This window comes from Streptomyces sp. NPDC006544 (assembly GCF_040611715.1).
Taxonomy (GTDB): Bacteria; Actinomycetota; Actinomycetes; order Streptomycetales; family Streptomycetaceae; genus Streptomyces.
The window spans coordinates 1-52979 of record NZ_JBEXOV010000047.1 but is presented as its reverse complement, the minus strand read 5'-3'; the positions used below and the strand labels follow the sequence as shown (position 1 = coordinate 52979).

Annotated in this window: 55 protein-coding genes and 3 pseudogenes (1 of these 58 running past the window's edge); 23 read left to right on the top strand and 35 right to left on the bottom strand. The window is 72.8% G+C overall.

The genetic code is table 11. The features are described from left to right. From ABZY44_RS21870 to ABZY44_RS21785, 18 genes are all read right to left on the bottom strand, one after another. A protein-coding gene (locus tag ABZY44_RS21870; protein ID WP_356656271.1) for a DnaA/Hda family protein crosses the window boundary here: on the bottom strand, window positions 1-328 show its 5' portion. It extends 296 nt beyond the left edge of the window; 328 of the gene's 624 nt are visible here — the first part of the coding sequence; the start codon lies at window positions 326-328; its stop codon lies beyond the left edge, outside the window. Then, a complete protein-coding gene (locus ABZY44_RS21865; protein WP_356656269.1) occupies window positions 309-1412 on the bottom strand; it encodes a hypothetical protein in 1104 nt (367 codons plus the stop codon). Before ABZY44_RS21865 ends, ABZY44_RS21870 begins: the two co-directional genes overlap by 20 nt. Window positions 1413-1451: 39 nt before the next feature. After that, a complete protein-coding gene (locus ABZY44_RS21860; protein WP_356656267.1) occupies window positions 1452-1709 on the bottom strand; it encodes a WhiB family transcriptional regulator in 258 nt (85 codons plus the stop codon). Further along, window positions 1706-2101 carry a WhiB family transcriptional regulator gene (locus ABZY44_RS21855; RefSeq protein ID WP_356656265.1) on the bottom strand — a complete coding sequence of 132 codons (396 nt, stop codon included), beginning with the start codon at window positions 2099-2101 and terminating at the stop codon, window positions 1706-1708. The genes ABZY44_RS21860 and ABZY44_RS21855 overlap by 4 nt, the downstream gene beginning before the upstream one ends. Beyond that, the gene (locus ABZY44_RS21850) at window positions 2098-2379 is read right to left on the bottom strand and encodes a hypothetical protein (RefSeq protein WP_356656263.1); all 282 of its coding nucleotides are present in this window, start codon (window positions 2377-2379) and stop codon (window positions 2098-2100) included. Before ABZY44_RS21850 ends, ABZY44_RS21855 begins: the two co-directional genes overlap by 4 nt. Then, window positions 2376-2720, bottom strand: a complete 345-nt coding sequence (locus ABZY44_RS21845; protein ID WP_356656261.1) for a hypothetical protein — start codon at window positions 2718-2720, stop codon at window positions 2376-2378. The genes ABZY44_RS21850 and ABZY44_RS21845 overlap by 4 nt, the downstream gene beginning before the upstream one ends. Before the next feature lie 70 nt (window positions 2721-2790). After that, window positions 2791-3420 (bottom strand): hypothetical protein, encoded by a 630-nt coding sequence (locus ABZY44_RS21840; protein WP_356656259.1) that lies wholly within the window; start codon window positions 3418-3420, stop codon window positions 2791-2793. After that, window positions 3417-4475 (bottom strand): recombinase RecT, encoded by a 1059-nt coding sequence (locus ABZY44_RS21835; protein ID WP_356656257.1) that lies wholly within the window; start codon window positions 4473-4475, stop codon window positions 3417-3419. Before ABZY44_RS21835 ends, ABZY44_RS21840 begins: the two co-directional genes overlap by 4 nt. 115 nt (window positions 4476-4590) lie before the next feature. Further along, window positions 4591-4959, bottom strand: coding sequence for a hypothetical protein (locus ABZY44_RS21830; protein WP_356656255.1), 369 nt, complete (start codon window positions 4957-4959; stop codon window positions 4591-4593). After that, a complete protein-coding gene (locus ABZY44_RS21825; protein ID WP_356656253.1) occupies window positions 4959-5237 on the bottom strand; it encodes a hypothetical protein in 279 nt (92 codons plus the stop codon). Before ABZY44_RS21825 ends, ABZY44_RS21830 begins: the two co-directional genes overlap by 1 nt. Then, complete coding sequence (locus tag ABZY44_RS21820) at window positions 5234-5656, bottom strand: hypothetical protein (protein WP_356656251.1); 423 nt, start codon at window positions 5654-5656, stop codon at window positions 5234-5236. Before ABZY44_RS21820 ends, ABZY44_RS21825 begins: the two co-directional genes overlap by 4 nt. Continuing rightward, window positions 5646-5828, bottom strand: coding sequence for a hypothetical protein (locus tag ABZY44_RS21815; protein WP_356656249.1), 183 nt, complete (start codon window positions 5826-5828; stop codon window positions 5646-5648). Before ABZY44_RS21815 ends, ABZY44_RS21820 begins: the two co-directional genes overlap by 11 nt. 97 nt (window positions 5829-5925) lie before the next feature. Next, window positions 5926-6111: a hypothetical protein gene (locus ABZY44_RS21810; protein WP_356656247.1), complete on the bottom strand. Its 186-nt coding sequence runs from the start codon at window positions 6109-6111 to the stop codon at window positions 5926-5928. Further along, a complete protein-coding gene (locus ABZY44_RS21805; RefSeq protein ID WP_356656245.1) occupies window positions 6108-6461 on the bottom strand; it encodes a hypothetical protein in 354 nt (117 codons plus the stop codon). The genes ABZY44_RS21810 and ABZY44_RS21805 overlap by 4 nt, the downstream gene beginning before the upstream one ends. Then, entirely contained in the window at window positions 6458-6718 is a 261-nt protein-coding gene (locus tag ABZY44_RS21800; protein ID WP_356656243.1) for a hypothetical protein, read from the bottom strand. Before ABZY44_RS21800 ends, ABZY44_RS21805 begins: the two co-directional genes overlap by 4 nt. Then, a complete protein-coding gene (locus ABZY44_RS21795; RefSeq protein WP_356656241.1) occupies window positions 6711-7001 on the bottom strand; it encodes a hypothetical protein in 291 nt (96 codons plus the stop codon). The genes ABZY44_RS21800 and ABZY44_RS21795 overlap by 8 nt, the downstream gene beginning before the upstream one ends. A gap of 102 nt (window positions 7002-7103) precedes the next feature. After that, window positions 7104-7364 carry a DNA-binding protein gene (locus ABZY44_RS21790; RefSeq protein ID WP_356656239.1) on the bottom strand — a complete coding sequence of 87 codons (261 nt, stop codon included), beginning with the start codon at window positions 7362-7364 and terminating at the stop codon, window positions 7104-7106. A 1-nt stretch (window position 7365) separates the two neighbouring features. After that, entirely contained in the window at window positions 7366-7608 is a 243-nt protein-coding gene (locus tag ABZY44_RS21785) for a helix-turn-helix transcriptional regulator (RefSeq protein ID WP_356656237.1), read from the bottom strand. A gap of 175 nt (window positions 7609-7783) precedes the next feature. On the opposite strand from ABZY44_RS21785, the gene ABZY44_RS21780 reads away from it, so the two are divergent. From ABZY44_RS21780 to ABZY44_RS21770, 3 genes are all read left to right on the top strand, one after another. Continuing rightward, window positions 7784-8209 carry a hypothetical protein gene (locus ABZY44_RS21780; protein WP_356656235.1) on the top strand — a complete coding sequence of 142 codons (426 nt, stop codon included), beginning with the start codon at window positions 7784-7786 and terminating at the stop codon, window positions 8207-8209. 142 nt (window positions 8210-8351) lie between these two features. After that, a complete protein-coding gene (locus tag ABZY44_RS21775; protein ID WP_356656233.1) occupies window positions 8352-8561 on the top strand; it encodes a hypothetical protein in 210 nt (69 codons plus the stop codon). A 57-nt stretch (window positions 8562-8618) separates the two neighbouring features. Further along, window positions 8619-9911: an integrase gene (locus tag ABZY44_RS21770; RefSeq protein ID WP_356656231.1), complete on the top strand. Its 1293-nt coding sequence runs from the start codon at window positions 8619-8621 to the stop codon at window positions 9909-9911. A gap of 50 nt (window positions 9912-9961) precedes the next feature. Here the strand turns inward: ABZY44_RS21770 and ABZY44_RS21765 are convergent. Beyond that, window positions 9962-10126, bottom strand: a pseudogene (locus ABZY44_RS21765) (LLM class flavin-dependent oxidoreductase); the annotation flags it as partial. Between the two features lie 49 nt (window positions 10127-10175). Between ABZY44_RS21765 and ABZY44_RS21760 the strand changes: the two are divergent. Together ABZY44_RS21760 and ABZY44_RS21755 are read left to right on the top strand one after the other, a co-directional pair. Beyond that, entirely contained in the window at window positions 10176-10814 is a 639-nt protein-coding gene (locus ABZY44_RS21760) for a PadR family transcriptional regulator (RefSeq protein ID WP_356656229.1), read from the top strand. Between the two features lie 189 nt (window positions 10815-11003). Then, entirely contained in the window at window positions 11004-11696 is a 693-nt protein-coding gene (locus ABZY44_RS21755; RefSeq protein WP_356656227.1) for a glycerophosphodiester phosphodiesterase family protein, read from the top strand. Between the two features lie 26 nt (window positions 11697-11722). Here ABZY44_RS21755 and ABZY44_RS21750 read toward each other — a convergent pair whose 3' ends face one another. Next, on the bottom strand, window positions 11723-12262 hold the full coding sequence (locus ABZY44_RS21750) for a GNAT family N-acetyltransferase (protein WP_356656309.1): 540 nt from the start codon (window positions 12260-12262) through the stop codon (window positions 11723-11725). 194 nt (window positions 12263-12456) lie between these two features. Here ABZY44_RS21750 and ABZY44_RS21745 point away from each other — a divergent pair, with 194 nt between their 5' ends. From ABZY44_RS21745 to ABZY44_RS21725, 5 genes are all read left to right on the top strand, one after another. Then, window positions 12457-13011, top strand: a complete 555-nt coding sequence (locus tag ABZY44_RS21745) for a DUF5134 domain-containing protein (protein ID WP_356656225.1) — start codon at window positions 12457-12459, stop codon at window positions 13009-13011. A gap of 87 nt (window positions 13012-13098) precedes the next feature. Then, window positions 13099-14037, top strand: coding sequence for a M56 family metallopeptidase (locus ABZY44_RS21740; protein WP_356656223.1), 939 nt, complete (start codon window positions 13099-13101; stop codon window positions 14035-14037). Window positions 14038-14229: 192 nt separating this feature from the next. After that, on the top strand, window positions 14230-14952 hold the full coding sequence (locus ABZY44_RS21735) for a phosphatase PAP2 family protein (RefSeq protein ID WP_356656221.1): 723 nt from the start codon (window positions 14230-14232) through the stop codon (window positions 14950-14952). A gap of 37 nt (window positions 14953-14989) precedes the next feature. Further along, window positions 14990-15682, top strand: coding sequence for a helix-turn-helix domain-containing protein (locus tag ABZY44_RS21730; RefSeq protein WP_356656219.1), 693 nt, complete (start codon window positions 14990-14992; stop codon window positions 15680-15682). Between the two features lie 170 nt (window positions 15683-15852). Next, on the top strand, window positions 15853-17205 hold the full coding sequence (locus ABZY44_RS21725) for an FAD-dependent oxidoreductase (RefSeq protein ID WP_356656217.1): 1353 nt from the start codon (window positions 15853-15855) through the stop codon (window positions 17203-17205). Between the two features lie 106 nt (window positions 17206-17311). Here the strand turns inward: ABZY44_RS21725 and ABZY44_RS21720 are convergent, their stop codons facing one another. Beyond that, a complete protein-coding gene (locus ABZY44_RS21720; protein ID WP_356656215.1) occupies window positions 17312-17665 on the bottom strand; it encodes a transcriptional regulator in 354 nt (117 codons plus the stop codon). A gap of 104 nt (window positions 17666-17769) precedes the next feature. After that, window positions 17770-18885: an NADH:flavin oxidoreductase/NADH oxidase gene (locus tag ABZY44_RS21715; RefSeq protein ID WP_356656213.1), complete on the bottom strand. Its 1116-nt coding sequence runs from the start codon at window positions 18883-18885 to the stop codon at window positions 17770-17772. Between the two features lie 211 nt (window positions 18886-19096). Between ABZY44_RS21715 and ABZY44_RS21710 the strand changes: the two genes are divergently transcribed. Then, window positions 19097-20188 (top strand): exo-alpha-sialidase, encoded by a 1092-nt coding sequence (locus ABZY44_RS21710; protein ID WP_356656211.1) that lies wholly within the window; start codon window positions 19097-19099, stop codon window positions 20186-20188. Window positions 20189-20271: 83 nt separating this feature from the next. On the opposite strand, the gene ABZY44_RS21705 is transcribed toward ABZY44_RS21710, so the two are convergent. Next, window positions 20272-21915, bottom strand: a complete 1644-nt coding sequence (locus ABZY44_RS21705) for a von Willebrand factor type A domain-containing protein (protein WP_356656209.1) — start codon at window positions 21913-21915, stop codon at window positions 20272-20274. A gap of 189 nt (window positions 21916-22104) precedes the next feature. Between ABZY44_RS21705 and ABZY44_RS21700 the strand changes: the two genes are divergently transcribed. Next, a complete protein-coding gene (locus ABZY44_RS21700) occupies window positions 22105-22800 on the top strand; it encodes a uracil-DNA glycosylase (RefSeq protein WP_356656207.1) in 696 nt (231 codons plus the stop codon). Here the strand turns inward: ABZY44_RS21700 and ABZY44_RS21695 are convergent. Then, window positions 22782-23603, bottom strand: a complete 822-nt coding sequence (locus tag ABZY44_RS21695) for a helix-turn-helix transcriptional regulator (protein ID WP_356656307.1) — start codon at window positions 23601-23603, stop codon at window positions 22782-22784. The two genes, ABZY44_RS21700 and ABZY44_RS21695, sit on opposite strands and share 19 nt — an antisense overlap. A 140-nt stretch (window positions 23604-23743) precedes the next feature. On the opposite strand from ABZY44_RS21695, the gene ABZY44_RS21690 reads away from it, so the two are divergent. Both ABZY44_RS21690 and ABZY44_RS21685 read left to right on the top strand, forming a co-directional pair. After that, complete coding sequence (locus ABZY44_RS21690; RefSeq protein ID WP_356656205.1) at window positions 23744-25159, top strand: MFS transporter; 1416 nt, start codon at window positions 23744-23746, stop codon at window positions 25157-25159. Window positions 25160-25323: 164 nt separating this feature from the next. Then, window positions 25324-26238, top strand: a complete 915-nt coding sequence (locus ABZY44_RS21685; protein ID WP_356656203.1) for a hypothetical protein — start codon at window positions 25324-25326, stop codon at window positions 26236-26238. Window positions 26239-26355: 117 nt separating this feature from the next. Here the strand turns inward: ABZY44_RS21685 and ABZY44_RS21680 are convergent, their stop codons facing one another. The 6 genes from ABZY44_RS21680 to ABZY44_RS21655 all read right to left on the bottom strand — a co-directional run bounded on the left by ABZY44_RS21680 (window position 26356) and on the right by ABZY44_RS21655 (window position 33527). Continuing rightward, window positions 26356-27444: a lactonase family protein gene (locus ABZY44_RS21680; protein ID WP_356656201.1), complete on the bottom strand. Its 1089-nt coding sequence runs from the start codon at window positions 27442-27444 to the stop codon at window positions 26356-26358. Between the two features lie 53 nt (window positions 27445-27497). Further along, entirely contained in the window at window positions 27498-28646 is a 1149-nt protein-coding gene (locus ABZY44_RS21675) for a nitric oxide synthase oxygenase (RefSeq protein ID WP_356656199.1), read from the bottom strand. 228 nt (window positions 28647-28874) lie between these two features. Beyond that, on the bottom strand, window positions 28875-30368 hold the full coding sequence (locus ABZY44_RS21670; protein WP_356656305.1) for an FUSC family protein: 1494 nt from the start codon (window positions 30366-30368) through the stop codon (window positions 28875-28877). Between the two features lie 299 nt (window positions 30369-30667). After that, window positions 30668-31096: a universal stress protein gene (locus tag ABZY44_RS21665; RefSeq protein ID WP_356656197.1), complete on the bottom strand. Its 429-nt coding sequence runs from the start codon at window positions 31094-31096 to the stop codon at window positions 30668-30670. 140 nt (window positions 31097-31236) lie between these two features. Next, window positions 31237-32736 (bottom strand): APC family permease, encoded by a 1500-nt coding sequence (locus tag ABZY44_RS21660; RefSeq protein ID WP_356656195.1) that lies wholly within the window; start codon window positions 32734-32736, stop codon window positions 31237-31239. Between the two features lie 197 nt (window positions 32737-32933). After that, window positions 32934-33527: a histidine phosphatase family protein gene (locus ABZY44_RS21655; RefSeq protein WP_356656193.1), complete on the bottom strand. Its 594-nt coding sequence runs from the start codon at window positions 33525-33527 to the stop codon at window positions 32934-32936. A gap of 218 nt (window positions 33528-33745) precedes the next feature. Here ABZY44_RS21655 and ABZY44_RS21650 point away from each other — a divergent pair, with 218 nt between their 5' ends. Next, on the top strand, window positions 33746-34333 hold the full coding sequence (locus ABZY44_RS21650; RefSeq protein WP_356656191.1) for a sigma-70 family RNA polymerase sigma factor: 588 nt from the start codon (window positions 33746-33748) through the stop codon (window positions 34331-34333). Here ABZY44_RS21650 and ABZY44_RS21645 read toward each other — a convergent pair. The 3 genes from ABZY44_RS21645 to ABZY44_RS21635 form a co-directional block, all read right to left on the bottom strand. Beyond that, entirely contained in the window at window positions 34233-35273 is a 1041-nt protein-coding gene (locus ABZY44_RS21645; protein WP_356656189.1) for a MerR family transcriptional regulator, read from the bottom strand. The two genes, ABZY44_RS21650 and ABZY44_RS21645, sit on opposite strands and share 101 nt — an antisense overlap. Before the next feature lie 35 nt (window positions 35274-35308). Further along, a complete protein-coding gene (locus ABZY44_RS21640; protein ID WP_356656187.1) occupies window positions 35309-36685 on the bottom strand; it encodes a deoxyribodipyrimidine photo-lyase in 1377 nt (458 codons plus the stop codon). Between the two features lie 287 nt (window positions 36686-36972). Beyond that, a complete protein-coding gene (locus ABZY44_RS21635) occupies window positions 36973-38478 on the bottom strand; it encodes an SDR family oxidoreductase (protein WP_356656185.1) in 1506 nt (501 codons plus the stop codon). 322 nt (window positions 38479-38800) lie between these two features. Here ABZY44_RS21635 and ABZY44_RS21630 point away from each other — a divergent pair, with 322 nt between their 5' ends. From ABZY44_RS21630 to ABZY44_RS21615, 4 genes are read left to right on the top strand one after another with little or no spacing between them, the layout of a single operon-like run. Continuing rightward, a complete protein-coding gene (locus tag ABZY44_RS21630) occupies window positions 38801-39280 on the top strand; it encodes an Lrp/AsnC family transcriptional regulator (protein ID WP_356656183.1) in 480 nt (159 codons plus the stop codon). 52 nt (window positions 39281-39332) lie between these two features. Then, window positions 39333-40010, top strand: coding sequence for an HAD family phosphatase (locus tag ABZY44_RS21625; RefSeq protein ID WP_356656181.1), 678 nt, complete (start codon window positions 39333-39335; stop codon window positions 40008-40010). A 39-nt stretch (window positions 40011-40049) separates the two neighbouring features. Next, the gene (locus ABZY44_RS21620) at window positions 40050-41411 is read left to right on the top strand and encodes a cytochrome P450 (protein ID WP_356656179.1); all 1362 of its coding nucleotides are present in this window, start codon (window positions 40050-40052) and stop codon (window positions 41409-41411) included. A gap of 44 nt (window positions 41412-41455) precedes the next feature. Beyond that, entirely contained in the window at window positions 41456-42556 is a 1101-nt protein-coding gene (locus ABZY44_RS21615; protein WP_356656177.1) for an FAD-dependent oxidoreductase, read from the top strand. Between the two features lie 66 nt (window positions 42557-42622). Here ABZY44_RS21615 and mltG read toward each other — a convergent pair whose 3' ends face one another. Both mltG and ABZY44_RS21605 read right to left on the bottom strand, forming a co-directional pair. Beyond that, window positions 42623-43462 (bottom strand): endolytic transglycosylase MltG, encoded by an 840-nt coding sequence (mltG, locus tag ABZY44_RS21610; protein WP_356656175.1) that lies wholly within the window; start codon window positions 43460-43462, stop codon window positions 42623-42625. A gap of 261 nt (window positions 43463-43723) precedes the next feature. Then, window positions 43724-45523: pseudogene (locus tag ABZY44_RS21605) on the bottom strand (ABC transporter ATP-binding protein); the annotation flags it as partial. A gap of 107 nt (window positions 45524-45630) precedes the next feature. On the opposite strand from ABZY44_RS21605, the gene ABZY44_RS21600 reads away from it, so the two are divergent. The 4 genes and pseudogenes from ABZY44_RS21600 (at window position 45631) to ABZY44_RS21585 (ending at window position 52895) form a co-directional block, all read left to right on the top strand. Continuing rightward, window positions 45631-46101: a MarR family transcriptional regulator gene (locus tag ABZY44_RS21600; RefSeq protein WP_356656173.1), complete on the top strand. Its 471-nt coding sequence runs from the start codon at window positions 45631-45633 to the stop codon at window positions 46099-46101. 96 nt (window positions 46102-46197) lie between these two features. After that, window positions 46198-49133, top strand: a pseudogene (locus tag ABZY44_RS21595) (FAD-binding and (Fe-S)-binding domain-containing protein). Between the two features lie 112 nt (window positions 49134-49245). Beyond that, a complete protein-coding gene (locus ABZY44_RS21590; RefSeq protein WP_356656171.1) occupies window positions 49246-51117 on the top strand; it encodes an ABC transporter ATP-binding protein in 1872 nt (623 codons plus the stop codon). Then, window positions 51114-52895, top strand: a complete 1782-nt coding sequence (locus ABZY44_RS21585) for an ABC transporter ATP-binding protein (RefSeq protein ID WP_356656169.1) — start codon at window positions 51114-51116, stop codon at window positions 52893-52895. Before ABZY44_RS21590 ends, ABZY44_RS21585 begins: the two co-directional genes overlap by 4 nt. Window positions 52896-52979: the final 84 nt, after the last annotated feature.

Sequence of the window (52979 nt, the reverse complement as noted above, 5' to 3'; positions counted from 1 at the left end):
TGTCGGGGCGGAGCGCGTCGAAGAGCGCGGTCGAGCGCCAGGTCTGCACGACCGGTGTCCCGCGATAGTCGCCGGCGAACTGCGCAGCAACCCAACGACGGGCGGCCCGCCATGCCGTGTGCGTCTTGCCCACCCCGAGCGGACCCCAGACGAAGAGGCTTGTCGGCGCCTCCGGCTCGCAGTCGGCCCACGCCTCGACGTCGGCGTACAGGTCGATCTCGGTGGCGTACAGGGCGGGGATGCGGTCCTGGAAGGCGGCGACGGCTTGGTCTCGGCGCTCGTTGCGCCAGGAGTCCATCGGGCTGTCGTCAGGCGAAGTGGGATGCATCTTCGATCTCCTCGTTGGTCATGTGGCGGGGGGTGGTGGCCGGGCCGGCTTGGACGCGGCCTCGCTTCGCCTGGAGGCGCAAGGTGTCGTACTGCTTGCGGAGCTTCGGCATCGAGAGGACGTTCGCTCGCCAGAAGTCATTGGCCTGAGACCAGCGGATGGCCCCCAGGACGTCTTCGAACGGAACGGCGTCCTTGTCGATCAGAAGGCGGGCCGCGTCTCGCCACTCCCTCGTGACGGCTGGACGACGGGAGCCGTTTTCTTCGATCAGATCGGCGAGCAGCGAGCAGGCCTGCTCGACGTCGGTCCGGAGTTCAGTGATCGTCGCGCCGAGCGGCTCTGCCGCCTCGGAGAGTCCATCCCCGTCGGACGGCAAGAGGTCCGGCTCCTCAGCCCCCCACATGTCTTCTAGGGGGCTGGGGTTAGGGGCAGGGGTAGGGGCAGGGGCAGGGGAATGCGCGGGTGATGCGGGCGCGCGCCCGCGCGTAGAGGCTCTCGGACCCCCTTCGGTAGGGGTATCGGAGGGGGTTCCCGAGGGGGGTGCAGAGGGGGTTCCCGATCCCCCTTCCGAGGGGGATGCGGGAGGCCCGGCGAAGGCATTGCGAAGGGTCTGGATGTGATCGCGTACCTGCTGTCGGTTGGAGGGCCCGGGACCGGTGCGGGTCTTGGTCGGCTCGTCGCTCAGCTCGTCGAGCGGGATGCGGTCCATCTCGGCGAGCACCGCCTGCTGCAGCCGCTTCGAGGAGATCTCGAGGGCGCCAGATACTGCGGCGCCCATCACCTTCGGCATCCGCCAGACGCCGTCGTTGCGGATGAACGAGCGGATCAGGAGCTCCTCGGTGTCCTCGTCCATGACGATGAACCGGCGAAAGTCCAGTGTCTGGAGGAGCTTTTCGAGGTCGGCCGAGGTAAGGCCTCGCGCCTTGCGTGCCCAGCGGCGCAGAGTGAGGTCCAGCAGCCCGGCGTGGTTCAGGTTCGGCTGAGAGATCAGGAACAGATACAGCCGCTGTTCGACCGGTTCGAGGTCGAGGAAATCACCGTCCTCCCAGATGCTGGTGAGGATTCGGCCGTGGCCACGTGCCATGGTGTGGTCTTCTCTCTGGCTGGTGCGGGTGGTGGTCGGCTAGGCCGCGGTGCGAAGTGCCGCGCGTTCCTGGGGTGTGAGTCCGCCCCAGATCCCGCCGCGGTTGTACCGATCGGCGTGACCTTCGCGTTCGAGGGCCAGGCGCAGGCATTCCTCGCGGACCGGGCACAGGCGGATGCAAATGCCCTTGGCGGCTTCTTCGGCCGCGGCGAGTTCGGCGCCGCGGCCCTGCGGGTGGAAGATCTCGATGCCGACGTTTCGGCAGACGGCCAGGTCTTCCCACGGCTGCGTGGTCATGCCGCCACCCCCATGTCCCGCTGCTGGGCGGCGATGCGGCGGACACGCCAGACGTGGTCTTTGGTGCAGTGGAACCGTTCGGCGATGACGTGCGCCTCGAGGTCGGGGAGCGCGAGGATCTGATCGCGGAGTGCTGCCGCCCTTCGAGTGCGTTCGGGGGTCCGGTCGGCGTCGTGCGCTTCCCGTTCCGAGGTGCCCTGACCGGCCCATACGCCGTGGCGGTACTTGCGGCTGACGGTTCCTTCGTGGGTGTCGGCGAACTCTTTGCAGAGGTCGCGGACGGGGCACCAGCCGCATGCGATTTTGGCTTCGGCGGCGTCGTCTTCGTTGAACCACGCGTCGGGGTCCATTCGCGCGCAGAGCGCTTTGCTCATCCAGTCAAAGCGGATCACTGGTCTTCCTCCGTCCGGCGGGTCTGGGTGGGGATGGTGTTGCGGGGGTGGCACGGGGTTCGGAGCCAGGCTTCGAGGAGGGCGACTTCGCGCTGCTTGCGGCGGCCGGCTGCGTCTTCGGCGACGTCGGCTTCGGTGTGGCGGACGGCGGCTCGGGCGCTGGCCTGGAAGCGGCGGGTGGTGCGGGGCTTGTGCCAGGCGTCCCAGCCGTAGGTGGCGGCGAGGAGGAGGCTCACGGCGCCGGCGAGGCAGCTGCCGACGGTCGCCCAGGCGCTCATGCCGCTTGCTCCCGCCGTGCGGCTGCGGTACCTCGCCACGTCCTCACCCCTGAGTGGTGGACCGACGGCCGCGGGGAGGTCGTCCATCCGGCGGTCCGCGTGTAGCCGTCCTCCTTCAGCCGTGTCGCCAGACGCCCCCACATGTGACTGTCGGGTGGTTCGGGAAGGCGGTGCTCGTCGGCTATCTCAGCGAACGTCCAGGTGCGGTCCGTGGCTGCGATGGCGGCGTAGACGGGCCAGACTTCGGCGAGCCAGGTGTCGTAGTCCTCAGCTCGGCGGGCCGCGGCGGTGGTCTTGGGGGTGGGGATGGTGCCGTCGAGGGCGGGCTGGATGGGAGTCATGACTGCTCCTCGCTGTGGGACTCTGGGGGTGGGGCCGCTGCCGATTTCGGCGGCAGCGGCCCCGTTGCCGCTACGGAACGGGCCGGGCGCAGGCGTCGCAGAGGGCGTCGGGACCGGTGCCGGTGAACGGGCCGTCCTCGCCCTGGCAGCGGGAGCAGCGGATCGGCTCGGACTCTTCGGGCAGTTCCGGCAACACGACCGCGGTCAGATGCCCGGCCTGCCAGGCCGCGGTGATCGCTTCTTTGCCGGCCTTGGCGAACCGCACGGAGTGGCCGCGGGCTCGGGTCGCCTTGACCTCGACTCCGGGGACTGCGTCGATGACGCCGGTCTCCTTGTCGCAGATCTCCGGCCGGCCGACCGCCGTCATCTGCGCCAGCACAGCCGCTCGGTACGCGGGGCGGACCTCGGTGATGACCTCGACGCGACGAACGACTTCGCTGGGCGCTGCCTCCCGAACCCAGGCGAGGAATGCGTCCGAATCGGTGACGACGGCTTCGGGCTTGGGGTCCGTAAGGCAGATCTTCGCTACCTCGGTGCCGTCGGGAAGGGTGGCGGCGACCTGCTTGATGCTGGGCGACGCGTCCAGCGCCACCTGCATGTCGGCCCGGACCCCCTTCAGGCGATCGCTGACGGTGTCGAGGAGGGCCTTGAGGTAGGACTCCTCGGATGCGAGCTGGGCGAGTTCGGCGAGGTCGCTCATGCGGCTGCACCGCCGAGGAGCTGCGTCATCTCGGTGAGCTGCTGTACGCCGGCCTGGGCGATGGGGAGGCCGTAGGACTGCTCGAAGTCGGCGTCGAGGGTGTCGAGTCCGACCTTGGAGGCGGTGGCCCGAAGCTGCTGCTCGGCCGCACTGACGGGGTCGTCCACGATCTCGGCTTCGATGACGGCGTCCGTGCTGGTCTCCTGGGCCGGAGCGGCAAGCTCCTTGCCGCGGGCGATCAGGTAGGCGCCGAGCTCCAGCAGTTCGCGGTCGACGGTCTTAACCGTCTCTCCGAGAAGTCCGGCGGCAGCCGCCTCTCGGTAGATCTCCTGTACAGCGGCTCGGTCGGTGGCCGCGGCAGCGGTGTCGGTGAAGTCCTGCGCAGGCTGTGATCGCCCGTGGACTGCCACGTTGCCCTGAGGCGTCGGGGTCGCCCACGGATCGGCCTCGCCCGGCTGGACGGTCCGCAGGTGACGTTCCGGCGTCGGGTTGTCGGCCTGTGCCATCTCCTCAGCCGTGTACACGCCGGCCAGGTCGTGAGGGAACGCCTTCCGCAAGGCCAACGCCTCACCGCACTTGGCGATCTGTCCGGCGGGCATCTTCGCCTGCACGTACTCGGAGAACCGGGCTACGGCGGAGAACCTGGCTCCGTTGCGGATCACGGTCACCTTCACGGCTGCCGGAGGCGCGTCGTCGAGCCAGACGTCCCGCCAGTTGCCGGACTTGTCGCACCACAGGGTGTCCTCGTAGCCGTAGCTGCCGCCCATCTGTGCGGTCACCCGCTGAGCGATGACGCGGTAGCCGTCGATGCCGGTCTGAGGGGTGAAGACGGTGCGGCCGGCGCGCCGGTCCTTGCGGCCGATCAGGTAGATCTGGCGGGAGAACGGGTCGAGGCCTGTGCGCTGGCAGAGGTGGAGGAAGCCGGCGAGTTCAGCGTTGGTGGCCTCTTCGCTGATGCCGGACTGCCGCAGGACGGCCGCCTGTTCGGCGGTCCAGACGGTCTGTTCGGGGCGGATGGCGAGGCTGCCGCCTGCCGTGGTGAGTTCGGTGCTCATGGCACTCGCTTTCGAATTCAGGGTGTCGTCGGCCGCGGGCGGGCGTTGGTCGCCCGTCCGGGGCTGTGGTTGGGTCGTCCGCCGTCGGCCGTTGGTCATCCGGCGGCGGACGGGATCAGAGGCTCGGGCTGGCGAGCGGCGAGAGGTGCAGCGGCAGGACGACGACCGGGAGGGGCTGCGTTTCCGTGACCGCCGGGTGCTGACTGAGGTCGGAGACGGATAGGGCGTTGGCAAGCGCGGACGTCAGTGCGGTCACTTCGGCTTCCAGCTCCTTGACCCGCCGCGTGGCCTCGACCGCCTGCTCCTCAGCTACATAGCAGCGGCTGGCCTTCACGGCAGCCTGGGCAAGCTGGACGAGCAGCCAGTAGATGAGGAGCAGCAGCACGTCCTTCTGGGCACGCAACCGCAAGACCTCGTCGGCGGCACGGTGCCGGCCGTTGCCGCGAGTGCGCTGGCGGACCCGGTCTATGACGGGGTGGCTCATCAGGCTGCCGCCTTCCGGTGCACGCACTGGCCGAGGAAGCAGGGCTGCGCTTGCTGCCGCCACTGCTCGCGGGTGAGGAGCCGGATCGTGTAGCCCTGGCGGACATCGCGATCGCGGTCCCGGGCTCGGGGAGCGAACTCTCGGTGGGCCTGCTCCGGGGTGGCTGCCGCGTGGCCGACCATCGAGCCGTAAGCGCAGCCGCTCTTGTCGACGCGGACCCAGAAGCAGTCGGTGAGCGGCACGGTCTGGCCGTCGATTTCGACGAGGAGGCGACTCATGCGGGGACTCCCGCCTGGTCGTCACTGAGGTCGACCTCGTCGGCGAGGAGTCCGGCGATCTGCTCGTCCCGCTCGGCGAGCAGCGACTGGAGGCGGACCACCTCCGCCTCGGCTGTCCTCGTCCAGCCCTGCCACAGCTCGCGGTCCGCGACCACGCGGAGGATGCCCTCGCCGTAGGCGGCGGCCCTCTCGCGGGCGGACGTCCAGGCCAGGCCCATCCGGGTCAGCTGCTCGCGGAGGGCGATGACCTCGTTGTGGTCGGCGACGATGCGGGCGGCGACCTCGGGGATCGCGGTGTCGGCCACGTACTGAATGTCGTCGCCCATGCCGGTCACGATCATGCAGGGGCAGTTTTCGCGGAACCCGTCGTTGCACTCCACGACGCGCCACGTAGCGGTCAGGCGGGGGTCAGCGTCCATCGGAGATACCTGCCTTGATGACACGCAGGGCCTCGATGAACTCCTCCAGACGGTTGAGCGGAATGTGTCCGTCGGCTTGGAGCCAGATCACGGGGCCGTCGTAGGCGTCAGTCAGGGCGTCGCCTGTGATGACCGAACCGTTGGGGCAGGTGTACTTGAAGCTGCGGCTCATCGGGTCTCCCAAGTCTGGATGTGGCGCCCGAGGGCGAGGAGCAGGAGCGAGGCGGCGGCGGCGAGGCCGGTCAGCCAACGGGCACGGCGGAGGGTCATCACGCCACCGCCTTCTGCTGGAAGTGACGGAGCCGGTTGAAGCGGATGTGCACGGCCTCGATCGCGTCCAGGTACTCGGCGATCGTCCACGGCTTGAAGCCGGCAGCCCTGCGGGCGAACTCGTCCTCGACGGTGATCAGCGCGACCGTCTCCTGATCCGCGAGCTGCGGCATCGGGGCGGTCATGCCGCCCACTCCTCAGCCGCGCGGGCCATGGCCTGCATGACCTCGCCGGGGGTCCGGTCCGCGTTGTCGTTCCAGTCCGCGATCCGCTCGATCGGGTCGTCGTCGACCACGCTGGAGGTGATTGCCCGGGCGAGGGTCTTCGCTGCCTCATACGCGTCGACACCGAATACGCCAGGCATTTCGGGGATGGGCTCACCCTCGGCAGCGATCAGGATCGCGCCCAGGGCGCAGACGGGACGCTCGTTCTCGGGAGTGTGACCCTCGGGAGAGTGATAGCCGCCCTTGAAGTGGCCGTTGCGGCGCAGGATCTCCACCGCGTCGGCGAGGATCACAGCCGGGGACTTGTTCACGACTGGCCTCCGACGGTGAGGTACGGGCTGTACGGGACGGCCGGGTCGTCGAGCTGGTGGTGCCACTCGAGGTCGAGGCCGTGTGCCACGTAGTCACCGGGAGCCTTCTTGGCCTTGGCGGCGACCTCAGCCAAGTGCTGGGCGGCGGCAGCCTGGCGGACCAGCTCCTCCACGGACGGCGTGTACCGGCCGTCCGACGGGCGGGGCATTTCGGCGACGGCCGGGGACGACGTGTCGAGCGGGAGGAGGTCAGCCACGGGACTCACCGCCGCCGATGAGGCGGTACAGGGCCGACACGGCGTCGGACACGCCCTCGTTGTAGGGGCTGCGCTCCGCAATCGCGTCCTGCTCTTCGTACTCGGCGTTGGCAGCCTTGACGGCCTCGGCCAGCACCTCGACGCGGTGGCGGGACAGGAAGCCTCGGGCGACGACGTGCGCCGCGTTCGGCGAGAGACCGGCAACTTCGAAGACAGCCAGCAGGTCGTCCAGCGAGCTCGCGGGGTTGGTGGGGGCCGGATCACCGGCGATGATGTCAGACACGGGTCCTCTTCTCCTTGCATGTAGGTGCAGGTGAGGGGCGGATCGATAGGCCCTGGCCGGCCGGGGACCGGGAAGAAACCGGCGGTCGGGGCCGCATAGCCGCTAAGCGGCAGAGGCGAGCGGCTTACGGCGAGTCGTCTTGCGGCCCGCGTGGCGCGCCCGGTGCAGCGCCTGCCGGTCGGCCTTGTCGGTGATGATGCGGCGGCCCGGCCGACTGTGCAGTCCCAGTTCCTTGAGCAGGCGACGGATGGTGTCGACGCTGCACTTGAGGGTGTACGCGGTCTCCTGGACCGTCATGTACTCCTGGTTGGGGTCATCGGGCGGTACCGCCAGGCCGTACCGGAGGTACTTGTCGCTCGGCATGTCACTCCTCAGGTGTTGTGGTCCTCGGTGCCGCAAGGAGCCGGTCGTCGGTCGAGTTCAAGGCCGCGCGGAGTGCGGCGTACCTGCTCGGCCTCATGCGTCTGCGGGTTCCGTTCTCCAGGTGGCAGAGGTAGCGGCGGCTTATCCCCGCCGCCTTCGCCAGCTCGGAAATCTCGTGTCCGCCACGCATGCGGGCCTTGCGGATTGCCGTCCCGTCAACCTCGAAGGTTGGGGGTTGGTGCATGCCTCAAAGCTAGACCTAGCTAGCCTTGCTGTCTAGCTCTAGTTAGGCGTGAGTTAGGGCTAGATAGGCCGTGAGCAAGCTCGAGGTAGCCTGACCTGGGCTTTTCGCGTTAACATTTCGGCCGTTCTAGCCGGTGGACCTAGCTGGCCCTAGCCGGTCCTGCGAAGATGGCCCCATGACGCGTGATCTGGACCGCCTGGCGAAAGCCGTCAAGGCCCGCCGACTCGAGCTGTACCCCTCGCGGCTGGCCGCCGCGGCTGCCGCCGGCATCTCCAAAGACACGTGGCAGCGCGTGGAGGACGGCAAACCCGTCCGCGACGGCACCTACGCGAAGATGGAGTCCATCCTGCGCTGGGCGGCCGGCAGCTCTGAGAGCATCACTGCGGGCGAAAGCCCAGTCGAGGTGCTGTCCGGGCCGGCCGCCGACGACACTTCGATCTCGAGAGTCCCGACGGAGTGGCTCGAGGGCGAGTTCCGCGAAGCCGTGCAGAGCGCCGCCATCGCAACCACGTCCAACCTGACGGTGCGCGAGATTCGCGAGCTGAACGAAGAGGTCATGAACGAACTGCGCAGGCGGGGCATCCTGCCGAAAGCTTCATAATTGGCCGTGCGTCACGTACAACCCTTTGGGCGTGACCAGTTCGTAACCTGTGAATCTTTAACTACCCTCTGACATCACAGCGTTCACTGTGGAAGGCTTACGCGAAAGCCCGGGGAGGTTCTCCAAAGCACGGGGAGGACCTATGAGCAAGGTCATCACTCTCGACCTCGGCCCGTCATTTGACGGGCAGGCGATAGAGGTCGCTGGAGAGCTGGTGTGCGTACTGCCGCCCACCTCCCTCGAAGATCCGGCTAAGCGCCGTCGGATCCTCGAGATGATGGGTACACAGGGAACGGACTGCACTGAGTGCCGCGGCTGTCAGGTCGGCTCGGCACACAATCTGACGTCCTGACGGGATGCCGGCGGCCCAGGGTCGCCGGCCCCCGAACCCTGAGAGAGTTGGTGAGCCATGGCCAACACCCCCCATGTCTACGTCGAGTGGCGCGGCGGAACATGCCGTGTGAAGTGGTGGACAGGCGAGTACCACGAGAACGGGCGCAAGCGCTACGAGTCCAAAGGCGGATTCACCGACGAGGACACGGCGCTTCAGCATGGCCAGGACAAGCTCTACGAGATCCGCCACGGCATCAATGTCACGAATCGCGACGGCTCAACGCCGATGACTCAGTGGCTGGACACCTGGATCGACTCCATCTCGGTAGACCACCTGACTCTCGTCTCATACAAGTCGCTGATCGAGAACCACATTCGCCCGTTCTTCAAAAGGAAATCCGTCGCGGAAATCGACGTGATGATGTTCCGCGCCTTCAGCAAAAAGGTCCGTTCAGTCCTGAAGGAACGGAGCGCGGACAATGTGATCATGGTTTTCAGCATGGTCATGGACGACGCAGTCAAGGCTGAACTCAGGAAGGCCTCCCCGGTCGAGCGTAAGTCGCGGCGAGGGAAGTACGAGCGGCGGGTCAAGGAGAAGAAGCGGCCGATGGCCATCGAGGCCGTCGACCAGCTCGCCAGGAACACTGAGTGCCACCTAGGACCGTCCGGATCTTCTCTGATCTGGACGATGGCCATGACCGGAATGCGCCCTGCGGAGCTCTACGGACTCCGTCGCGAGTACTGCTGGCCTGCCTGGCCGGCCTCGGATCCCGACCGGGAGCAGCGCGAAGAGTCCGCCGAACGCTACGGCGCCGACAACTCCATGCCTGCCATCCGGGTGGAGCATCAAGTCCAGTACGTGAACTCGAAGCTCACTTTGCTGCCCCCGAAGTACCAGTCATACCGGACGCTGGTGATCCCTGACTTTCTGGCATCCATGCTGGCTCGGTTGCTGGCTTCACATGAGAGCGACTGGGTGTTCCCTGCACTTGAAGGCGGGAGCATGGGCTCGGTCAACTTCGACTACCGATATTGGCGACCGGCAGCAGACGGGGCAGAGGCGCATGACGGGCCGCGGGTGGCAAAGCCTCGCCCCGCCCTGCCCGCCGTGCCTTCCTACGCGGGCAAGCGGCTTTACCTGTTGCGTCACGGACACAAGGAGTGGAACGACGAGGACGGTCACTCGCGCGTGGCGGTAGAGGCCCGTCAGGGGCACGAGCTGCCAGGCGTCGAGGGCGTGTACAGCAACGTGACACCGCTGATGGAGAGGCGCATCATGGAGACGCTGCAAGCCCGTTGGATCGGCCTTCAGCAGAGCCGATGGGAAGGCGCCGTCAAGATCGACTCCCAGTTGTTTCCCACTGGGTAGTGGCAGTGGGGTTCGAGAGCAGGTCGGGCCCGTTTTTGGGGTTGTTCTTCCATGTGGGCGTACCACTTCAGCGAGTGGTGCTCCACGGCCCAGATCCGGTCGAACCCCATCCGCTCGGCGAGGACCGCCTGCTCGACGCAGTCGTGGATGACCTGGTGCTCCCGTTCCACGGTCGGGTCGGCGAGCTGAGCTTCGAAGATCACGGAGAATTTCACGATGCCTCCAGGGTTGCGTCCCGTACCCGGCCTTATTTCTACTAGGAATATGACTAGTAGTCAGAAGCCGAAGAAGCAAGAGCTTCCGCCCACCGCGTGGGCGGTGCTCGGCCTGCTGTCCTTCCCCGGCGAGCGCACCGGATACGAACTGAAGAAGTGGGCGGACTCCTCCCTCCGCTTCTTCTACTGGTCGCCCGCCATCAGCCAGATCTACGCCGAACTGCGCCGCCTGGAGGAGCTCGGCCACGTGGCTTCCGAGCGTTCGGGACCCGAGGAGGTGCGGGCCAAGCGCCTCTACGGCATCACTCCCGCCGGGCGCGAAGCACTGGCCGGCTGGGCCGGCGACACCGCCGAGGCGGGCCCCCCGGTGCTCAAGCACGGTCTGCTGCTGCGGATCTGGCTCGGTCACCTGGCCGAGCCCGAGCGGCTGCACGCGATGGTGACCGCGCACATGGAGCGCACCACGCGGGAGCTGGCCGACGTACGGGAGGCCGTGGCGCAGGCGGCGGAGGTGGCGGACTGGGCCTTCCCGACCCTGGCCCTGCGCTGGAGCGAGCGGCAGCATCTGGCCGAACTGGAGCTGACCCGGGCGCTCTTGGAGGACCTGGCGGAGCTCGGCGGACCACCGGCCGCGGCCGGCGACGGCCAGGGACGTCAAGGCGGCGAGGACGCGCCCACGCCCGGGTGACACCGCGAACCCCGCCCGGGGCTCCGCAGCCCCCACAGGCCCGGCCGGAAGCGGCCCGAGGGGGCTGCGGGGCCCCTGCACGGGCGGTCTCATCGCCCGCGCGGCGCACTAGCATGCGTCCTCACCGCGCGCGGCCGGTCGGGACACCGCGACCGCGCGGGAGCCGCCGTCGACGGAAGCGAGAGAACCTTGACTTTCCTCACCATCGGTCACCGCGGGGTCATGGGTGTCGAACCGGAGAACACCCTGCGGTCGTTCGCGCGAGCGGAACGTTCCGGCATGGACGTCATCGCCCTGGACCTGCGACTCAGCAAGGACAACGCCCTCGTCGTCCTGCACGACGCCGAGGTGGACCGGACCACCGACGGCTCGGGAGCCGTCGCCGACCTGACCCTGGCCGAACTGCGCGAGCTGGACGCCGGGGACGGCCAGCGGGTACCCGTCCTGGAGGAGGCCCTGGACGCGGTCAGGACACCGCTCCAGGTCCAGGTCCGGGACGTGGGTGTCGCCGCCGTGCTCGCCGAGCTGCTGCGGGGCCGCGATCTGACCGGCCGCGTGGAGGTGGCCTCGTTCCACGACGAGGTGCTCGACGAGATGGTGCGGCTGGTGCCGGGCCTGCGCACCGTGCTCTACGCGGACCGGCCCGAGGCGGCCCGGAGGAACCTCGTCGACCGGGCGCTCGCCGTGCGCGCCGAAACGCTCGCCCTGGACATCTCGCGGCTCGACCTGGACACGGTGGAGTGGATCCACGAAGCCGGGCTGCGGGTGATCGGCTGGACGGTCAACTCCCTCGAGCGGCTGCGTCTCGCGCGCGCCCTCGGCCTCGACGGCGTGGTCACCGACTTTCCGGAGATCCGCTCCACGGGCCGCTTCACCGCCTGAGCCGCCCGTTGCCGCCGGCGCCCCGGCTACAGCGTCTTGACCAGCAGCTCGAAGGCCAGGTCGGGGCGGAGCGGGACGCCGAAGCGCTCGTCCCCGTACGGGAAGGGGCTCATCTCGCCTGTGCGCTCGTAGCCACGGCGCACGTAGTAGGCGATGAGCTCCTCCCGCACGCTTATCACCGTCATCCGCATCTCCTTGGCACCCCACTGCTCGCGTGCGCGGCGCTCCGCCTCGGCCATGACCTCCTTGCCGAGGCCTCCGCCCTGCAGGCCGGGGCGGACCGCGAACATCCCGAAGTAGACGTGGTCCCCGCGGTGTTCGAGGTGGCAGCAGGAGACGAGCTCGCCCGCGCGCTCCACGACGAGGAGCATGCCGTCGGGGTGCGCGACGATCCCGGCGACGCCCCGCGCGTCCGTGCGCTGCCCGTCCAGCACGTCCGCCTCGGTGGTCCAGCCGGCGCGGCTCGACTCCCCGCGGTAGGCCGACTCGACCAGCTCCACGAGCGCCGGGATGTCCGCCTCCACGGCACTGCGGAAGGTCAAGGCCTGGGAGTCGGCGCTCGGCATCGGGGGCTCCGTTCTGCGGGACGGCACGTCCGGAATGAGGTCCGGGATGACGTACGGGGTGCGTGCGGGGCCGTCCACGCAGGCCGTGCACGGCACACAGAGACTATCTCCGGGCGGCGTGCGGGCCGTGCGACGGGGGCATCTCTTCCGGTGAAGCCGACGAACCGGGAGGTTCCGCCGTGCACGGTCCCGCCATGCCCCTCTCCCCCTCCTCCGCCGTGTCCGGCTGGCTCCTCGTCCTGCTCTGCGCGGTGAGCGGCGCGTACTGCCTGTGGCGGTCCGGCAGATCCGACGGGGGTCCGGCGGCCGCCGGGGACGCGGTGATGGGCTTGGGCATGGCCCTGATGGCGGTGCCGCTGGGCACGGGCGGCGGCTGGCAGACGCCGCTGCTCGGCGCCGTCTTCTGCGGCGCGGCCCTGCACGCGGCCTGGCTGCTGCGCGGCGGCCTGCACCACGCGCACCATCTGATCGGCTCGCTGACCATGGTGTACATGGCGCTGGCGGCCGGGAGCGGGGCCGCCGCGGGCCAGGGGCACGACCACGCCCAGGGCGCCGGGCTGCCGCTGCTGACCGGGCTGCTGCTCGTCTACTACGCCGGGTACGTGGTGCTGGGCGGCGCCCGACTGGCCGCCGTGGGGGAAGGCGGGGCCTCCGCGCACCCGGCCGCGGCGGCCGGCCCCGCGGAGGTGATCAAGGCCTGCCGACTGACCATGGCCATGGGGATGTTGGCGATGCTGCTGATGATGTGATTCCCGCGCGCACGGCGCGAACGTGTGCTCCATCACCCTTCACCCGGACCGTACCCGCAGGTAGTCCCCCGCTCATAGGCTGGGGCCATGATGGTCCCCGCCGTTCTCCTGCTGCTCGGCGCCCTGACCGCGATGCTCGCACCCCGCCTGCTGGGCCGTGCCCAATGGACCGAGCGCGAACCCGTCGTGGCCCTGTGGGCGTGGCAATGCGTGGTGGGCGCGGTGCTGCTGTGCTTCGCGCTGTCGATGCTGCTGAGCGCGGCCGGCGCCTGGCAGGAGGTCCGGGGACGGCTGTTCGCCGTCGCACCGCACCGGGTGGTCGACGCCTACGCGCTCGGCGCGGCGGGCGGCGCCTGGGCCACCGGCACCGCCCTCGCGCTGGCGGGCGGCGGGCTGTGGACCGGCGCGATGCTGGCCCGGGAGGTCCTGCGGGCCCGCGCCCGGCGGCGCGCACAGGACGCCGAACTGCTGCTCCGCGCCCCGCTGCTGCCCGGCGAGGAAGCCACCGGGGCACGGCTCGTCGTACTGGAAGGGCAGCGCCCGGACAGCTGGTGGCTGCCCGGACCGACCCCGCAGCTGGTGGTCACGACGGCGGCGCTGGACCGGCTCAAGGGGAGCCAGCTGGACGCGGTGCTGGCGCACGAGGAGAGCCACGCGGCGGCCCGGCACGACTGGCTCCTGCACTGCTCACGGGCCCTGTCCAACGGGTTCCCGCAGGTCCCCGTCTTCGCCGCGTTCGAGACGGAGATGCACCGGCTGGTGGAGCTGGCCGCCGACGACGCGGCCTCGCGGCGGTACGGCCGCCTCACGATCGCCCTGGCCCTGATCGGCTTGAACGAGGACCGCGGGGTCTTCGGCCAGTACACCGATCCGGAGGCCCACGTCCCTCAGCGGGTACGGCGCCTGCTGTCGGCCGCTCCCCGGCTGACGGCGGGCCGCCGGATGCGGCTGACGGCACTGGCGACGCTGGCGCCGGCGGTCCCGCTGCTGGTGGCCTTCGGCCCCGGGCTGAGCGCGCTCGCCTGAGTCGTCCGGTCTGACGCTGTGCCCGGCCTCGTGCCGCGTCCGGTCTGACGCTGTGCCCGCCTGATGCCGTGACCGGCCGACTCCGTGACCGGCCGGATGCCGTGACCGCGCCGCACCGGCCGCCGGACCGGGCACCGGCCGTCCACGTGGCGCCTGGCCCGCGACGCCGCCGGCCGGTGCGAGGATCTACGCATGCGGAGTGATCAGCTGCGGCCGTGGAACCGGACCGGCCGCGCGCTGCGCACAGCCGCACTGGGCGCAGCGGTGGCCCTCGCCGTCCTGACGGCCCTGGTGGTGGCCCGCTGGGGGCCGTTGATGTCCTTCGACGGCCGGGTGGCGCGGGATCTGCACGCCCACGCCGTCACCCACCCCGGGCTCACCCACGTGGCGCGGGTGCTCAGCGACTGGTTCTGGGACCCCTGGACCATGCGGGCCCTGGCCGCGGTGGCCTGTCTATGGCTGTGGAGGCGGGGCCGGGGTCGGTGTGCGCTGCGGATCGCGCTGGTGATCCTGGGCGCCGCCGCGATCCAGCAGGGGCTCAAGGCACTGGTGGGCCGGGAGCGTCCGGTGTGGCCGGATCCGATCGCTACGGCGCACTACTCCGCCTACCCGTCCGGCCACGCCCTGACGGCGACGGTGGTCTGCGGTCTGCTGCTGTGGCTGGTTCCGCGCGGTGCCCCCCGCAGGTTCGCGTGGACGGCCGCGGCGCTCGCCGCGGTGACGGTCCTCGGGGTCGGCTTCACCCGGGTCTACCTCGGCGTCCACTGGCTCTCGGACGTCCTGGCGGGCTGGCTGCTGGGCGTCGTCCTGGTGGCCCTCGCCGTGCTCACAGCGCCTGGTGGGGCTGGTGGTACAAACGGGGCCTGCTCTGGGCGATCCCCCGCGTCGCCCAGAGCAGACTTTCCCACGCGCTGAGTATATTGGCTCAGAGCCAGTCAACGCAGGAGCAAGCATGTCCCCGCGCAGCGCATCGGTCAATGAAGAATTGCGGAGACGTTCCCGGGAACGGTTGTTGCAGGCCACGGTCGAGCTGGTGGCCGACCGGGGCTACGAGGACACCAAGCTCGGGGACATCGCCGATCGGGCGGGTACCGCCCGGGGCCTGGTCTCGTACTACTTTCCGGGCAAACGCCAGTTGTTGCAGTCCGCCGTGCACCGGCTGATGCACCTCACGCTGGAGGCGTCACTGGAGCGGGAGCCCCGCACCGAGGACGGCCGCGAGCGGCTCGCGCGCGCCATCGACGCCGTCCTCGGGCTGGCCCGGGACCAGCCGCGGCTGATGCGGACCCACATGGCGGGCATCCTCCAGGCGGACGGCTTCGTCCAGTGCGCCGAGCAGCAGCGGCTCGCGGAGCTGCTGCGGGGCACCGTGGAACGGTACGGCTCGGCGGAGGTGGACACCGACTACCCGCTGCTGCGGGCGCTGCTGATGGGCGCCGTGATCGCGGTGCTGCTGCCGGGTGCGCCGATGCCGGCGTCGCGGCTGCGGGCGGAGCTGTTCCAGCGGTACGGGCTGGACTGGGAGCTCGGGTTCCCGCCGGAGGGCGGACCGCCCGGCGGATCGTTTCCCTCACGCCGTCAGACCCCGTCGGACCCGGACCCCGCTGACCCCGCTGGACCGCACCGGACCTCCGACCCTTCCTGACCCCTCCTGGGCTCCTGGGCTCCTGGGCTCCTGGGCTCCTGGGTCGCCCGGGACCCTCTGGCCTCCTCCGGCCCCTCCCGGCGCCCCCGACCTCCGCCGGATGCGCACGGGGACTGCCGGTCCCCGGGGCCCGGTGTCATGCTGGGAGCACCTGCGTGAGGAGCTCCACCGTGCTTCGTATCGCCGTCGTCGGTTCGGGCCCCAGCGGGGTCTACGCCGCACAGACACTCGTCCAGCAGCGTGAGGTCCCCGGCGTACGGGTCGACGTGCTCGACCGGCTGCCGGCTCCCTACGGACTCGTGCGGTACGGGGTGGCTCCCGACCACGAGAAGATCAAATCGCTGCAGGGCAGCCTGCGGACCGTGCTGGAGGACGAGCGGATCCGCTTCCTCGGGAACGTCGAGGTCGGGGGCCCCGGACTGTCCACCGCCCGGTTGCTGGAGCTGTACCACGCGGTGGTCTACTGCGTCGGCGCCGCCCGGGACCGGCTGCTCGGCATCCCCGGGGAGGACCTCGTGGGCGTGCACTCGGCGACGGCCTTCGTGGCCTGGTACAGCGGGCATCCGGACGCGGCCGCCGAGGCCTTCGGTCTGCCGGGGGTGGACGCGGCGATCGTGGTCGGGGCGGGGAACGTCGCGGTGGACGTGACCCGGATCCTGGCCCGTGGCGTACCGGAGCTGGCCCCCACCGACATGCCCCATCCGGCGCTCGGCGCACTCGGCGAAAGCGCGGTGCGCGAGGTGCAGATGGTGGCCCGGCGCGGGCCCTCGCAGGGCAAGTTCACCACCAAGGAGCTACGGGAACTGGGCACGCTCCCGGGGGTGGAGGTACGGGCGGACCCGGCGGAACTGGCCGTCGACCCGGCGTACGCGGACCCGGGCGCGGCGCTGCCCGCGGTGAACCGCCGCAACGTGGAGGTGCTGCGGGGCTGGGCGGGCGGCCCGGCGGCCGGCGGGGAGCGGCGGATCGCGCTGCGGTTCTTCCTGCGCCCGGTGGAGGTGCTCGGCGAGGGCGGCCGGGTCACCGGGATGCGGTTCGAGCGGACGGCCCCCGACGGCCGGGGCGGGGTCACGGGAACAGGCGCCTACGAGGACGTTCCGGCGCAGCTGGTGCTGCGTTCGGTGGGCTACCAGGGCGTCCCGCTGCCCGGCCTGCCCTTCGACGAGCGCAAGGGCACGGTCCCGCACGCGGGGGGCCGGGTGGTCCGGGCGGGGCGCGCCTCGGTCGGCGAGTACGTGGCCGGATGGATCAAGCGCGGCCCGACCGGGGTGATCGGCACCAACCGGCCGTGCGCGAAGGAGACGGTCTCGTCCCTGCTCCAGGACGCGGGGACGCTGGCCCGGCGCGAGCGGGAGCGGGACCCCCTGGAGGCGCTGCGGGCGGCGGGGCTGCGCCCGGTGGAATGGCCGGGGTGGCTGGCCATCGAGACGGCGGAGGCGGAGCTGGGCCGGTCCCTGGGCCGGCGCTCCGTCAAGATCCCGGACTGGGAGGGTCTGCTGGCCGCGGCGGACCGGGCCGGCTGACCCGCGCCTCGGCCTCGACGGCATCCTCGAGGCCGTGGCCCCGGGCGTCGCCTCGGCCGCGGCCCGGGACCGCGGCCGGGGACCTGCCCCGGCCGGGAACCGGACGCTACCCCTCGGCCCGGAGGCGGGACTCCTCGGCTGCCGCGGCCGCGAGGATGCCGTCGAGGAGCCCGGGGAAGAGCGCCTCCAGGTCGTCGCGCCGCAGTTCGTTCATCTTGGCCGTGCCCTGGTAGCACTGGCGGACGACGCCGCTCTCGCGCAGGACGCGGAAGTGGTGCGTGGTCGTCGACTTCGTGACGGGCAGCGCGAAGGAGGAGCAGGCCTGCTCCACCTCCGAGGCGGCCAGTTCACGCACGACGCACAGCCGCATCGGGTCGGCGAGGGCCTGCAGGACGTCTTCCAGCCGGATCTCGGCGCGCTCGGGATGGGCAAGGGTCCGGGTGCCGGCCGTGTCCGTCATGTTCGCTCCCTCGCCCCGCCCGGTTGCGGCCGCCCGGTTCGGCGGCCCGTCCTCCGGCACAGCGTACGAGACTCCCGGAGAACACGGCCCGGACCGCCCCCCGTTCACCAGGCCCGGGAGTACTGGTCGGGCGCGGGCAGCTCGGCGCCCAGTTCCGCGGCGGCCCGCCGGACCCAGTAGGGGTCGCGGAGCAGCTCGCGGCCGAGGAGGATCGCATCGGCCTCGCCGTCGGCGAGGATCTTCTCGGCCTGCACCGGTTCGGTGATCAGGCCCACGGCGGCCACCGGGAGGCTGGTCTCCGCCTTGACCCGGGCCGCGAAGGGGACCTGGTAGCCGGGGCCGACCGGGATGCGGGCGTGCGGGGAGTTGGCGCCGCTGGAGACGTCGAGCAGGTCCACCCCGTGTTCGTGGAGCAGCCCGGCCAGCCGGACCGTCTCGTCGGCGGTCCAGCCCGCCTCCTCGAGCCAGTCGGTGGCGGAGATCCGGAAGAACAGCGGGAGCTCCTCGGGCCACACGGCGCGGACGGCGTCGACGACCTCGAGGGCGAAGCGGGTGCGGTTCTCGAAGGAGCCTCCGTACTCGTCGGTTCGCTCGTTGCTGTACGGGGAGAGGAACTGGCCGATCAGGTAGCCGTGGGCGCCGTGGATCTCGACGACCTCGAAGCCGGCGGCCAGCGCGCGCCGGGCGGCGGCCGCGAACTGGCCGGTGATCTCGTGGATCTCCGCGGCCGTCAGCTCGTGGGGCACCGGGTCGCCCTCGTGGAACGGCAGCGGGCTCGGGGCGCTGGGGAGCCAGCCGTGCGGTGCCGACGGGTCGATCGCCCGGCCGCCCTTCCAGGGGCTCTCGGCCGAGGCCTTGCGGCCGGCGTGGGCGATCTGGATTCCGGGGACGGCTCCCCGGGACTTGACGAAGGCCGTGATCGGGCGGAGCGCCTCGACCTGGGCGTCGTTCCAGATGCCGAGGTCGTACGGGGAGATCCGGCCTTCGGGGGAGATCGCCGTGGCCTCCTGCAGGAGCAGGCCGGCGCCGCCGACCGCGCGGGCGGCGTAGTGCGCGACGTGCCACTCGCTCGCGACACCTGCGGCCGGACCGTCGGGCTCGGCGCTGTACTGGCACATCGGGGCCATCCACGCGCGGTTCGGGATGGTCACCGAACGCAGCGTGTAGGGCGCGAAGAGGGCCGTGAAGGCGGCGGGGACGGTGGTGGCGGCAGTGCTCACGAGGGCTCTCCAGTCGTCGCCGGACACGGGTCCGGGGGTCCGGGGGTTAGTACGAGTGTCATCATACTATGGATCTCCTCGTACTACGAGAGTTCTCGTACCAAGGGGCGGCCGCCGTGTCGGGACGGCGCCACGGGGCCGTTGTCAGCGGCCGGGTGCAGACTGGCCCCACAACCGCCGTAAGGGACAACGACGTCCGGAGGTGTCGGCCATGACCGACGTGCTACTGCTCGCGGGGACCCGCAAAGGACTGTTCATCGGCCGCCGGGACACCGCCGGTACGTGGGAGTTCGCCGGGCCCCATTTCAACGCCCAGGCGATCTCCGCGGTCGCCATCGACCGGCGCGGACCCACGCCCCGGCTCCTGGTCGGCGGGGACAGCTCGCACTGGGGTCCGTCCGTCTTCACCTCCGACGACCTGGGCGCGACCTGGCAGGAGCCGGCCGCGGCCGCCGTGAAGTTCCCCCAGGACACCGGAGCCTCCCTGGAACGGGTCTGGCAGCTGCACCCGGCCGGCCCCGAGGCCCCCGGCGTGGTCTACGCGGGCACCGAGCCGGCCGCGCTGTTCCGGTCGGCCGACCGCGGCGAGTCCTTCGAACTGGTCCGCCCGCTGTGGGAGCACCCGACCCGGGACAAGTGGGTCCCGGGCGGCGGCGGCGAGGGCCTGCACACGGTGATCACCGACCCGCGCGACCCGGACCTGGTCACGGTGGCGGTCTCCACGGCCGGGGTGTTCCGGACCAGGGACGGCGGCGCCAGCTGGACCCCGTCCAACAGCGGGGTGTCGGCCGTGTTCCTGCCGGACCCGCATCCCGAATTCGGCCAGTGCGTGCACAAGATCGCCCAGGATCCGGCGAACACGGACCGGCTGTACCTGCAGAACCACTGGGGCGTCTACCGCAGCGACGACGCCGGCGCCCGCTGGACCGACATCGGCGCCGGGCTGCCCTCGGACTTCGGCTTCGCGGTGGCCGCCCATCCCCACCGGCCGGACACCGCCTACGTCTTCCCGCTCAACGCGGACTCCGACCGGGTACCGGCGGAACACCGCTGCCGCGTCTTCCGGACCAGGGACGCGGGCGAGACCTGGGAGCCGCTGTCGCAGGGCCTGCCGACCGGGGACCACTACGGGACGGTACTGCGGGACGCGCTCTGCACCGACGACGCGGACCCGGCCGGAATCTACTTCGGGAACCGCAACGGCGAGCTGTACGCCGGCCACGACGACGGGGACAGCTGGCAGTTGCTGGCCGAACACCTCCCCGACGTCCTGTGCGTACGGGCCGCCGTCCTGGACGGCTAGTGCCGTGACCGGGAGGTACCGCCGGTCACAGCACGCGGACGCCGGCCGCCCCGGACCGGGCCGGCGTCCGGGGCGGCCCGGCGTCAGCCGGTGAGGCGGCCGGCCTGGCGCACCGCCTGCGCCAGCCGGCGCACGGCGGGGTCCTCCGTACGTCCCGCCAGCCGGTCCGCGTGCGCGGCGAGGCCGCCGAGCGGCACCGCACCCGGCACCCGTTCCCAGCCCCCGTCCCGTTCGCGCAGCGCGGAGGCGAAGTAGGCCGCCACCGCGGTGACCTGGAGGCGCGGGGGCGCCTGGGTCCACACGTCGCCCCACAGCGCCGCCGCCTCCATCCGGCCGGACTCCTCGTGCGGCGCCCGGGTGCCCGGGTCCAGCCAGCGCACCGTCGCCGTCGCCAGATGCCCGGTGGCACCGGGGCGCAGCCGTACCGCGTACAGGGCGGTCACGGTGTGGCCCGACCCGACCTCACCGCCGTCCACGGTGTCGTCCCGGAACGCGTCGTCGGCGACACGGCGGTCGTCGTAGCCGATCAGCCGGAACCGCTCGACGTTCCGGGGCTCGAAGGAGACCTGCGCCTTGGCGTCCCGGGCCCTCAGCCGCACCTGCGCCGGGAGGTCGTCGCAGAACACCTTGCGGGCACCCTCCGCGTCGGAGACGTACGCGGTGTGCCCGTCGCCCCGGTCGGCGAGCTGTTCCATGAAGGCGTCGTTGTACTCGCTGCCCACCCCCACGCCGAACAGGGTGATCCCGTGCTCCGTCCTGGCTTCGGAGATCCGCTTCAGGACGGCGTCGGCAGAGGTGGCGCCGGTGTTGGCGAGGGCGTCGGAGAGCAGGACCACGCGGTTGGTCGCGTCCGGGCGGAGCGCCTTGACCGCGACGTCGTACCCGCGGGTGACGCCCGCCTCCACGTTGGTGGAATCAGCGGTGCGCAGGGCGTCGACGACCTCGTGGATCTGCTCGCGGTGGCCTTCGAGGCGAGTCATCGGCAGCCGGGTCCGGGCCGTGCCGCTGAAGGTGACGACGGCGACCGAGTCGTCCCCGCGCAGCTGGTCGGTCATCAGGTTCAGGGAGGTGCGGACGAGGTCGAGGCGGCCGGGCTCGGCCATGGACCCGGAGACGTCCACCACGAAGGTGAGCGCCGCGGGCGGCCGCCGGCCCTCTCCCCCCACTCCCCCCTCGGCGCCCGCCGCGCCGTCCGAGGAGCGGGTGGCGAGTCCGACCCGGACCAGCGCCCAGTCCGCGTCGGTGGTGCGGGCTCCGTCGACGGTGACCGAGAAGCCGTCCCCGCCGGGCTCCCGGTAGTCCTGCCGGAAGCTGTTGACGAACTCCTCGGGGCGCACGGTGGCGGGGTCGGGCAGGTGGCCGTCGGCGAGGGTGCGCTGGGCGTACCCGTAGCTGGCGGTGTCCACGTCGAGCGCGAAGGTCGAGAGGTAGTCGGGGGGCGGCGGGGAGGCAGCCCGCCCGTCGCTCTCCCCCTCCGCACCGGCCCCCTCCGCACCGGCCCCCGCGGTGAAGGAGGCGGCGGGCCGGGGCCAGGACCCGGCACCCGTCGCCCTCCGGTCGGCGGCCTTCTCGCCGCCGCCACCCCCGCCCCCGCTCCCGCAGCCGGTCAGCAGCACGCCGCCGGCGGCGAGTGCGGCGATCAGCCGGCCGTACGTCCTCCTGCGCGCCGGGCGGCCACCGCGCAGGGTCCGGGTCCCGCGCACGGCGCGGCCCTCTTGGAACTTCATGCGTCTCCCTCGAAGCGTCGTCGGTGGTGAATGTGACGTCCGGGAGGGGAAGTTGGAGCATGCGAACGTGTTGCGAACGCGTATCGAAGCGACAACGGCGGACCGCGCTCCTCCTGCCCGTGCCGCGCGGCCGGGCCGACTTGTGGGAGGCGGGCGTGGACGGCCGACTGGGCCAGTAGAGTGATCGTCGTGGCAGCACGACCGTTGAACGAGATCGTCGAGCCGGGCTGGGCCCGCGCTCTGGAGCCGGTTGCGGCGCAGATCGCCGCGATGGGCGATTTCCTGCGCGCCGAGATCGCGTCGGGGAGAACGTACGTCCCGGCGGGGGTGAACGTCCTGCGCGCCTTCCAGCAGCCCTTCGACGAGGTGAAGGTGCTGATCGTCGGGCAGGACCCGTACCCCACGCCGGGGCACGCGATGGGCCTGTCCTTCTCGGTGGCGCCCGAGGTCAGCCCCTGGCCGCCGAGCCTCGACAACGTCTTCCGTGAACTGCACGCCGATCTCGGTACGGGGCGCCCGGCCAACGGGGACCTGACCCCGTGGACCCGACAGGGCGTCCTGCTGCTCAACCGCTCGCTCACCACCGCCCCGCGCAAGCCCAACGCCCATCGCGGCAAGGGCTGGGAGGCCGTCACCGAGCAGGCCATCCGCGCGCTCGCGGCGCGCGGGAAGCCGCTGGTGTCGGTGCTGTGGGGACGTGAGGCCCGCAATCTGCGGCCCCTGCTCGGCGAGTTGCCGGCGGTGGAGTCGGTGCACCCCTCCCCCATGTCCGCCGACAACGGGTTCTTCGGCTCCCGGCCGTTCAGCAGGACGAACGACCTGCTGGTCCGCCAGGGAGCACAGCCGGTGGACTGGCGGCTGCCCTCTCAGCCCGCGACCGGGTAGAGGGAGCCCCGCCGCCCTTCCGGCGACGTCAGCCAGGCCAGCTTCTCCGCCGTGCCCGTGTCCGGCAGCGGATTGTGCATCACGATCAGCAGATCGGGGCGCGCGGGAACGCGCAGCTGCGTCGCCTCCATGAACAGCGTGCCCACGAGCGGGTGCTCGATCTCCTTCTTGATCTGACCGGCGGGCCGCACGTCTCGCCGGTCCCACAGCTCGGCGAACTCCGGGCTGCGTTCCCGGGCCTCCTCCACCACGGCCTGGAACCCCTCGTCCTCGGGCCGTTCGGAGCACTGCGCCCGGTACTGGGCGACCAGATCGGCGGCGATCTCCTCCCAGCGCGTGGAACGGCCCCGGTAGACGGGGTCGGTGAAGAAGGCGATCAGACAGTTCTGCACGATCTCCGGGCGCATGCCGAGCACCACCGCGGACGCGTCGTTGTACACCACCGTGTTCCAGTAGGCGTCCATGATGTGCGCGGGGAACGGCATCCAGCCGTCGATCAGCCGCGTCAGGCCCTGGCACATGTCGCGGTCCCCGGGCGCGACGTCGAGGGCGGGCGGGTTGAGCCCCGCCAGTACGTACAGGTGCCGGCGTTCGGCGCTGCTCAGTCTCAGCACCCTGCCCACCGCGTCGAGGACCTGCGGCGACACCGTGATGTCGCGGCCCTGCTCGAGCCATTGGTACCAGGAGGCCCCGACCCCGGCGAGCACGGCGACCTCTTCCCGGCGCAGGCCCGGGGTGCGGCGGCGCGCCCCGCCGTCCGGCAGCCCGGCCTCCGCCGGAGTCACCCGGGCCCGCCTGCTCATCAGGAACTCCCGCAGTTCGGAACGGCGGTGCCGGTCGATCGCTGTGGCCACGGACTCCCCCTGTCGGCTGCCTGGTGGTGCCACCAACAGGATAAGTTCCCACTCCCCACGGTCGTTCCCGGGCACCGAGGGTGAGGATCATGACGATCGACACACAGACCGCGGTCACCGGATCCCGTCCGGCGGCCACCGGGGACGACCGGCTCACCGGCCGGGCCAAGCTGGTCCTCTTCGTGCTCTGCGCCGCCCAGTTCATGGTGGCGCTCGACTTCTCCGTACTGAACGTGGCCCTGCCGGTACTCGGCGAGGACCTGGGCCTGAGCCGGTCCGCACTCCAGTGGGCGGTCACCGCCTTCGCGCTGCCCTCGGGCGGCTTCCTGCTCCTCTTCGGCCGTGTCGCCGACCTGTACGGGCGCAAGAGGATGTTCCTGACCGGGCTCGCGCTCTTCGGCTCCGCCTCGCTGCTGGCCACCCTCGCCTGGGACCCCGCGTCCTTCCTGGCGGGGCGCGCCCTGCAAGGCCTCGGCGCGGCGGTCATCGTGCCGACCGGCATGTCCCTGCTGACGACGACGTTCCCCGAAGGTCCGCTGCGCGACAAGGCGCTCGGCATCTCCGGGACCCTGCTGTCCCTCGGCTTCACCGTCGGCATGCTCCTCGGCGGTGTCCTGACCGACACCCTGGGCTGGCGTTCCACGATGGGGCTCCTCGCGCTCGCCGCGGCGGTCGTGCTCGTCCTGGCCCCCGGGCTGCTGCCCGAGTCGCGCACCCCCGAGCGGCCGCGCCTGGACGTACCGGGCGCCGTCACCGTCACCGGAGGCCTCCTCGCGCTGATCTACTCGCTGTCCACGGCGGCCCAGCGCGGCTTCGGCGGCGCGGACGTGCGGATCACGCTCGCCGCGGGTCTGGCCCTGCTCGTCGCGTTCGTGGTGGCGGAGTCGAAGTCCCCGGCGCCCCTGGTGTCCCTGCCGATGCTCCGGCGGCGCACGGTGGCCTGGGGCAACATCGGCGGACTGGTGACCTTCTCGACGATGTCGACGGTCGTCTTCGTACTGACCCTCTACCTCCAGGAGACGCTGCACCTGTCGTCCTTCCGGACCGGCCTGGTCTTCGGCGTCCAGGGTGCCGCGTCGGTCCTCGCCGGCTCGTACGCCCCCAGGGTGATCGGCCGGTTCGGTGCCCGCCGCACCCTGGTCGGATCGCTCTTCGGCCAGGGCGCGTTGACCGGCGCGCTGCTCGCCGTGGGCTCCGGGTCGGGCGCGCTGGTCGCTACCGTCGCCGTATCACTGGCCAGCATGTTCCACCTCGGTGCGATCATCTCGTACGGGCTGACCGTGACGAGCGGCGTGCCCGACGAGGAGCAGGGCCTGGCGACGGGCCTGGTGACCACCACCCAGCAGGTCGGCCTCACCATCGGGATCCCGCTGCTCGGGGTCCTGGCCACCACGGGGGCCTCGCTCTTCGACGGGGTGCGCACGGTGCTGGCGATCGACGCGCTGATCGTGGTCTCGGCCGCGGTCCTGGTCGGTCTCGGCCTGAGGGGCCGCTCCAGGGGCTGAGGACGGCGGCCGGCGGCCGGCGGCGGGCCGGTAGCGTGCGACCGGGCAGGCCCGACCGATCAGTTGAAACGTGTATGACATTCCGTGGATAAATACGGACAGATGCCGCCCGTTAAGGCCCTGCCCGAACACCCGGATCCGATAAGCCAGTAGCATGCGGCGCCATGAGCTCCCCCACTGGGCCCGCAAATGGCCTGCCCGTACGAATGCCGCGACCCCGCCAGACCGGACGGCACCGCCGGCCCGAGCCCGCGGTGGCGCCCGAGGGCGCACCCGCGCTGGTGCTCGCCGTGCCCGGTGCCCCTTCGGCCGCCTCGCGGGGGCTCGCGGAAGAGATCCTCAGCATCGGCCGCTCCGAGCTGCCCGGCCTGGACGCGCGCGTCGGATTCCTCGACGGCGACGACGCCACCGAGTTCCCGTCCCTGTCGGGCGTGCTGACCGCTGTCGCGCGGGACCGCGCCGCGCGCGCGGAGTTCGCCCGCGCCGCCGGGCACGAGACGCCCGCGCCGACCGGCCCCGACGCCGTGGTCGTGCCCCTGCTGGCCGGCCCCGACGGGGACCTGCTGCGCCGCGTGCGCCAGGCCCTGATGGACTCCTCGGCCGCCGCCGAGCTGGCCGACGCGCTCGGCCCGCACCCGCTGCTCGCCGAGGGGCTGCACGTCCGGCTGTCCGAGGCCGGGCTCGCCCGCGCCGACCGGGCCAGGCTCTTCAGCGTGACCACGGCCGCCGACGGCATCATCCTCGTCACCACCGGCGGCGAGGAGGCCGTGAAGGCCGCCGGGATCACCGGCATGCTGCTGGCCGCCCGCCTCGCGGTGCCGGTCATGGCCGCCGCGCTGGACGAGGAGGGATCGGTGGCCGCGACCGCCGACCAGCTCCGCCGCGAGGGCTCGGCCCAGCTGGCGCTGGCCCCGTACCTCATCGGCCCCGAGGCCGCCGAGGGGCTGCTCGACACCGCCTGCAAGGAGGCCGGGTGCAGCGCCGCCGAGGTGCTCGGGGCGTACCCCGCGCTCGGCAAGCTCGCCGTCGCGCAGTACTCCGCGGCCCTCGGCATCACCCTGGGCGCCGCCGCCCACTGACCGCTCCCGCTCATGTCGTACGGACGAGAGCCCGCGCCCCGATTTCCCGGGGTGCGGGCTCTCGTCCGTACGGGCGGGCGCGGATGCCGCTCCCGTGCCGGCGTCCCGGCGCGGGTGTCAGCCGAAGACCACGCAGGTGGCGGCGGGTACGGCCAGCGATCCGGCCCGGCGCGGCTGTCCGGTCAGCTGGTCGACGTCGAACCAGGTGACATCCCCTGAACGCTCGTTGGCCGCGTAGAGCCGGCGCCCCGACGGGTCGACGGCGAGGTCGCGCGGCCAGTTGCCCCCGCACGGCACGGCCCCGGTGAGCTGCGGCTTCTCGGCGCCGCCGGCGAGGGAGAAGGTGGCGATGGTGTCGGCACCGCGGACGGCCGCCCATACGAAACGGCCGTCGGGCGAGGCCACGATCGCCGAGGGGCAGGCCTCCGGAGCCCCTGGGCCACCCGTGGGGGCCACCGGAACCTCCGAGACCGGTTCCAGTGCGCCCGACCCCGCGTTCCAGCGGCAGACGGTCAGCTGCGGGTCCAGCTCGTGCAGTACGTAGACCACCTCGCCGGAGGGGTGGAAGGCGAGGTGCCGGGGGCCCGTCCCCGCTCGCAGCACGGTCTCGGCGTGGACGCGCAGGGCGCCGGTCGCCGGGTGGGACGCGCAGACCCGCACCGAGTCGGTCCCCAGGTCGACGCTGAGCACCCAGCGGCCGGTGGGGTCGGGCACCACCTGGTGGGCGTGCGGGCCCTTCTGCCGCCCCGCGTCGGGGCCGGAACCGTGGTGGGCGAGCACCTCGGGGGGCCCGGCGATCGAGCCGTCCTCGGCGAGCGGAAGGCTGCTGACGCTGCCGGAGGTGTAGTGCGCGGTCAGCAGCCGGCGCCCGGCCACGCTGAGGTGGGTCGGGCCTGCGCCGCCGACCCCGACGGCGGTCCCGAGGGGGGTCAGCCCGTCGGCGGTGCTCCGGAAGGCTCCCACCGCACCGCGGTCGGTCTCGCTCACGGCGTAGAGCACGCCGGTGCGCCGGTCGTGGGCCAGGTACGAGGGGTCCGCGACGGCATCGGTCACCGACAGCGGGGTCAGCGACCCGGTGGACGGATCCACGGCCGCGGTGGTGACACCGCGGCCGCCCCCCGAGGTGAACGAGCCGATCCAGGCCCGGTGCCCGCCGCCGCGGGCCGCACGGTCCGTACTGCCCACATCACTGTCCGCGTCGCCCACGGGAGTCCCTCTCCGCCGTTCCGGATCCGTACGGGAGGACGCTAACAGAAGGTCTAGACCAAGTCGCGCCCCTGGGCCCGCTCCTGTGCTCCCCGATGATGAACGTACGCCGTCGCGCTCGGCGTGTCCTCAAAAGTGCGATGAAAGACGGGAGTTGCCGAACCGGATATCGGCGGCACGATCCAGGACCAGTCCGCGCCCACGCCCCGCCCCCGGCGCTCCTCCTTCTCCACGTGGGTCAGGAAGCGCCGGGACTCGGTGTGGTGGTCGGCGATGGTGACCCCGGCCCGGTCGAAGGAGTGCAGCACCGCCCGGTTGAGTTCGACGAGCGCCCGGTCCTTCCAGAGGGAGCGGTCGCTGGCGGTGTCGAGACCAATCCGGCGGGCGACGGCCGGCAGCAGGTTGTAGCGGTCCGTGTCGGCGAGGTTGCGGGCGCCTATCTCGGTGCCCATGTACCAGCCGTTGAAAGGCGCGGCCGGGTAGTGGATGCCGCCGATCTCCAGGCACATGTTGGAGATGGCGGGTACGGCGTGCCAGCGCAGGCCCCAGTCCGTCCAGCCGTCGCCTCCCTCCGCCCCGTCCGGGTGCTCGATGGGCACTTCCAGGACGGCGTCCGGGGGGACGTCGAACCAGCGGGGTTTGTCGTCGACTCCCTGGACGACCAGCGGGAGCAGGTCGAAGGGGGTCCCGGAGCCCCGGGACCAGCCGAGGGCGAGCAGTGCGCTCGTGAGCTCGGCGTTGCGGGCGTCACCGACGGTGACGGAGGGATGGTCCCCGTAGCCGGCGTACCGGACCAGCTGCTCGCTCCAGATCAGCGGCCCCGGCCGGTCCGGGGCATCGGGCGCGAAGACCGTGATCGTGGGCCGGACCCTGCCGCGGTTGGTCGCCTCGCGGAGGTGCTCGAAGCACTCCCCGGCGATCTCCCCGGCCTCGGTGAGCCCGCGGCGGTCGCGCACGCGCAAGGAGTTCCAGTACAGCCTGCCTATGCAGCGGTTGCTGTTGCGCCAGGCCACCCGGGCGCCGTGCACCAGCTCTTCGGGCGTGTGCCGGTAGGTGCCCGTCCCGGCGAGCTCGGCCCGCACGGCGGCGAGCCGCGCGCGCGGGTCGCCCGCGTCCGGATTCTCCCTGTGGAACAGCCGGACGAACTCCTCGGCGGCTTCCCACACCTGGGCGGTATGGGAGCGCTGTCTCCGTATCTCCATCACGGGCAGTTGCCCCCCTGTCCGACCGGATCCACCCCGTGCGTGCCGGATGAATGCGCACTGCACCCTCACCCGTTGTACATGCCGCAGGTCAGCGCCGAACGTGGCGAGCGCCCGGAACACTCCTCCGTGTGCTCTTCACCCATCGGCCTGCGGACGGGCGGCGGCGGGGCTTACCATTCGCCGCGCTAACGCGGCGACGGGGCCGGCACCGCCGTGCGCCGCGGGTCAGGCGCTGATGACCAGCGGGGCCCGGGGGTGGGTGCGCAGCGGGACGTGCAGGGCGACCAGCGCGTGTTCCAGGCCGTGCAGGTGGGCCAGGGCGGGCTCGGCGGCGTGCGGGCGCGGGGCGGGCGGGACGCTGGGCTCCGGGGCGCCGCGCGGTCCGGTCAGCGTCGCCACGGCCGCCTCCACGCGCCAGCAGGCGGCGGCGAGACGGGCGTCGTGCGAAGCCTGCGGATCGGCCGCGACGGCCACCAGTCCGCGCACCTCGCGGGCGCAGTCGTCGAGCAGCCCGAGGACCTGGCGGGCGCGCGCCTTGCGGGCGCGGAGCGGGCTCAGCGGGTGGACGAGGGGCGCGAGGGCCATCCGTACCCGGCCCAGCAGCAGTTCGAGCTCGGCGGCGTGCGGGGCCGGATCGGCGTCGGGGTCCCCGGCGAGCCGCGCGAGGGAGGCCGCGGTGGAGGCCCGTACGCAGTGCAGGGCGCGCTGGATCCAGGCGTCGTTGGCGGCGTGCGTGGTGACGGGCAGGACGAGGACGACGGCGAGCGCGGCGCCCAGCGCGCCGATGGCGGTCTCCTCGAAGCGCAGGAGCAGCAGGCCGGGGTGGAGCACGCCGAGGAGCCCGTAGAGCAGTCCCGCCATGACGGTGACGAAGAACATCATCCAGGAGTACGACGGGGCGGCGGTGTAGAAGATGCCGAAGACGCAGACCGCGACCAGGGCGGCCGTGGGTGCGGGGGCCCCGTGCAGCGGCACCGCGACCAGCAGGCCGGCGGCGATGCCGACGACCGTGCCGAGGACCCGGCGGAAGCCCCGGACCAGGGTCTCGCCGCGGGAGGCCGTGTTGACGAAGATCCACCAGGCGGTGCCGACGGCCCAGTACCAGCGGTCCTCGGACAGCGCCTGGCCGATGCCGAGCGCGAAGGCGCACGCCGCGGTCGCCTGGAAGGCCTGCCGGGTCGTGGGCCGGGCCAGCCCCGTACCGGGCAGCCCGGGCGGCGCGGGGGCGGGCGGGGTGCGCCGTTCGATGGGCCAGAGCGCGAAGCGGACGGCTCCCGCGGCCACCAGCGCCAGGGCGACGGCCGCGAACAGCTCGGGCAGCTGGGCGGGCCGCGCGTGCAGGAACTGGGTGACGAAGAACATCATGAAGCCGAAGACCCCGAGCGCGTGTCCGCGCGGGCCGAACCGGCGGGCGTGGACCCCGGCGAAGACGACCGCGAGCAAGGCCGCGTCACGGGCGAGCGGAGCCCCGTGCAGGGTGGTGGCCAGCGCGAGCACCGGGAAACCGGCGACCGGCAGCAGGGCGGTGGTCACCCGCTGGGCGCGCACCGTCGGGTCGAGCACGGTGAAGAGCGCGAGCAGCGCCGCCAGGCCCCCGGTGATCGACGCGACCAGCGAGAACCCGCACAGTTCGGCCGACGCGACGGCGAACGCGATGCCGATGACGGCCCGCGTGGAGTTCCTGAGCCTTGCGCGCCCCGGGTCCGGAGCCACGAACATCCTCTTCACGGCGGTGTGCCGCCCCCCTTGCGATGAACACGCCGGGGCCGGCGTCCGCCCGGGGGTGGTGGGCGGCGTGCGGGCACGGCGGAGGCGCCGCGCTCCGGGACGGCGTCGTTGCCGTCCGGCACCGCGCGGCGCCCGTAAATACATGGATAGGACACAGATAAGCATCCGGAGGCCGGTTGGCTCAACTCGGGGTCGATGGGCTGGGCCATTGGCCCAGTTTCCGACGGCTGTTTTCGGCCGGTCGGGGCCAGCGGGCCATGGTGCGGCGGCAGGCGCGGGCCGGACACCCCTCACAGGTGGGGGATGCCTTCCGTCGGGACGCAGAGGACCGGGACCGGGGAGAGGTGCAGCAGCTTGTGCGGGGTGGAGCCCAGGAGGGCGCCCCGGATCGGGCTGTCGCCCCAGCTTCCGACGACGATCACTCGCGCCTGGTGCCGCCGGGCGGCGTCGAGGAGGGCCGGGGCCGGCTTCTCGTCCATCACCTCGACCGTGGAGGGCACCCCCGCCTCGTCCGCGGCCTCCACCGCGCGGGCGAGGGCGCTGCGGCCCGCCTCGCGGACGGCCTCCCGGTGCGCGCGGTACTCCTCGCCGGCGGCGCCGGGGGCGGCCGCGCCGTAGACGAGGACGAGCGGCTCGCCGAAGGCGGTGGCCACTTCCAGCGCGACGCGCAGGGCGCGCTCCGCGCCGGGCGATTCGTCGTATCCGAGGACGACGGACATCGGTACTCCTCTCGGGCGGGCACGGGCCGGAGACGGGCCGGGTACGAATCGGCCGGGCGGACGGAGGGGGGCGGACGGAGAGCGGGGCGGAGGACGGGTCCGAGGGCGGGACGGAGAGCGGGGCGGAGGACGGAGGCAGGTCAGGGCCTCTTGGTCCCGTGGACGAGGTCCGGGTCGACGACGCCGCGCCGCTCCAGCCAGAAGCGGCCGTCCCGGACGCGCCAGAAGCACATGATCAGCACTCCGACGACCGCGATGCCGATCCCGATGACCAGCGGTGGCCCGAGCCCGTACCAGGACACTCCGCTCGCCGAGTTCTCGGGGTCCGCCATGTCGGCGACGGACTGCACCAGCAGCCAGGCGAGCAGTCCGGCGCCGACCACCGGGCCGAGGCCGATCAGCAGGAAGTTGTGCGCGCTCTCCAGCAGGTGGCGGCGGTAGTACACGGCGCAGGCCAGGCCGGTCAGCGCGTAGTAGAAGGCGATGAGCAGCGACAGGGCGGTGAGCGAGTCCAGGAGGGCGTTCTCGCTGATCTGGTTGACGGAGAGGTACCAGACGATGGCGATGGCGGCCACCCACCAGGTACTCACGTCGGGGGTCCTGAACCGCGGATGGATGTGGGCGAGGCGCTGCGGCAGCGCGTGCCGGCGGGCCATCGACAGGGAGGTGCGGGAGGCGGGGATGATCGTGGTCTGGGTGGACGCGAGGGCGGACGTGCAGACGGCGAGCAGGACGACCCAGTCCCAGCCGCCCATGACCTCGTGGGCGAGGACGGCGAAGACGGCCTCCTCCTCGCCCGCGTTCTCGGCGAGGAACTGCGTCCCGGCGTAGGCGACGACCGCGAAGCCGACGGACAGGTACGTCACCAGGAGCACCACGGTGGACCAGATGCCCGCCTTGCCCGGCGCGGTGGCGGAGTCCTCGACCTCCTCGGTGAGGTTGACCGCCGATTCCCAGCCCCAGTAGATGAAGACGCCGAGCAGCAGACCTCCGGTCAGGGCGGCGCCGCCGGCGCCGAAGGGGTTGAGCCATTCCACCGAGGGCCTGATGGCGTCGAGGCTGCCGGTGCCGGCGTAGACGCGGTAGAGGGCGACCACCGCGAAGGCCAGCAGGAAGAAGACCTGGGCGAGGATCAGGATGTCCTGGAGCCGGGCGGACATCTCGGTGCCGACGACGCAGATTGCGGTCATGGCCAGGATCACGACGACGGCGAGGGTCTGGCGGATCACCTCGTTCGCCGCCCAGCCGTCGAGTCCCGCGGCGAGCAGACCGAAGTGGACGGCCACGTCGGCGAGGGAACCGATGACGAGCACGCCGGTCATCGTGATGGCCCAACCGCCGAGCCAGCCGGCCCAGGGGCCCATGGCACGCGTCACCCACGAGAAGGTGGTTCCGCAGTCCTGGTCGACCTTGTTGAGGTAGTAGAAGGCGGCGGCGATCAGCAGCATCGGCACGAAGGAGGCCAGCATGACCCCCGGCGCGTAGATCCCCGCGAGCGCGACGATCGGGCCGATGACCGCGGCCAGGGAGTAGGCGGGCGACGTCGAGTTCAGACCGATGACGAGCGCGTCGAGGAACCCGATCGCGTCGGCCTTGAGGCCGGGGTCCGCGTCGGGGCCCGCCGAGGGGTCGGTGCCCACGCCCGCGGTCGCTCCCGGTCCTGCCGCCGGTCCCCGTCCCGGTCCTGGTCCTGGCCCTGTGCCCGGGCCCGGTTCCCGCTCCGGGGGCTCCGGGAGGCCGCCGTCCGCGCCGTGATGAGCCATGCAGGCATCGTCACGCAGACCCGGTCGGCGCGCGAGGCGGGCGCGTCAGGGTGGGTGCGTCAGGGGTGGGTGGGTCAGGGGTGGGTGTTCCAGCCCGCGATCACGGGGAGGCCGTGCTCCGTGGAGAGCCGGCTGAAGGTGCCCGTGCGGAGCAGGAACAGGCGTCCGGCCTCGGGAGGCAGGCCGAGGTAGCGGGCGGTCAGCACGCGCAGCAGGTGGGCGTGGGCGACCAGGACCGCGTCGCCCCGGTCCTCGCGCAGTACGCCGGCCACCCGGGCGAGCACCCGGTCCGCGCGGGCGCCGACCTCGGCGGCGTTCTCGCCCGGGTGCTCGGCGTCGCCGGGCGGCACTCCGTCGGTCCACAAGGACCAGTCGGGGCGCTCGCGCAGGATCTCCGCGGTGGTGATGCCCTCGTAGCCGCCGTAGTCCCACTCGTACAGGTCGGCGTCGGTGACGCCGCCGGTCAGCCCGGCGAGCTCGGCCGTGGCGACGGCCCGGCGCAGCGGGCTGGTCACCACCAGGGCGGGGTGCCGGTCCCGGAAGTAGGGGGCGAGCGAGATGGCCTCCTCGACCCCGCGCGCGGTCAGCGGGACGTCGGTGCGCCCGGTGTGCCGCCCGGTCGCGCTCCAGTCCGTCTCGCCGTGCCTCACCAGCAGCAGGTCGCTCATCCTTCGGACCCTAGTCCCCGCGGCGGGTCCGCGCCGTACGAGCGGGCGGGCGGAGGACGGGCCGGACGGCGGGGAGAGGTCGTGCTCCGCGCAGGGGCGGCGCGACGTCGGGAGGGGACGGAGGGGGCCGAGGGGCGGAAGGAGGCGAGGGGGGGGGCGGAAACGATGCGCAAGCGATGCAAGTTGGTCCCGGCATCCGATCTCGCCAGGCTCGGGGCATGGACATCGAGTACGGCGAGCACGTCGCGGCGGGGTTCGCGGCGGGCGACGAGGACTGCGTGGCGGTGGTCTACCGGCGCTGGCGGCCGCTGGTGCACGCCCTCGCCCGCCGCTCGCTCGGCGACGAGCGGGAGGCCGAGGACGTGACCCAGCAGGTGTTCCTCGCTGCCTGGCACGGCCGGAGCGGCTACCGCCCCGGTCCGGGCGGCCTCGGGGCCTGGCTGACCGGCATCACGCGTCACAAGGTGGCCGACGCCCTCGCGGCCCGGACCCGGCGGGCACGGGCGGCCGAAGCCGCCGTGCGCCTCAGCGCCCAGGCCCGCCCGGATCCGGTGCCGGGCCCGGAGCGGGCCGTGGAACGGGTGGTGGTGCTGGAGGAGTTGGCACGGCTGCCCTCGGCGCAGCAGCGGGTACTGCGGCTGGCCTTCTACGCGGACCTGACCCAGTCGCAGATCGCGGACCGCACCGGACTGCCGCTCGGCACCGTCAAGAGCCACATGCGGCGGGCCCTGCGCCTCCTGAGGCAGTCGCTGGAGCCGGGCCTGCCGCAGCGCCTGCCGCAGGCCCTGCCACGACCGACTCGATGACCGACAGCCCCGAGCGGAGCCCGAACAGCCGCTCGGCGCGGGCGGGCAGGGCCGGGGAACCGGCACCCCAGCCGGGCCCGGCCAGCAGCAGCGCCGAATGTCCCCGGGCGCCGCGCGGACCCCACTCGATGCCCGCGACGGTCCGGGAGAGCGCCGCGTCCGCGGTCGTACGGGACTGCGCCCAGAGGACGACGGCCCGCGGACCCGTCCGCCGTACCGCCTCGCACAGGGCGGCGGCGGGCAGCGCCGCTCCGAACATCCGGACGGGGAGCGCCCGTTCCCCGAGGGCTGCGGCCAACGCCTCCATCGGCAGGCTGTGCTGCTCGCCGGGCGTGCAGGCCAGCAGCACCGGAGGGGTCCGGACCGGTTCCGGGGCGGGCCGGAACCGGTGCAGGGCCGAGGAGACGTACCAGGACAGCAGGTGTTCCACCTCGATGTAGCGCTCCCCCGCGGAGGCCCACTTGCGGCCCACCGCGTGCAGGGTCGGAGCGATCACCTCCTCCCACGCGGTGACCAGGCCCAGTTCCGCGAGCGCGCCGGCCAACAGCTCCTCCACGGCCGGCGCGTCCAGTCGTACGGCGGCCCGCGCGAGCCCCCTGCACTCCGGGCGGACGTCGCCGAGGCGCAGCGCCCGGGGCCCGCCCGGCGTCGCCGCCTCGGCCCGGGGCGCTACGGGGGCGAGGGCGCCCGGGGCCGGGCCCCGGGCCACCCGGGCCGCCTCGGACGGCGGGACGCCCTGGGTGGTGAGGCGGCACATCAGCTCCAGGCGGGCGATGTCCCCGGGGGTCCAGCGCCGGTGCCGGCCGTCTTCGCGGTGGGCCGGGCCGATGGCGTAGCGGCGCTCCCACGAACGCAGCGTGGTCGGCGACACCCCCAGGCGCCGGGCGACGGCGCCCGTACCGAGCGCGGCGGGCGGGGGCTGCGGCAGTTCTGGCTCCACCGTTCCACCGTACGGCGCGGCGGGCCTCCGGGGGCTCACCCGGCCCCGGCCCCGGCCTCGCGGCCCCGGCGGAAGCGGTCGAGTCCGTCGGCGAGTTCGACCACCGGGTCGGGGTAGTCGTAGGCGGCCCGCTCCGGTCCGCTCAGCCGCCACGGCTCGTGCACGCGCGGAGCGGCGAGTGAGGCGAGTTCGGGGACCCAGCGGTGCACGTAGGCGCCGTCGGGGTCGTAGCGCAGGCCCTGGCGGACCGGGTTGAGGACCCGGTTGGGGCGGGAGTCGGTGCCCGTGCCCGCCGCCCACTGCCAGTTGAGCTGGTTGTTGGCGAGGTCCCCGTCCACGAGGAGGTCCATGAAGTGGCGGGCGCCGACGCGCCAGTCGACGTACAGGGTCTTGGTGAGGAAGCTCGCGGTCAGCAGGCGCGCGCGATTGTGCATCCAGCCCTCGTGGGCGAGCTGGCGCATGGCCGCGTCGACCACCGGATAGCCGGTCCGGCCCTCCTTCCAGGCCTGGATCTCCTCCTCGGCGGCCCGCCCGGTCCGCCAGCCGTCCCCGCGGGGGCGGTAGTCCGCCCCGGCGGCCTCCGGGCGGGCGGCGAGCACCTGGTGGTGGAAATCGCGCCAGCACACCTGCCGTACGAAGGCCTCGGCGCCGGGCCCGCCGGCCGCGCGCGCCCGGTGGACGGTCTCGGCGGCCGAGAGCGTGCCGAAGTGCAGGTGCGGGGAGAGCCGGGACGTGGCGTCGCCGGCCAGGTCGTCGTGGACGTCCCCGTAGCGGGAGATCCCGGAAGCCAGCCAGCGGGCCAGCAGTCTGCGGCCCACGTGCTCGCCGCCGGGCGGGAGGCCCGGGGAGGTGCCGGTGACGGCGGCGCGCTCGGGCAGCGGCTCGGAGCGGACGGCGTCGGGGACCCGGACGCCGCCGCGCGGCGCGGGCGCGAGGGCCCTCAGGGGCTGGTCCGCCCAGCGGCGGTGGTAGGAGGTGAAGACGGCGAAGTGGTCGGACCCGGCGGGGAGGACGGCCCCGGGTGCCACGGCGGTGATCACGGCGTCGTGGACGTAGAGCCGCCGGCCCTCGGCTTCGAGGGCGGTGCGCAGCCGGTCCTCGCGGGCGTGGGCGTAGCCGCTGACTCCGCCGGCCATGTGCACCTCGTCGGCGTCGGCCTCCCGTACGAGGGCGAGGGTCTCGGTGACGGCGTCGCCGGAGCGGACGACGAGCCGGCCGCCGCGGGAGCGCAGCCCCGCGTCGAGGTCGGCGAGGCAGTCGGCGAGGAAGGCGAGCCGGTTGGGCGGCGCGGGAACCCCGGGGTCCCTGACGAAGAGCGGAACCACCTGCCCGGAGGAGGACAGCGCGGCGCGCAGCGGCGGATGGTCGTGCAGCCGCAGGTCGGAGGTGTAGAGGACCACCGCGACGTTCATGGGGCTCGCTCCGTGTGGGGAGGTGGGACGAGGTGTCGTCATGTACTTCGCGGCGGACCCGCCACCCGGATGCGGGGTCGCTGCCGCTCGTTCCCCGGGGCGTGTCCGGGGCCGCGCCGGGCCGGAACGGGAGGGGACCGGGAACGAGGGAGGCGCGCCCGCTCCGGTGGCCGGGTCACGGTAGGGCGGGGTCACAAGCGCACCACCTCACGCTTGCGCCGGGTCACGGTTGCGCCGGGTCACGGTCGGGCCGGGTCACGGTCGGGCCGGGTCACGGTCGGGCCGGGTCACGGTCGGGCCGGGTCACCGTCCAGGCGTTCCGCCGCGCGGGCGATGTTGCGGGCCATGCCGCCGAAGACGACGGCGTGGAACGGGGACACGCTCCACCAGTACATGTGGCCGAGGAGGCCGCGCGGGTGGAACAGCGCGCGCTGCCGGTAGCGGGCGCCGCCCCCGTCCCCCGGGGACGGGGGGTCGGCCCGGAGTTCGAGCCAGGCCAGGCCGGGCAGCCGCATCTCCGCGCGCAGGCGCAGCAGGCGGCCCGGGATGATCTCCTCGACCCGCCAGAAGTCGAGGGAGTCCCCCACCCGCAGCCGGGCCGCGTCCCGGCGGCCGCGGCGGATGCCGACTCCGCCGACGAGCCGGTCCAGCCAGCCCCGCAGGGCCCAGGCCAGGGGGAAGGAGTACCAGCCGTTCTCGCCCCCGATGCCCTCCACCACCCGCCACAGCGCCCCGGGCGAGGCCTCGACCGCACACTCCCGCTGGTCGGTGTAGAGGCTGCCGCCCGCCCAGTCGGGGTCGGTGGGCAGCGGGTCGCTCGGCGCGCCGGGCACCGCGGCCGAGGACCAGCGGGTGTCCACCCGGGCGTCCCGGATCCGCTGGAGCGCGAGGGCCAGGGCCTCGTCGAAGCCGATGGGCGCGCCCGGCGGGTCGGGGACGTGATCGGCGATGTCGTGCTCCGCGCAGACCACCTCGTGCCGCAGGGACTCGGCGAGCGGCCGGGCCAGCGCGCGCGGTACGGGCGTGACCAGGCCGATCCAGTGGCTGGACAGCCGGGGGGTCAGCATCGGGACCCGCAGGATCAGGCGGGCGGGCAGCCGTGCCACGACGGCGTAGCGGCGCATCATCTCCTCGTACGTGACCACGTCGGGGCCGCCGATGTCGAAGGCCCGGTTCACCTCGGGCGGCATGCCGGCGCTGCCGACGAGGTAGCGCAGGACGTCGCGGACGGCGATGGGCTGGCAGCGCGTACCGACCCAGCTGGGGGTGACCATGACGGGCAGCCGCTCGGTCAGGTAGCGCAGCATCTCGAAGGACGCCGAGCCGGAGCCGATGACGACGGCGGCGCGCAGGACGGTCGCCGGTACGGGTCCGGCGAGGAAGATCTCGCCGACCTCGGCGCGGGAGCGCAGGTGCGGGGAGAGGGAGTGGACGGGGATGCCGGCCGGGGTGAGGCCGCCGAGGTAGACGATGCGGCGGACCCCGGCGGCGTGGGCCTGCTCCGTGAAGGTCCGGGCGGCGGCGCGGTCGCGCTCCTCGAACCCGGATCCGGTGCCGAGGGCGTGCACGAGGTAGTAGGCGACGTCGATCCCGGCCATCGCGGACGCCAGGCTCCGCGCGTCGGTGACGTCCCCGCGGACGGTCTCGACCTGCCCGGCCCACGGGTGGTCCCGCAGCTTCTCGGGGGTCCGGGCAAGGCACCGGACGTGGTGACCGGCCTCGATGAGTTCGGGCACCAGGCGACCGCCGATGTAGCCGGTGGCTCCGGTGACCAGGCAGTTCATGCCCGTCATGGTTGTCTCCGCTCCTCGTTCCCGACGTTGCGCCGCCCCGTCCGCCCGGCCGCGTACCGCTTCGCACGCCGTCGCCGTCGCCGTCGCAACGTCGCCCGGACAGGGTCCCCCGGCGCGCACTCCCTTACCTCCCATTCCCCGGGGCGCCACGCATCGGATGCGGGAATCCCCCCGGACGGATCACCGGCGGCGGGACGCGGCCGCCGGGGCGACACGGCGGACCGGCGCCGACTGCGCGGAGCACGGCCGGCGCACCAGCGGCCTCCTGCCGGGGCCGCCACGGCGCCACCCCGGCCCACCTGCACGTTGATAAGGTCACGGCATGGCGGTGGACGAGCTCGACACACGGATCCTGCGCCTGCTGATCGAGCAGCCGCGCACCAGCGTCCGGGAGTACGCCCGCATCCTCGGCGTCGCCCGCGGCACCCTCCAGGCCCGGCTCGACCGGCTGGAGCGCACCGGGGTGATCACCGGGACCGGTCCCGTCCTCTCACCGGCCGCACTCGGGCACCCGGTGCTGGCCTTCGTGCACATCGAGGTCACCCAGGGGCACCTGGACGAGGTCGGCGACGCGCTGGCCTCCGTACCCGAGATCATCGAGGCCTTCTCGATCACCGGCGGCGGGGACCTGCTGACCCGGGTGGCCGCGCGGGACAACGCGCATCTCGAGGACGTGATCCAGCGGCTGATCCGGCTCCCGGGGGTGGTCCGTACCCGGACCGAGGTCGCTCTGCGCGAGCGGGTGGCGCACCGGCTGCTGCCGCTGGTCGAGTCCGTGGGACGGGCCGCACCCACATCCTGACAAGATGGCCCGGACAGGTACAGAACCGGCACGGGCAGGACGGACAGGGCGAATGATCTCCGTCATATTCGATCTCGACGGCACGCTCGTGGACAGCGAGCCGAACTACTACGAGTCCGGGCGGCGCACCCTGGAGCGGCACGGCGTCCCCGATTTCACCTGGGAGCAGCACTCCCGGTACATCGGCATCGGCACCCTGGAGACGCTGGAGATCCTCCGGGAGGCCTATGGGATCCGGACCCCGGTGGCACAGATGCTCGCCGAGCAGAACGCCGCCTACCTGGAGCTCGCCCGTACGCGTACCGAGGCGTACCCCGAGATGCGCAAGCTCGTCGAGCGCTTGCACGGTGACGGCGTCCCGATGGCGGTGGCCTCGGGGTCCTCGCGCGAGGCCATCGACGCGGTCCTGGCCGGTACCGGGCTGGACGCGCTGCTGACCACGGTGGTCTCCGCCGAGGAGGTGCAGCGGGGCAAGCCCGCTCCGGACGTGTTCCTGGAGGCGGCGCGGCGGCTGGGTGCGGATCCCGCCGACTGCGTGGTCGTCGAGGACGCGGCTCCCGGCGCGCTGGCCGCCCGTGCGGCGGGCATGGAGTGCGTGGCGGTCCCGTACGTGGCGGCCACCGCCGACGATCCGGCCTTCGCGGCCGCCGGTCTGCTCTTCCCCGCCGGTCAGCGGGAGTTCACCGCAGAGGCCGCCTACGGCTGGATCACGGAGCTCCGGCGCGCCTGATCCCTGGCGTCCTCGGGCCGGCGCTGTCACCATGCCGGGGTGACCGCCACCCCGCTGTCTTCGGGAGCCGAGCGCGGACCGCGCCGGTGGCCCCTGGTCGGAAACCTCCCTGCCTTCGCCCGCGATCCGCTGGCCTTCTTCGAGTCGCTGCGCGACGAGTACGGCGACTGGGCGCCCTGGGCACTCGGCCCGCAGCGCAACGTGCTGGTCTCCCGGCCCGAGCACGCGGGCGAACTGCTGGGCGCCGTCGAGTCCGCCTTCAGGCCGACCGAACTGGGCTGGGCCTTCCGCCAGTTGCTCGGAAACGGAGTGGTGGTGGCCACGGGCGAGGACTGGCGGCGCAAGCGGGCGCTGGTCCAGCCGTCGGTGCGCCCGCGCCAAGTGCGCACGTACGCGGCCACGATGGTCGAGTGCGCCGACGCGCTGGCATCCGCCTGGAGCGAGGGCGATCGGATCGACGTGCACCAGGAGATGGCCGGGCTGACGCAACGGATCGCGGTGCGCACCCTGTTCGGCGGCGACGCGGCCGGGCGGGAGGCGCCGATCAGTGCGGCCATGGCCACGGCCCAGCGGGAACTGAGCGCGGAGTTCCGGGGGGTGACCCTGTTCCTGCCGCCGTGGGTGCGGACTCCGGGCCGGCGCCGGATGCGGGCCGCGGTGGCCGTCCTCGACCGGGAGATCGAGCACGTCATACAGGAGCACGAGGCGGCCTCGGCGGCCGGCGAGGAGCGGGACGACCTGCTGAGCCGGCTCCTCGCCGCGCGGGACGGGAACGGCGGCCCGCTGTCGCGCAGGGAGCTGCGCGACGAGTCGATCACCCTCTACATCGGCGGCCACGAAACCACCTCGACCACCCTGACCTGGGCGTGGCAGCTGCTGTCCGGTGCGAGCGAGGCGCGCGGGCGGCTGACGGAGGAGCTGGACCGGGTGCTCGGGGGGCGGCTGCCGACGTACGAGGACTACGCGCGGCTGCCCTGGACCCAGCAGGTGGTCAAGGAGGCGCTGCGGATCTACCCGCCGATCTGGCTGATCTCGGCGGTGGCGACGGAGGGCGCGTCCCTCGGTGGGCGGCCGGTCCCGGCCGGTCTGTCGGTGTGGGCCAGCCCGTGGTCGATGCACCGGGACGCGCGCTGGTTCCCCGAGCCGGAGGCCTTCCGCCCGGAGCGGTGGGACGCGGACGCGCCCCATCCGGTGCCGGAGCACGCCTGGTTCCCCTTCGGCGGCGGCCCCCGCGCCTGTCTGGGTGCCCGCTTCGCCCTGGTCGAGGCCGCCCTCGTACTGGCCGTCCTGGCGCAGCGCTTCCACCTGGACAGCGGCCCCGGGCGTGCGAAGGTCCTGCCGGGGCTGACCCTCCAGCCGGTCGGGCGGGTCCTGGCGACGCTCCGCCCGACCCACCCGTAGCGGGGCGCGGGAAGATCCCGCCGCCGCGTCCGGTTGGTAGAACCGTGAACGAATCTTCGGAGCACGCCACGGCCGGCACGGCGGTCGCGGCCGTCACGGACGTGGTCGTCATCGGCGCCGGGCAGGCGGGCCTGTCGAGCGCCTACCATCTGGCGCGGGCGGGCATCGGCCACGTGGTCCTGGACCATGCGCCCCGCCCCGGCGGGGCCTGGCAGTTCCGCTGGCCCTCGCTGACCTACGGCAAGGTCCACGGCATGCACGCGCTGCCGGGAATGGAGCTCGTCGGAGCCGATCCGCTCCGGCCGTCCTCCGAGGTGATCGCCGGGTACTTCGCCGCGTACGAGGAGCGCTTCGGCCTGCGCGTGCGACGGCCCGTGGACGTGACGGCCGTGCGCGAGGGGGCGGACCGGCGGCTTCTGGTGGAGTCGGGCTCGGGCACCTTCTCGGCGCGGGCGCTGATCAACGCCACCGGCACCTGGGAGCGGCCGTTCTGGCCCCGCTATCCCGGGCAGGACGTCTTCCGCGGGCGCCAGCTCCACACGGCGAACTACCCCGGCCCGGACGAGTTCGCCGGGGCCCGCGTCATCGTGGTGGGCGGCGGAACCTCGGCGGTGCAGCACCTGCTGGAGATCGCCGAGGTCGCGGCGGAGACCACCTGGGTCACCCGGCGGCCCCCGGTGTTCCGCGACGGGAGCTTCGGCGAAGCCGAGGGGCGGGCGGCGGTGGCCCTGGTGGAGGACCGGGTGGGACGGGGGCTTCCCCCGCAGAGCGTGGTCAGCGTCACCGGGCTGCCGCTGAACGAGGCGGTCCGCGGCGGACTCGGGTCGGGGGTCCTGGAGCGCCACCCCGTGTTCGACCACCTCACGGCCGGCGGAGCCGCCTGGGCCGACGGGCGACGCGTGGAGGCCGACGTGATCCTGTGGGCCACGGGTTTCCGCCCGGCCATCGACCACCTGGCACCCCTGCGCCTGCGCGAGCCGGGCGGCGGCATCCGCCTCGCGGGCACCCGCGCCGTCCGCGACGAGCGCGTCCACCTGGTCGGCTACGGCCCCTCGGCGTCCACCATCGGCGCGAACCGGGCCGGCGGCTCCGCGACCCGCGAGATCAACCGCTTCCTCACGCGGACCCCGGCCGCCGCCCGTTGAGGAGTCCGTACACCGGGTCACCCGGAGCCCCGCCCGCGGGCAGAACCGGCCGGTCGCACGGACCCGTCAGGTCTTGTCGGAGGCCGAGCGGAGGCGGTTGAACTCGGCCACGTGGCGCTTGTGCTCCTCGTACGTCGACGAGAAACGGGTGTCACCGGCCTTCACCGTGACGAAGAAGAGCCAGTCGCCCGGGGTCGGCGCGACCGCGGCCGCCATGGCCTCCAGTCCGGGGCTGTCGATCGGCGTGGGCGGCAGCCCCTGACGCTCGTACGTGTTGAAGGGGTTGTCGATCTTCGTCTCGCTCAGCTTGGTGTCCACCGTGGAGCGGTTCAGCGCGTAGTTGATGGTGGAGTCCATCTGGAGCGGCATCGACTTCGCCAGCCGGTTGTGCACCACCCGCGCGACTTTGCCCATGTCGGTACGCGTGTCGGCCTCCGCCTCGATGATGCTGGCGAGGGTGGCCGTCTGGTACGGGGTCATACCGTGGGCCTTGCGGCCGGCCGTGACGGCTTTGGAGGTGAGCTTCTCGTTGGCCGTCTCGACCATGTACGTGAGCAGCGCGGCCGGGGTGGACTTGGAGGTCACCGGATAGGTGGCCGGGAAGAGGTATCCCTCCGGATTGCCCTTCGCCTCCGCGGGCAGGGGCAGGCCGGCTGTCGCGGCGGCCGCCTGGGCGGAACCGGCCGGGATCTTGAGCTCGCGATCGATGGCGGCGTAGACCTGCGGGGCCCGCCAGCCCTCGGGGATCAGCAGCTGGCGCGGTTTCTCGGGCGCGTTCCCCTGCGGCAGCAACGGGATCAGGACGGCGGCCCCGAGCCCGAGGAACGTGCCGAGGAAGAGCGCCAGCCGGCCCCGGCGGGTGAGCCGGGAACGGCGCGGTGACGGCGGCCGGTTCTCTTGAGGCATGCGGGAACACTAACCCGCGAACCATCTGAATTCCGGCATCCGGCCCACATCTCGGTCATACGATCACACATTCACCGGGGTCGGCTCCGTCCCGCGGAGCTTCTTGGGCTTGAAGGTCCCCGGCTTGAGCTTCGCCGCGGTGAGGCGCTCCGACTGCACGGCGCCCGCCGCCGTGAGCGGGCCCTCCGCCGCGAGTGGACCCTCCGCTGTGAGGGTGCGCTCCGCCGTGAGGGTGTTTTCCGGCTTGAGCGCCGTCTCGCGGTCGCGCCGGACGAGGGCCGCGTACCGGCCGTCGGCCTCCAGCAGTTCCTCGTGGGTCCCGCGCTCGGCGATCACGCCGGCGTCGAGTACCACGATCTGGTCGGCGTCGCGGACGGTGGAAAGCCGGTGGGCGATGGTGATGGTGGTGCGGCCCTGCGAGAGGTTGTCGATGGCGCGCTGCACGGCGTGCTCGGTGCGGGTGTCCAGAGCGCTGGTGGCCTCGTCGAGGATCAGCACCGGAGGGTCGCGCAGGATGGTGCGGGCGATGGCCAGGCGCTGCTTCTCACCGCCCGAGAAACGGTACCCGCGCTCGCCGACCAGGGTGTCGTAGCCGTCGGGCAGGGACGCGATGTGCTCGTGGATCTGGGCCGCGCGGGCCGCCTCCACGATCTCCTCGTCGGTGGCGTCCGGCTTGGCGAAGCGCAGGTTGTCGGCGACGGAGGCGTGGAAGAGGTAGGTCTCCTGGGAGACCACGCCTATGGAGCGGGCCAGCGAGTCGAAGTCGAGGTCGCGCACGTCGACCCCGTCGAGGACGACGCGGCCGCCGGTGACGTCGTAGAGCCGGGGGACGAGGTAGCTCAGCGTGCTCTTGCCGGATCCGGTCGGGCCGACGACGGCCAGGGAGCCGCCGGCGGGGACGGTGACGTCGATACCGGTCAGCGTCGGGCCGCTCTTGGCGTCGTACGCGAAGTGGACGTCCTCCAGCCGGACCTCGCCCCTGGCGCGGTCGAGGCGGACGGCGTCCTCGCGCTCGGTGATGTCCACCGGCAGGTCGAGGTACTCGAAGATGCGGGCGAACAGCGCGAGGGAGGTCTGGATCTGGACGCCGGTCGACAGCAGGCTCACGGCGGGCCGGAACAGGCCCTGCTGGAGGGTGACGAAGGCGACGAGGGTACCGATCGAGAGCGAAGGCGCACCGGTCTGCAGGGCTATGCCGGCCGCCCAGTAGATGAGCGCGGGCATGGCCGCCATGACGATGCCGATGGTGGACATGCGCCAGCGCCCGGCCATGCTGGAGCGCACCTCGAGGTCGACGAGCTTCTCGGACTCCTCGGCGAAGGAGCTGGTGAGGGAGTCGGCGCGGCCCATCGTGCGGCCGAGGAGGATGCCGCTGACCGACAGGGACTCGGTGACCGTCGCGGCCATCGTGGCCATCTGCTTCTGGCGCTGCGCGGTGATCTTCTTGCGCTCGCTGCCGACGCGACGGCTGATCCACACGAAGAACGGCAGCAGGAGCAGCGAGACGAGCGTGAGCCGCCAGTCGAGCGCGAGCATCGCGACGACGGAGGCGATGACGGCCGTCGCGTTCGAGACGAGGGAGGTCGCGGTGGAGGTGACCGTGGCCTGCATCCCACCGATGTCATTGGCGATCCGCGACTGCACCTCACCGGTCCGCGTGCGCGTGAAGAAGGACAGGGGCATCCGCTGGAGCTGCGCGTAGACGGCGGTGCGCAGGTCGTGCATGACGCGCTGGCCCACCGTGGTGGATATCAGGGTCTGGAGCACACCGAAGATGCTCGTGACGACGGCGGTGGCGATCATGCCCAGCACGAGCAGGCTGAGCAGTCCGGTGCGGCCCTGCGGGATCGCGACGTCGAGGATCGCCTTGAGCAGGAACGGCGAGGCGACGCCCACCAGCGAGGAGGCCGCGACCAGCACGCCGACGACGGCGAGGCGGCCGCGGTAGGGCCGGAAGAGGCCGACGATGCGTCGCAGTTCGCGCGGCCGCTCGGCCGGCGCGGGACCACCGGGATCGAGGGATTCCTTGGACGGGGTCCATTCGGGTTCCTTGGGGCGCATGGGCCTCCTCCATGACAGACGACCGGACTCGAATGAGCATAGCTCATTGTTACCTATGCTCACAATGAGCCTGGTCCTGATACTGTTCCCATTATGAGGACCGCAGCATGAGCACAGCTTCCGAGACGGACGCCCCCGACACCACCGGCAGCGTTCTCGCGGAGCAGCTGCTCCGCCTGACCCGGCGGCTCCACCGCATCCAGAAACGCCATCTGGAGCCACTCGGAATCACCCCGGCGCAGTCCCGGCTGCTGCGCACCGTCGCGCACCTCTCCACCGGGCAGCCGCCCCGGATGGCGGACCTCGCCGCTCGCCTGGAGGTCGTGCCCCGCGCCGTGACCACGCTCGTCGACGGACTGGAGTCCGCCGACTGCGTGCGCCGTGTGCCCGACCCGGCGAACCGGCGCGTCATAAGGATCGAGCTCACCGACACCGGCCGCGCCACGCTGCGCCGCCTGCGCAACGCGCGAACCGGGGCCGCGGAGGAGATCCTGGCTCCCTTGACCGCCGATCAGCGCGACGTGCTCGGCGGCCTGCTGAACGCCCTGGCGGACGCCCCGCCGGAGCTGCCCTGCTGACCGGGCGACGGGCCGGCCGAGAGAAAGCCGCGACTGCGCCGAACGAGTGAGCCGAGCGAGTGAGCCGGGCGAGCCGAACGAGCCGAGGAGTTGCGCATGCCGCTGCTGGAACCGAAGCCGGGGGCCCTTCGCCCGCGCGGCATCATCGGCCCCGCCCCCGACCGGGTGGCCGACCGGCGGGCGAACGGAACGCCCGAGCCACTGCGCCACGAGCTGACCGAGCTGCTGGGCGCCGACAAGGTGCTCTGGAAGATCTCGGACCTGGTCCGCTACGCCTCGGACGCCTCCCCGTACCGGTTCGTGCCGCAGGTCGTCGTGGTCGCCCAGGACATCGACGACGTCTCCGCCGTCCTCTCCTACGCCCACGGCAAGCAGCGCGAGGTGGTCTTCCGCGCCGCCGGCACCTCCCTCAACGGCCAGGCGCAGGGCGAGGACATCCTGGTCGACGTCCGCCGCCACTGGGCCGGCGTCGAGGTGCTGGACGGGGGCCTGCGGGCCAGGATCCGGCCCGGAACCACCGTCCTGCGCGCCAACGCCGCGCTCGCCCGCCACGGACGCGTCCTCGGGCCCGACCCGGCCAGCGCCCTCGCGTGCACCCTCGGCGGAGTCGTCGCGAACAACGCCTCCGGCATGACGGCGGGGATCACGAGGAACTCGTACCGCACCCTGTCCTCCCTCACCTTCGTCCTGCCGGGCGGGACCGTCGTGGACACCGCCGACCCGCGCGCCGACGAGGAGCTGGCGCACGCCGAGCCCGCGCTGTGCCAGGCCCTGATGGAGATCAAGAAGGAGATCGAGGCCGACCCGGTGCTCGTGGCCCGCATCCGGGCCAAGTACGAGATCAAGAACACGACCGGGTACCGGCTCGACTCCTACCTCGACGGCGCCACGCCCGTCGAGATCCTGCGCGGGCTGATGGTCGGCTCGGAGGGCACCCTCGGCTTCATCTCCGAGGTCGTCTTCGACACCCTGCCGCTGGACCGCGAGCTCACCAGCGCACTGCTCTTCTTCCCCTCCCTGCCCGCCGCGGCCGCCGCCGTGCCCCTCTTCAACCGGGCCGGCGCCCTGGCCGTCGAGCTGATGGACGGCAACACCCTGCGCGCCTCCGTGGCCGTCGAGGGGGTCCCCGCCGACTGGGCCGAGCTGCCCAAGGACACCACCGCCCTGCTGGTCGAGTTCCGCGCGGCCGACGAGGCGGGCCGCGCGCGCCACGAGCGGGCCGCCGCCGAGGTGCTGGCCGGACTGGACCTCGTCGCGCCCGTGGCCTCGGTGACCAACGCCTTCACCCGCGACGCGAGGACCGTCGCCGGCTACTGGACGGCCCGCAAGGCCTTCGTCACCGCCGTCGGCGGGGCCCGCCCCCGTGGCACCACCCTGATCACCGAGGACTTCGCGGTCCCGCCGTCCCGGCTGGCCGAGGCCTGCGAGCCCTCCTGGCACTGCAGGCGGAGCACGGCTTCGACGCCGCCGTCGCGGGCCACGCCGCCCACGGCAACCTGCACTTCCTCCTCGCCTTCGACGCCGCCGAGCCCGCCGACGTCCAGCGGTACGCCGCCTTCATGGACGCCTTCTGCCGGCTCACCGTCGAGCGCTTCGACGGCTCCCTGAAGGCAGAGCACTCCACCGGCCGCAACATGGCCCCCTTCCTGGAACTGGAATGGGGCCCCCGGGCCACCGAGATCATGTGGCGCACCAAACGGGTCGTCGACCCCGATCTGGTGCTCGCCCCACGGATCCTCCTGGACCGCGATCCGCAGGCGCACCTGCGCGGCCTGAAGACGATTCCGCGCGTGGAGGCCGTGGCCGACCCCTGCATCGAGTGCGGGTTCTGCGAACCGACCTGCCCCAGTGAGGACCTGACGACCACGCCGCGCCAGCGGATCGTGCTGCGCCGCGAGATGACGCGCCAGCAGCCGGGCTCGCCCGTCCTCGCCGGACTGCTCGACGCCTACGGCTACGACGCGGTGGACACCTGCGCCGGCGACTCCACGTGCAAGCTCGCCTGCCCGGTCGGCATCGACACCGGCGCCCTGATGGAGGACTTCCGCCACCGGCGGCACGGCCTGCGCGAGGAGCGCACCGCCGCGCTGGCCGCCGACCGGTTCCGCGTCGTCGAGGCCGCCGCCCGGCTCGCCGTGGCCGCCGCCGACAAGATCAGCGACACCGTCGGGGACCGCCTTCTGGAGGCCGTGACGGGGGCCGCGCGCAGGATCGTACGGCCGGACCTGGTCCCGCGGTGGCTGCCGCAGATCCCCGGCGCCGCGGCCCGCCGACTCCCCGAGACCCGGCGGGTGGGGGCCGCGGCCGTCTACTACCCGGCCTGCGTCAACCGGATCTTCGCCGGCCCCGACGACAAGCCGGGGCCCTCCCTCCCGCAGGCCGTCGTCGCGGTGTCGGCGCGGGCCGGAAAGCCCGTGTGGATCCCCCGGGACGTGACCGGAACCTGCTGCGCCACGATCTGGCACTCCAAGGGGTACGACGCCGGGAACCGGCTGATGGCCAACCGGATCGTTGCCGCGGCCTGGGGCTGGACGGCCGGCGGACGGCTGCCGCTCGTGGTCGACGCCTCCTCCTGCACCCTGGGCCTCGCGCACGAGGTGGTTCCCTACCTGACCGACGACAACCGGGCCCTCCACGCCGAGCTGCGGATCGTCGACTCGGTCGTCTGGGCGGCCGAGGAGCTGCTGCCCCACGTGGAGATCCGGCGCACGGTCGGCTCGGCGGTGCTCCACCCCACCTGCTCGATGCGCCACCTGGGCGACGAGGCGCAGCTGGTGGCGGTGGCCGCGGCCTGCGCGGACGAGGTGGTCGTCCCGTACGACGCCGGGTGCTGCGCCTTCGCGGGTGACCGCGGGATGCTGCACCCGGAGCTGACGGAGTCGGCGACGGCGAAGGAGGCGGCCGAGGTGACGGCGCGGGAGTTCGACGCGCACCTGTCGGCGAACCGGATGTGCGAGGTGGGGATGGACCGGGCCACCGGCCGGAGCTACTACTCGGCGCTGCTGGAACTGGAGCGCGCCACGCGCCCCTGAGGCCGTGAACCCTGCCGCTGCACGCCCCCGGCGACGGAAATTTGATTGCCCCGGACCGATGCGGAACGCGAACCTTGCACGGTTTGGACCACTCGACCAGTCATGGGGCGTCATGCAGATCAGCGATCTTCCGTATCCGGACCCAGGGGTACCCGACGCTCGCTCCGGCCCCCGTTTCCTCTGGTGGCTGGGGCGCGGCCAACTCGGCGGACAGGCCAAGAGCCTGAGCTGGGGCATGCTCCACTTCTGCGGCGTGGCGGGTATCCCGTACGCCGTGGGCCTGGGCGTCAGCGCGGTCGTGGACGGCGACGGTGCCCGGCTGCTGTGGGTGGGGGGCCTGCTCGTGCTGCTCGGCGTCGCCGTCTCGGTCGGTGACGCGATGCTGCACCGGACCGCCGTCACCAACTGGATCACGGCTGCCGCGCGGGTCCAGCAACTGCTCGCCCGCAAGACCGCGGAGCTGGGCGCCGCCCTGACGCGGCGGGTCGCCGCGGGCGAAGTGGTCGCGGTGTCCACGGGTGACGTGGAGAAGATCGGATGGTTCGTCGAGGCGGTCTCCCGTTTCCTCGCCGCCGCCCTGAGCCTCGTCATCGGATGCGTCGTCCTGCTCTTCTACGCTCCCGCGATCGGCGTGGTCGTGGCGATCGGCATGCCGGTGCTCGCCCTGGCCGTCCTGCCGCTGCTGCCGCGTGCCACCCAACGCGCCGACGTCCAGCGGGAGAAGGCGGGCAAGGCCACCGAGCTGGCCGCCGACACCGTGGCGGGACTGCGCGTGCTGCGGGGCATCGGCGGCGAGGAGCTGTTCCTCGGCCGCTACCGCGAGGCCTCGCAGGAGGTCCGCAAGGCGGCCGTGCGCAGTGCCCGGATGTGGGCGCTCATCTCCGCGATCCAGGTGCTGCTGCCGGGCGTCCTGCTGATCACGGTGGTCTGGTACGGGTCCGCGCTCGTGCTGGACGGCCGGCTGGACGTCGGTGAACTCGTCGCGGCCTTCAGTGCGGTGACGACCATGCTCTACCCGTTGCGGCACTTCGAGGAGATCGCGATGGCCTACTCCTTCTCGCGTCCCTCCGCCAAGCGGGCCGCCAGGGTGCTGTCGCTGACCCGGACGGGCGCCGGTGCGGATTCCGACGCCGTGTCCGCCTCCGCCACGGGAGCGGGAACGGGGCGGGCCGTCGTCGCGGAGACTCCGGGGGCCCCCTCGCCGGGCGGTGACCTGTACGACCCGGAGACCGGGCTGATGGCCCCGGCGGGCCGGTTCACCGCCGTGGTGTGCGGGGACCCCGACCTGGCGGGCAGGCTCGCCGAACGACTCGGCGGCCATCCGATGGACGACGTCGGCGGGCCCTCCGTACTGCTGGGCGGGGTCGCGCTGGACGAGCTCGCGCTGGACACGGCGCGCACGCTGGTCCTCGTACAGGACAAGGATCCGGTGCTGCTGTCCGGGAGGCTGCGCGAGCTGTTCGACGTGCCGGCTTCTGGAGCGGTCACGCCTTCGGCTGCGCTGGGGGCGGCCCAGTGCGCGGACGTGCTGGACGCTCTCCTGCAGTCCGCCCCGGACGGGGTGAGCGACCCGATGGACTCCCGGATCACCGAGCGCGGGCGGTCGCTGTCCGGCGGCCAGCGCCAGCGGCTCGCTCTGGCGCGGTCGCTGGTCACCGACCCGGAGGTACTGGTGCTGGACGAGCCGACCTCGGCGGTCGACTCGCACACCGAGGCGCGGATCGCGGACGGGATCGCGCGGCTGCGCGCCGGGCGCACGACGGTGGTACTGGCGTCCTCGCCGCTGCTGCTGGACCACGCCGACCGGGTCGTCCTGATCCATGAGGGCACGGTGGCGGCGAGTGGCACGCACCGCGAGCTGCTGCACGAAGACTCCCGCTACCGCGCGGTCGTCACCCGTGAGACCGAGGACGAACAGCGGCTATCGGACATGGAATCCGCACTGACCGAGTCCGTACTGACAGAGATCGAGGAATCCGCATGATCGGCGTGGCGCCGCCGCAATACGATCCGGCGGCCCCCGAAACGGCCGCGACGCTGCCCGTGGGCACGCCGGCGACCGTACGGGGTTACGTGCGCGGCCTGTTCCGTCGCCACCGGAGGGCCTTCTCGGTGCTGGTGGCGGTCAACACGGTCGCGGTGATCGCCTCCATGGTGGGCCCGTACCTGCTGGGCCGGGTCGTGGACCAGCTCACCGAAGGAGCGCGCGCACTGCATCTGGGGCGCGTGGGGCTGCTGTTCGCGCTGGCGCTCGGTGTCCAGGCCGTGTTCGTCCGGCTGGTCCGGCTGCGCGGGGCGATGCTCGGCGAGGAGATGCTGGCCGATCTGCGCGAGGACTTCCTCGTGCGGGCGGTGGGCCTGCCGCCGGGCGTGCTGGAACGCGCCGGGACCGGCGACCTGCTGTCGCGGATCACCACCGACATCGACCGGCTGGCGAACGCGATGCGCGAGGCAGTGCCGCAGCTGGCCATCGGCGTGGTGTGGGCGAGCCTGCTCTACGGAGCGCTCGCCGTGACCGCGCCGCCGCTGGCGCTGGCCGCGCTGGTGGCGCTGCCGGTGCTGGTGATCGGCTGCCGCTGGTACTTCAAGCGGGCGCCCCGGGCCTACCGTTCGGAGGCGGCCGGGTACGCGGCGGTCGCGGCCGCGCTGACCGAGACGGTGGACGCGGGCCGCACCGTCGAGGCGCACCGCCTCGGCGGGCGCCGGATCGAGCTGTCGGAGCGGCGGATCAAGGAGTGGACGGCCTGGGAGCGGTACACGCTGTTCCTGCGGACGGTCCTCTTCCCGGTCGTCAACGTCACGTACATGACGATCCTCGGCTCGGTCCTGATGGTCGGCGGGTACTGCGTGTTCCAGGGCTGGATGTCGGTGGGGCAGTTGACCACGGGCGCTCTGCTCGCGCAGATGATGGTCGATCCGATCGGCCTGATCCTGCGCTGGTACGACGAGCTCCAGGTCGCGCAGGTCTCCCTGGCCCGGCTGGTGGGCGTGCGGGAGATCGAGCCCGACGCGGGTGACGCGACCGTCTCCCCGCAGGGCCGGGACGTCCGCGCGGACGAGGTCCACTTCGGCTACCGCGAGGGCGTCGACGTCCTGCACCAGGTGTCGATGTCGGTGCCCCCCGGCACCCGGATGGCCCTGGTGGGGCCCTCGGGCGCGGGGAAGTCCACGCTGGGCCGGCTGCTCGCGGGCATCTACGCGCCCCGGACCGGCGAGATCACCCTCGGCGGGGCGGAGCTGTCGCGGATGCGGGCGGAGCGGGTGCGCGAGCACGTGGCCCTGGTCAACCAGGAGCACCACGTGTTCGTGGGCTCGCTGCGCGACAACCTGCGCCTCGCGCGTACGGAGGCCGCCGACACCGAGCTGTGGGAGGCCCTCGGCGCGGTCGACGCCGACGGCTGGGCGCGGGCGCTGGACGCCGGCCTGGACACCGAGGTCGGTTCGGGCTCGGCGGCGCTGACCCCGGCGCAGGCGCAGCAGATCGCGCTGGCCCGTCTGGTGCTGGCCGACCCCCACACGCTGGTGCTGGACGAGGCGACCTCGCTCCTGGACCCGCGCGCGGCGCGGCACCTGGAGCGTTCGCTGGCCCGGGTGCTGGACGGCCGCACGGTGATCGCGATCGCGCACCGGTTGCACACCGCGCACGACGCGGACGTGATCGCGGTGGTCGAGGGCGGCCGGATCAGCGAGCTGGGCTCGCACGACTCCCTGGTCGCGGCCGACGGCGCGTACGCGGCCCTGTGGCGCTCCTGGCACGGCTGATCGCGGCCGCGGCGTCCTCGGCGCGGCCGTCGTCCCGCCGGCCCACGGACGAGGCCCCGGTGCTCCGCACGTGCGGAACACCGG

Bases quoted from the DNA above. Each gene is read 5' to 3' on its own strand.
- ABZY44_RS21640 (WP_356656187.1), bottom strand. From the start codon at position 36,685: ATGAACGTCGCGGTGGTCCTCTACACCTCCGACCTGCGGCTGCACGAC.
- ABZY44_RS21790 (WP_356656239.1), bottom strand. From the start codon at position 7,364: ATGCCGAGCGACAAGTACCTCCGGTACGGCCTGGCGGTACCGCCCGAT.
- ABZY44_RS21590 (WP_356656171.1), top strand. From the start codon at position 49,246: ATGCAGATCAGCGATCTTCCGTATCCGGACCCAGGGGTACCCGACGCT.
- ABZY44_RS21830 (WP_356656255.1), bottom strand. From the start codon at position 4,959: ATGAGCCACCCCGTCATAGACCGGGTCCGCCAGCGCACTCGCGGCAAC.
- ABZY44_RS21865 (WP_356656269.1), bottom strand. From the start codon at position 1,412: ATGGCACGTGGCCACGGCCGAATCCTCACCAGCATCTGGGAGGACGGT.
- ABZY44_RS21690 (WP_356656205.1), top strand. From the start codon at position 23,744: ATGACGATCGACACACAGACCGCGGTCACCGGATCCCGTCCGGCGGCC.
- ABZY44_RS21810 (WP_356656247.1), bottom strand. From the start codon at position 6,111: ATGACCGCCCCGATGCCGCAGCTCGCGGATCAGGAGACGGTCGCGCTG.
- ABZY44_RS21740 (WP_356656223.1), top strand. From the start codon at position 13,099: ATGATGGTCCCCGCCGTTCTCCTGCTGCTCGGCGCCCTGACCGCGATG.
- ABZY44_RS21630 (WP_356656183.1), top strand. From the start codon at position 38,801: ATGGCGGTGGACGAGCTCGACACACGGATCCTGCGCCTGCTGATCGAG.
- ABZY44_RS21650 (WP_356656191.1), top strand. From the start codon at position 33,746: ATGGACATCGAGTACGGCGAGCACGTCGCGGCGGGGTTCGCGGCGGGC.
- ABZY44_RS21685 (WP_356656203.1), top strand. From the start codon at position 25,324: ATGAGCTCCCCCACTGGGCCCGCAAATGGCCTGCCCGTACGAATGCCG.
- ABZY44_RS21705 (WP_356656209.1), bottom strand. From the start codon at position 21,915: ATGAAGTTCCAAGAGGGCCGCGCCGTGCGCGGGACCCGGACCCTGCGC.
- ABZY44_RS21845 (WP_356656261.1), bottom strand. From the start codon at position 2,720: ATGACTCCCATCCAGCCCGCCCTCGACGGCACCATCCCCACCCCCAAG.
- ABZY44_RS21835 (WP_356656257.1), bottom strand. From the start codon at position 4,475: ATGAGCACCGAACTCACCACGGCAGGCGGCAGCCTCGCCATCCGCCCC.
- ABZY44_RS21770 (WP_356656231.1), top strand. From the start codon at position 8,619: ATGGCCAACACCCCCCATGTCTACGTCGAGTGGCGCGGCGGAACATGC.
- mltG (WP_356656175.1), bottom strand. From the start codon at position 43,462: ATGCCTCAAGAGAACCGGCCGCCGTCACCGCGCCGTTCCCGGCTCACC.
- ABZY44_RS21860 (WP_356656267.1), bottom strand. From the start codon at position 1,709: ATGACCACGCAGCCGTGGGAAGACCTGGCCGTCTGCCGAAACGTCGGC.
- ABZY44_RS21785 (WP_356656237.1), bottom strand. From the start codon at position 7,608: ATGCACCAACCCCCAACCTTCGAGGTTGACGGGACGGCAATCCGCAAG.
- ABZY44_RS21585 (WP_356656169.1), top strand. From the start codon at position 51,114: ATGATCGGCGTGGCGCCGCCGCAATACGATCCGGCGGCCCCCGAAACG.
- ABZY44_RS21745 (WP_356656225.1), top strand. From the start codon at position 12,457: ATGCCCCTCTCCCCCTCCTCCGCCGTGTCCGGCTGGCTCCTCGTCCTG.
- ABZY44_RS21675 (WP_356656199.1), bottom strand. From the start codon at position 28,646: ATGGAGATACGGAGACAGCGCTCCCATACCGCCCAGGTGTGGGAAGCC.
- ABZY44_RS21710 (WP_356656211.1), top strand. From the start codon at position 19,097: ATGACCGACGTGCTACTGCTCGCGGGGACCCGCAAAGGACTGTTCATC.
- ABZY44_RS21600 (WP_356656173.1), top strand. From the start codon at position 45,631: ATGAGCACAGCTTCCGAGACGGACGCCCCCGACACCACCGGCAGCGTT.
- ABZY44_RS21775 (WP_356656233.1), top strand. From the start codon at position 8,352: ATGAGCAAGGTCATCACTCTCGACCTCGGCCCGTCATTTGACGGGCAG.
- ABZY44_RS21750 (WP_356656309.1), bottom strand. From the start codon at position 12,262: ATGCCGAGCGCCGACTCCCAGGCCTTGACCTTCCGCAGTGCCGTGGAG.
- ABZY44_RS21840 (WP_356656259.1), bottom strand. From the start codon at position 3,420: ATGAGCGACCTCGCCGAACTCGCCCAGCTCGCATCCGAGGAGTCCTAC.
- ABZY44_RS21820 (WP_356656251.1), bottom strand. From the start codon at position 5,656: ATGGACGCTGACCCCCGCCTGACCGCTACGTGGCGCGTCGTGGAGTGC.
- ABZY44_RS21735 (WP_356656221.1), top strand. From the start codon at position 14,230: ATGCGGAGTGATCAGCTGCGGCCGTGGAACCGGACCGGCCGCGCGCTG.
- ABZY44_RS21670 (WP_356656305.1), bottom strand. From the start codon at position 30,368: ATGTTCGTGGCTCCGGACCCGGGGCGCGCAAGGCTCAGGAACTCCACG.
- ABZY44_RS21760 (WP_356656229.1), top strand. From the start codon at position 10,176: ATGACTAGTAGTCAGAAGCCGAAGAAGCAAGAGCTTCCGCCCACCGCG.
- ABZY44_RS21850 (WP_356656263.1), bottom strand. From the start codon at position 2,379: ATGAGCGCCTGGGCGACCGTCGGCAGCTGCCTCGCCGGCGCCGTGAGC.
- ABZY44_RS21780 (WP_356656235.1), top strand. From the start codon at position 7,784: ATGACGCGTGATCTGGACCGCCTGGCGAAAGCCGTCAAGGCCCGCCGA.
- ABZY44_RS21655 (WP_356656193.1), bottom strand. From the start codon at position 33,527: ATGAGCGACCTGCTGCTGGTGAGGCACGGCGAGACGGACTGGAGCGCG.
- ABZY44_RS21635 (WP_356656185.1), bottom strand. From the start codon at position 38,478: ATGACGGGCATGAACTGCCTGGTCACCGGAGCCACCGGCTACATCGGC.
- ABZY44_RS21665 (WP_356656197.1), bottom strand. From the start codon at position 31,096: ATGTCCGTCGTCCTCGGATACGACGAATCGCCCGGCGCGGAGCGCGCC.
- ABZY44_RS21825 (WP_356656253.1), bottom strand. From the start codon at position 5,237: ATGAGTCGCCTCCTCGTCGAAATCGACGGCCAGACCGTGCCGCTCACC.
- ABZY44_RS21695 (WP_356656307.1), bottom strand. From the start codon at position 23,603: ATGAGCAGGCGGGCCCGGGTGACTCCGGCGGAGGCCGGGCTGCCGGAC.
- ABZY44_RS21815 (WP_356656249.1), bottom strand. From the start codon at position 5,828: ATGAGCCGCAGCTTCAAGTACACCTGCCCCAACGGTTCGGTCATCACA.
- ABZY44_RS21720 (WP_356656215.1), bottom strand. From the start codon at position 17,665: ATGACGGACACGGCCGGCACCCGGACCCTTGCCCATCCCGAGCGCGCC.
- ABZY44_RS21625 (WP_356656181.1), top strand. From the start codon at position 39,333: ATGATCTCCGTCATATTCGATCTCGACGGCACGCTCGTGGACAGCGAG.
- ABZY44_RS21730 (WP_356656219.1), top strand. From the start codon at position 14,990: ATGTCCCCGCGCAGCGCATCGGTCAATGAAGAATTGCGGAGACGTTCC.